The 56,827-nt window shown below is 74.7% G+C and carries 50 protein-coding genes (1 of these 50 running past the window's edge); 15 read left to right on the forward strand and 35 right to left on the reverse strand.

The window, feature by feature from the left end; all coding sequences use genetic code 11:
• Positions 1-136: 136 nt before the first annotated feature.
• The 7 genes from ahcY to ACGBYP_RS06875 all read right to left on the reverse strand — a co-directional run bounded on the left by ahcY (position 137) and on the right by ACGBYP_RS06875 (position 7,371).
• Positions 137-1,621: an adenosylhomocysteinase gene (gene ahcY, locus ACGBYP_RS06845; RefSeq protein WP_411582519.1), complete on the reverse strand. Its 1,485-nt coding sequence runs from the start codon at positions 1,619-1,621 to the stop codon at positions 137-139.
• 174 nt (positions 1,622-1,795) lie between these two features.
• Entirely contained in the window at positions 1,796-2,971 is a 1,176-nt protein-coding gene (manA, locus tag ACGBYP_RS06850; protein ID WP_411582520.1) for a mannose-6-phosphate isomerase, class I, read from the reverse strand.
• A 72-nt stretch (positions 2,972-3,043) separates the two neighbouring features.
• The gene (locus ACGBYP_RS06855; protein WP_411582521.1) at positions 3,044-4,072 is read right to left on the reverse strand and encodes a cation diffusion facilitator family transporter; all 1,029 of its coding nucleotides are present in this window, start codon (positions 4,070-4,072) and stop codon (positions 3,044-3,046) included.
• Positions 4,069-5,208: an SIS domain-containing protein gene (locus ACGBYP_RS06860; RefSeq protein WP_411582522.1), complete on the reverse strand. Its 1,140-nt coding sequence runs from the start codon at positions 5,206-5,208 to the stop codon at positions 4,069-4,071. Before ACGBYP_RS06860 ends, ACGBYP_RS06855 begins: the two co-directional genes overlap by 4 nt.
• Positions 5,209-5,280: 72 nt before the next feature.
• Positions 5,281-5,481, reverse strand: coding sequence for a Trm112 family protein (locus ACGBYP_RS06865; protein WP_411582523.1), 201 nt, complete (start codon positions 5,479-5,481; stop codon positions 5,281-5,283).
• Positions 5,478-6,857 (reverse strand): phosphomannomutase/phosphoglucomutase, encoded by a 1,380-nt coding sequence (locus ACGBYP_RS06870; RefSeq protein WP_411582524.1) that lies wholly within the window; start codon positions 6,855-6,857, stop codon positions 5,478-5,480. Before ACGBYP_RS06870 ends, ACGBYP_RS06865 begins: the two co-directional genes overlap by 4 nt.
• Positions 6,858-6,960: 103 nt before the next feature.
• Positions 6,961-7,371: a DUF3499 domain-containing protein gene (locus ACGBYP_RS06875; RefSeq protein ID WP_411583679.1), complete on the reverse strand. Its 411-nt coding sequence runs from the start codon at positions 7,369-7,371 to the stop codon at positions 6,961-6,963.
• Positions 7,372-7,495: 124 nt separating this feature from the next.
• Here ACGBYP_RS06875 and ACGBYP_RS06880 point away from each other — a divergent pair, with 124 nt between their 5' ends.
• Together ACGBYP_RS06880 and ACGBYP_RS06885 are read left to right on the forward strand one after the other, a co-directional pair.
• Positions 7,496-7,954, forward strand: coding sequence for a metallopeptidase family protein (locus ACGBYP_RS06880; RefSeq protein WP_411582525.1), 459 nt, complete (start codon positions 7,496-7,498; stop codon positions 7,952-7,954).
• Positions 7,955-8,018: 64 nt separating this feature from the next.
• Positions 8,019-9,086, forward strand: a complete 1,068-nt coding sequence (locus tag ACGBYP_RS06885; RefSeq protein WP_411582526.1) for a hypothetical protein — start codon at positions 8,019-8,021, stop codon at positions 9,084-9,086.
• On the opposite strand, the gene ACGBYP_RS06890 is transcribed toward ACGBYP_RS06885, so the two are convergent.
• Both ACGBYP_RS06890 and ACGBYP_RS06895 read right to left on the reverse strand, forming a co-directional pair.
• Positions 9,077-9,934, reverse strand: coding sequence for a hypothetical protein (locus tag ACGBYP_RS06890; RefSeq protein ID WP_411582527.1), 858 nt, complete (start codon positions 9,932-9,934; stop codon positions 9,077-9,079). The genes ACGBYP_RS06885 and ACGBYP_RS06890 overlap by 10 nt on opposite strands.
• A 129-nt stretch (positions 9,935-10,063) precedes the next feature.
• On the reverse strand, positions 10,064-10,294 hold the full coding sequence (locus ACGBYP_RS06895) for a WhiB family transcriptional regulator (protein ID WP_411583681.1): 231 nt from the start codon (positions 10,292-10,294) through the stop codon (positions 10,064-10,066).
• A 403-nt stretch (positions 10,295-10,697) separates the two neighbouring features.
• Here ACGBYP_RS06895 and cofD point away from each other — a divergent pair, with 403 nt between their 5' ends.
• The 3 genes from cofD to ACGBYP_RS06910 are packed head-to-tail and all read left to right on the forward strand — an operon-like array spanning position 10,698 to position 13,362.
• The gene (cofD, locus tag ACGBYP_RS06900) at positions 10,698-11,648 is read left to right on the forward strand and encodes a 2-phospho-L-lactate transferase (protein WP_411582528.1); all 951 of its coding nucleotides are present in this window, start codon (positions 10,698-10,700) and stop codon (positions 11,646-11,648) included.
• A 34-nt stretch (positions 11,649-11,682) separates the two neighbouring features.
• A complete protein-coding gene (locus ACGBYP_RS06905) occupies positions 11,683-12,714 on the forward strand; it encodes a coenzyme F420-0:L-glutamate ligase (protein ID WP_411582529.1) in 1,032 nt (343 codons plus the stop codon).
• Positions 12,715-12,762: 48 nt separating this feature from the next.
• Positions 12,763-13,362, forward strand: a complete 600-nt coding sequence (locus tag ACGBYP_RS06910) for a dTDP-4-dehydrorhamnose 3,5-epimerase family protein (protein ID WP_411582530.1) — start codon at positions 12,763-12,765, stop codon at positions 13,360-13,362.
• A 46-nt stretch (positions 13,363-13,408) separates the two neighbouring features.
• On the opposite strand, the gene rfbD is transcribed toward ACGBYP_RS06910, so the two are convergent.
• Complete coding sequence (rfbD, locus tag ACGBYP_RS06915) at positions 13,409-14,293, reverse strand: dTDP-4-dehydrorhamnose reductase (RefSeq protein ID WP_411582531.1); 885 nt, start codon at positions 14,291-14,293, stop codon at positions 13,409-13,411.
• Positions 14,290-15,288 carry a dTDP-glucose 4,6-dehydratase gene (gene rfbB / locus ACGBYP_RS06920; RefSeq protein ID WP_411582532.1) on the reverse strand — a complete coding sequence of 333 codons (999 nt, stop codon included), beginning with the start codon at positions 15,286-15,288 and terminating at the stop codon, positions 14,290-14,292. The genes rfbD and rfbB overlap by 4 nt, the downstream gene beginning before the upstream one ends.
• Positions 15,289-15,398: 110 nt before the next feature.
• On the opposite strand from rfbB, the gene rfbA reads away from it, so the two are divergent.
• The gene (gene rfbA, locus ACGBYP_RS06925; RefSeq protein WP_411582533.1) at positions 15,399-16,259 is read left to right on the forward strand and encodes a glucose-1-phosphate thymidylyltransferase RfbA; all 861 of its coding nucleotides are present in this window, start codon (positions 15,399-15,401) and stop codon (positions 16,257-16,259) included.
• Between the two features lie 101 nt (positions 16,260-16,360).
• Here rfbA and ACGBYP_RS06930 read toward each other — a convergent pair whose 3' ends face one another.
• The 6 genes from ACGBYP_RS06930 to gmd all read right to left on the reverse strand — a co-directional run bounded on the left by ACGBYP_RS06930 (position 16,361) and on the right by gmd (position 22,121).
• Positions 16,361-17,236: a DNA-3-methyladenine glycosylase family protein gene (locus ACGBYP_RS06930; RefSeq protein ID WP_411582534.1), complete on the reverse strand. Its 876-nt coding sequence runs from the start codon at positions 17,234-17,236 to the stop codon at positions 16,361-16,363.
• A gap of 113 nt (positions 17,237-17,349) precedes the next feature.
• The gene (locus ACGBYP_RS06935; protein ID WP_411582535.1) at positions 17,350-18,120 is read right to left on the reverse strand and encodes an SDR family NAD(P)-dependent oxidoreductase; all 771 of its coding nucleotides are present in this window, start codon (positions 18,118-18,120) and stop codon (positions 17,350-17,352) included.
• A gap of 40 nt (positions 18,121-18,160) precedes the next feature.
• Positions 18,161-19,258, reverse strand: a complete 1,098-nt coding sequence (locus tag ACGBYP_RS06940) for a mannose-1-phosphate guanylyltransferase (RefSeq protein ID WP_411582536.1) — start codon at positions 19,256-19,258, stop codon at positions 18,161-18,163.
• A 13-nt stretch (positions 19,259-19,271) separates the two neighbouring features.
• The gene (locus ACGBYP_RS06945; protein WP_411583683.1) at positions 19,272-20,171 is read right to left on the reverse strand and encodes a glycosyltransferase family 2 protein; all 900 of its coding nucleotides are present in this window, start codon (positions 20,169-20,171) and stop codon (positions 19,272-19,274) included.
• Positions 20,168-21,139, reverse strand: a complete 972-nt coding sequence (locus ACGBYP_RS06950; protein ID WP_411582537.1) for a GDP-mannose 4,6-dehydratase — start codon at positions 21,137-21,139, stop codon at positions 20,168-20,170. Before ACGBYP_RS06950 ends, ACGBYP_RS06945 begins: the two co-directional genes overlap by 4 nt.
• A 1-nt stretch (position 21,140) precedes the next feature.
• Positions 21,141-22,121 carry a GDP-mannose 4,6-dehydratase gene (gmd, locus tag ACGBYP_RS06955; protein ID WP_411582538.1) on the reverse strand — a complete coding sequence of 327 codons (981 nt, stop codon included), beginning with the start codon at positions 22,119-22,121 and terminating at the stop codon, positions 21,141-21,143.
• A gap of 223 nt (positions 22,122-22,344) precedes the next feature.
• Here gmd and ACGBYP_RS06960 point away from each other — a divergent pair, with 223 nt between their 5' ends.
• A complete protein-coding gene (locus tag ACGBYP_RS06960) occupies positions 22,345-23,061 on the forward strand; it encodes a DUF4214 domain-containing protein (protein WP_411582539.1) in 717 nt (238 codons plus the stop codon).
• A 90-nt stretch (positions 23,062-23,151) separates the two neighbouring features.
• Here the strand turns inward: ACGBYP_RS06960 and ACGBYP_RS06965 are convergent, their stop codons facing one another.
• The 3 genes from ACGBYP_RS06965 to ACGBYP_RS06975 all read right to left on the reverse strand — a co-directional run bounded on the left by ACGBYP_RS06965 (position 23,152) and on the right by ACGBYP_RS06975 (position 28,298).
• Complete coding sequence (locus ACGBYP_RS06965) at positions 23,152-25,068, reverse strand: N-acetylmuramoyl-L-alanine amidase (protein ID WP_411582540.1); 1,917 nt, start codon at positions 25,066-25,068, stop codon at positions 23,152-23,154.
• Between the two features lie 145 nt (positions 25,069-25,213).
• Complete coding sequence (locus ACGBYP_RS06970) at positions 25,214-27,124, reverse strand: SpoIID/LytB domain-containing protein (protein WP_411582541.1); 1,911 nt, start codon at positions 27,122-27,124, stop codon at positions 25,214-25,216.
• A gap of 28 nt (positions 27,125-27,152) precedes the next feature.
• Positions 27,153-28,298, reverse strand: coding sequence for a glycosyltransferase family 4 protein (locus ACGBYP_RS06975; RefSeq protein WP_411582542.1), 1,146 nt, complete (start codon positions 28,296-28,298; stop codon positions 27,153-27,155).
• Positions 28,299-28,621: 323 nt separating this feature from the next.
• On the opposite strand from ACGBYP_RS06975, the gene glf reads away from it, so the two are divergent.
• Both glf and ACGBYP_RS06985 read left to right on the forward strand, forming a co-directional pair.
• Positions 28,622-29,809: a UDP-galactopyranose mutase gene (gene glf, locus ACGBYP_RS06980; protein ID WP_411582543.1), complete on the forward strand. Its 1,188-nt coding sequence runs from the start codon at positions 28,622-28,624 to the stop codon at positions 29,807-29,809.
• Between the two features lie 7 nt (positions 29,810-29,816).
• Positions 29,817-31,775, forward strand: coding sequence for a glycosyltransferase (locus tag ACGBYP_RS06985; RefSeq protein ID WP_411582544.1), 1,959 nt, complete (start codon positions 29,817-29,819; stop codon positions 31,773-31,775).
• Between the two features lie 103 nt (positions 31,776-31,878).
• Here ACGBYP_RS06985 and ACGBYP_RS06990 read toward each other — a convergent pair whose 3' ends face one another.
• The 3 genes from ACGBYP_RS06990 to ACGBYP_RS07000 are packed head-to-tail and all read right to left on the reverse strand — an operon-like array spanning position 31,879 to position 34,375.
• The gene (locus tag ACGBYP_RS06990) at positions 31,879-32,775 is read right to left on the reverse strand and encodes a glycosyltransferase (RefSeq protein WP_411582545.1); all 897 of its coding nucleotides are present in this window, start codon (positions 32,773-32,775) and stop codon (positions 31,879-31,881) included.
• A complete protein-coding gene (locus tag ACGBYP_RS06995; RefSeq protein WP_411582546.1) occupies positions 32,772-33,533 on the reverse strand; it encodes an ABC transporter ATP-binding protein in 762 nt (253 codons plus the stop codon). Before ACGBYP_RS06995 ends, ACGBYP_RS06990 begins: the two co-directional genes overlap by 4 nt.
• Before the next feature lie 2 nt (positions 33,534-33,535).
• Positions 33,536-34,375, reverse strand: a complete 840-nt coding sequence (locus ACGBYP_RS07000) for an ABC transporter permease (protein WP_411582547.1) — start codon at positions 34,373-34,375, stop codon at positions 33,536-33,538.
• A 312-nt stretch (positions 34,376-34,687) separates the two neighbouring features.
• Between ACGBYP_RS07000 and ACGBYP_RS07005 the strand changes: the two genes are divergently transcribed.
• Entirely contained in the window at positions 34,688-36,220 is a 1,533-nt protein-coding gene (locus tag ACGBYP_RS07005; protein ID WP_411582548.1) for an LCP family protein, read from the forward strand.
• Positions 36,221-36,299: 79 nt separating this feature from the next.
• Here ACGBYP_RS07005 and ACGBYP_RS07010 read toward each other — a convergent pair whose 3' ends face one another.
• The 3 genes from ACGBYP_RS07010 to ACGBYP_RS07020 form a co-directional block, all read right to left on the reverse strand.
• Positions 36,300-36,767 (reverse strand): hypothetical protein, encoded by a 468-nt coding sequence (locus tag ACGBYP_RS07010; protein WP_411582549.1) that lies wholly within the window; start codon positions 36,765-36,767, stop codon positions 36,300-36,302.
• Positions 36,768-36,963: 196 nt separating this feature from the next.
• A complete protein-coding gene (locus ACGBYP_RS07015) occupies positions 36,964-37,956 on the reverse strand; it encodes a decaprenyl-phosphate phosphoribosyltransferase (RefSeq protein ID WP_411582550.1) in 993 nt (330 codons plus the stop codon).
• Positions 37,953-38,498, reverse strand: coding sequence for a phosphatase PAP2 family protein (locus ACGBYP_RS07020; protein ID WP_411582551.1), 546 nt, complete (start codon positions 38,496-38,498; stop codon positions 37,953-37,955). Before ACGBYP_RS07020 ends, ACGBYP_RS07015 begins: the two co-directional genes overlap by 4 nt.
• Before the next feature lie 82 nt (positions 38,499-38,580).
• On the opposite strand from ACGBYP_RS07020, the gene ACGBYP_RS07025 reads away from it, so the two are divergent.
• Both ACGBYP_RS07025 and ACGBYP_RS07030 read left to right on the forward strand, forming a co-directional pair.
• Positions 38,581-39,384, forward strand: coding sequence for a TIGR03089 family protein (locus ACGBYP_RS07025; protein WP_411582552.1), 804 nt, complete (start codon positions 38,581-38,583; stop codon positions 39,382-39,384).
• 132 nt (positions 39,385-39,516) lie between these two features.
• Positions 39,517-40,338 (forward strand): DUF1028 domain-containing protein, encoded by an 822-nt coding sequence (locus ACGBYP_RS07030; protein ID WP_411582553.1) that lies wholly within the window; start codon positions 39,517-39,519, stop codon positions 40,336-40,338.
• A gap of 18 nt (positions 40,339-40,356) precedes the next feature.
• Here ACGBYP_RS07030 and ACGBYP_RS07035 read toward each other — a convergent pair whose 3' ends face one another.
• The gene (locus ACGBYP_RS07035) at positions 40,357-43,530 is read right to left on the reverse strand and encodes an arabinosyltransferase domain-containing protein (RefSeq protein WP_411582554.1); all 3,174 of its coding nucleotides are present in this window, start codon (positions 43,528-43,530) and stop codon (positions 40,357-40,359) included.
• Positions 43,531-43,655: 125 nt separating this feature from the next.
• Between ACGBYP_RS07035 and ACGBYP_RS07040 the strand changes: the two genes are divergently transcribed.
• Complete coding sequence (locus ACGBYP_RS07040; protein ID WP_411582555.1) at positions 43,656-44,969, forward strand: lipopolysaccharide biosynthesis protein; 1,314 nt, start codon at positions 43,656-43,658, stop codon at positions 44,967-44,969.
• A 26-nt stretch (positions 44,970-44,995) separates the two neighbouring features.
• Here the strand turns inward: ACGBYP_RS07040 and ACGBYP_RS07045 are convergent, their stop codons facing one another.
• From ACGBYP_RS07045 to ACGBYP_RS07060, 4 genes are all read right to left on the reverse strand, one after another.
• Positions 44,996-45,436: a DUF6752 domain-containing protein gene (locus tag ACGBYP_RS07045; RefSeq protein WP_411582556.1), complete on the reverse strand. Its 441-nt coding sequence runs from the start codon at positions 45,434-45,436 to the stop codon at positions 44,996-44,998.
• Positions 45,433-47,046, reverse strand: a complete 1,614-nt coding sequence (locus ACGBYP_RS07050) for a class I SAM-dependent methyltransferase (protein ID WP_411582557.1) — start codon at positions 47,044-47,046, stop codon at positions 45,433-45,435. The genes ACGBYP_RS07045 and ACGBYP_RS07050 overlap by 4 nt, the downstream gene beginning before the upstream one ends.
• 111 nt (positions 47,047-47,157) lie before the next feature.
• The gene (gene purE, locus ACGBYP_RS07055; RefSeq protein ID WP_411582558.1) at positions 47,158-47,670 is read right to left on the reverse strand and encodes a 5-(carboxyamino)imidazole ribonucleotide mutase; all 513 of its coding nucleotides are present in this window, start codon (positions 47,668-47,670) and stop codon (positions 47,158-47,160) included.
• 4 nt (positions 47,671-47,674) lie between these two features.
• Positions 47,675-48,880 (reverse strand): 5-(carboxyamino)imidazole ribonucleotide synthase, encoded by a 1,206-nt coding sequence (locus ACGBYP_RS07060; RefSeq protein ID WP_411582559.1) that lies wholly within the window; start codon positions 48,878-48,880, stop codon positions 47,675-47,677.
• 171 nt (positions 48,881-49,051) lie between these two features.
• Here ACGBYP_RS07060 and ACGBYP_RS07065 point away from each other — a divergent pair, with 171 nt between their 5' ends.
• Entirely contained in the window at positions 49,052-50,464 is a 1,413-nt protein-coding gene (locus ACGBYP_RS07065; RefSeq protein WP_411582560.1) for a hypothetical protein, read from the forward strand.
• Between the two features lie 72 nt (positions 50,465-50,536).
• On the opposite strand, the gene ACGBYP_RS07070 is transcribed toward ACGBYP_RS07065, so the two are convergent.
• On the reverse strand, positions 50,537-51,262 hold the full coding sequence (locus ACGBYP_RS07070; protein ID WP_411582561.1) for a DUF4214 domain-containing protein: 726 nt from the start codon (positions 51,260-51,262) through the stop codon (positions 50,537-50,539).
• 234 nt (positions 51,263-51,496) lie between these two features.
• Positions 51,497-52,228 carry a DUF4214 domain-containing protein gene (locus ACGBYP_RS07075; protein WP_411582562.1) on the reverse strand — a complete coding sequence of 244 codons (732 nt, stop codon included), beginning with the start codon at positions 52,226-52,228 and terminating at the stop codon, positions 51,497-51,499.
• Positions 52,229-52,432: 204 nt separating this feature from the next.
• Between ACGBYP_RS07075 and ACGBYP_RS07080 the strand changes: the two genes are divergently transcribed.
• Positions 52,433-52,927 carry a GtrA family protein gene (locus ACGBYP_RS07080; RefSeq protein ID WP_411582563.1) on the forward strand — a complete coding sequence of 165 codons (495 nt, stop codon included), beginning with the start codon at positions 52,433-52,435 and terminating at the stop codon, positions 52,925-52,927.
• Positions 52,928-52,969: 42 nt separating this feature from the next.
• Here the strand turns inward: ACGBYP_RS07080 and ACGBYP_RS07085 are convergent, their stop codons facing one another.
• Positions 52,970-55,930 (reverse strand): AAA family ATPase, encoded by a 2,961-nt coding sequence (locus ACGBYP_RS07085; protein WP_411582564.1) that lies wholly within the window; start codon positions 55,928-55,930, stop codon positions 52,970-52,972.
• Positions 55,927-56,827 carry the 3' portion of an exonuclease SbcCD subunit D gene (locus ACGBYP_RS07090; RefSeq protein WP_411582565.1) on the reverse strand. Its footprint extends 251 nt past the window's final position, so the window shows 901 of its 1,152 coding nt (coding positions 252-1,152); its start codon lies off the right edge, out of view; it ends in the stop codon at positions 55,927-55,929. The genes ACGBYP_RS07085 and ACGBYP_RS07090 overlap by 4 nt, the downstream gene beginning before the upstream one ends.

Below are 56,827 nucleotides of genomic sequence, written 5' to 3' on the forward strand. Positions count from 1 at the left end.
CGACGCCGGTGGAGTGCATCTCCGACGAGCAGAAGGACCAGCTCTTCGCCGTCGACCCGCACCGCCGCCGGCGTCCGGCGTCCGGCGTCCGGCGTCCGGCGTCCGGCGTCCGGCGTCCGGCGTCCGGCGTCCGGCGTCAGTAGCGGTAGTGCTCGGACTTGTACGGGCCCTCGACCGGGACGCCGATGTAGTCCGCCTGCACCTTGGTGAGCGTGGTCAGCTTGACCCCGAGGGCGTCGAGGTGGAGCCGGGCCACGTGCTCGTCGAGCTTCTTGGGCAGCACGGTGACGCCGGGCGTCTGGCCCTCGTAGGCGGCCCGGTTGGTCCACAGCTCGATCTGGGCCAGCGTCTGGTTGGAGAACGACGCGCTCATCACGAAGCTGGGGTGGCCGGTGGCGTTGCCGAGGTTCAGCAGCCGGCCCTCGGACAGCACGATGATCGTGTGGCCGTCGGCGAACCGCCACTCGTCGACCTGCGGCTTGATGTTCGTCTTGACGATGCCCGGGGTGCGGGCGAGGCCGGCCATGTCGATCTCGTTGTCGAAGTGGCCGATGTTGCCGATGATCGCCTGGTGCTTGGTCTGCCCGAGCTGCTCGGCGGTGATGATGTCCTTGTTGCCGGTCGTGGTGATGATGATGTCGGCCTTGCCGATCACCTCGTCCAGCGTGGTCACCTCGTAGCCGTGCATCGCCGCCTGCAGGGCGTTGATCGGGTCGATCTCGGTGACGATGACCCGGGCACCCTGGCCGCGCAGCGACTCCGCGGAGCCCTTGCCGACGTCGCCGTAACCGCAGACGACGGCGACCTTGCCGCCGATCATCACGTCGGTGCCGCGGTTGATCCCGTCGATGAGCGAGTGCCGGACGCCGTAGAGGTTGTCGAACTTGCTCTTGGTGACCGAGTCGTTGACGTTGATCGCCGGGAACAGCAGCCGGCCGTCGCGGGCGAGCTCGTACAGGCGCATGACGCCGGTGGTGGTCTCCTCGGTGACGCCCTTGATGCCCTGGCCGATGCGGGTCCAGTAGGTGTCGTCCTCGGCGAGGGTGCCGCGCAGCACGTCCAGGATGACGCCGTACTCCTCGGAGTCGGCGTCGGTGGTGTCGGGGACGGCGGCCTCGGACTCGAAGCGGGTGCCCAGGTGCACCAGCAGCGTGGCGTCACCGCCGTCGTCCAGCAGCATGTTGGGGCCCACGACGTCGCCGTTCGAGTCGCGGAACTCGAACATCCGCTGGGTGCACCACCAGTACTCCGGCAGCGTCTCGCCCTTCCAGGCGAAGACCGGGACGCCGGTGGGCTCCTCGGGGGTGCCGTCGCCGACGACGATCGCCGCGGCGGCGTGGTCCTGGGTGGAGAAGATGTTGCAGCTGACCCACCGGACGTCGGCGCCGAGGGCGGTCAGCGTCTCGATGAGCACGGCGGTCTGGATGGTCATGTGCAGCGAGCCGGCGATGCGGGCGCCGGCGAGCGGCTGGGCGTCGCCGTACTCCTCGCGCAGCGCCATCAGGCCCGGCATCTCGTGCTCGGCGAGGGCGATCTCCTTGCGGCCGAAGCCGGCGAGGGAGAGGTCGGCGACCTTGAAGTCGTCGGCGGTGAGCACACGGGTGCCAGTGCTGGTGGTCATGTCGCTCCAGTGTCCGGCCCGGCCGCGGTGGGCGGGCGCAGGCGGTTGCTGATCTCTGAGCGAGCATGCCGAGGCTTCGGCGGGGCTCGAGCCGTCCCCAGGCTACCGCTGCGCCGGATCGGTCCGCCTCCTCCGGCCGGGCGAGGCGCGTGCCGGCGCGCCCGGACCGGCCGGCTACGCGGCGGCGGTGGTCGCGCGGTACAGGACGGCCGGACCGCAGGCCGTCACCGGCTGCCCGGCGGGCACGAAGGCCGACTCGCCCTTGCGCAGCCAGACCGTGCCATCGGGCCCCTCGAGCTCGGCGGCGCCCTCGGTGCACAGCACGACCTGGGGACCGGCGGTGGTCAGCACCCCCGGGTCCACGTCGACCTGCACGCGGGTCAGGTCGAAGTCGCGCACCGGCGTGGGGTACCGCAACCCGCCCGGGCCGAGGACCGGGTGGATGACCGGGACTCGGCCGTCGGTGAAGTCCAGCACCTCGATCAGTGCCGCCAGGTCGACGTGCTTGCTGGTGAGCCCGCCGCGCAGCACGTTGTCCGAGCTGGCCATGACCTCGACCCCGGCTCCGCTCAGGTAGGCGTGCAGGTTGCCGGCGGGCAGGAAGACCGCCTCCCCCGGGTTCAAGGTCAGGTGGTTGCACATCAGCGAGATGACCACGCCGGGGTCACCGGGGTAGGTCTCGGCGAGGGAGGACGCCCAGCGGTAGGTGTTGATGAACTCCGGGTCGTGGGCGGCCACGAAGCTGGCGGCCTTGGCGGCGACCGCGGTCACCAGGGAGGCGCGCCGGCGCTCGGACAGCGCGAGCAGCTGCGGGATCGCGGCCCGCAGACCGCCGTTGGCCAGCGCGGCGATGGTGGGCATCAGCTCGGCCAGCTGCAGCTTGGCCAGGCAGTGCAGCGACTCCGCGAGCGGCCGGAAGCCGCACAGCGCCTCGACCGGCGTGATCGCGAGCAGGATCTCCGGCTTGTGGTACGGGTCCTTGAAGGTGCGGGTGGGGTCGTCGAGCGGGACGCCGGCGGCCTCCTCGGCGGCGAAGCCGACCTGGGCCTGCGCCGTGGTGGGGTGCGCCTGCAGCGACAGCGGCAGGTCGGCGGCGAGCACCTTCATGAGGAAGGGCAGCCGGTCGCCGAAGCGGTGCCGCACCGGGTCGCCGAGCATCCGCTCGGGCTCGGCGGCGATCGCGGCGTCCAGCGGACGTCCGTCGGAGAGCACGCTGGGCTGGCCGGGGTGGGCGCCCATCCACAGCTCCGCGTACGGCTGGTCAGCCGGCGACGGCTCGCCGAGCAGCTCGGGGATGACCGTGCGGGAGCCCCACGGGTAGTGCCGGACGGCGTTCGTCATCTGCCACATCGGCTGCGACCTTACCGGCGCGCACTCCCCGTGACCCCGACGTCGGCCGGGGTACGCCCGACCGGGTGACCGTCACCGGCCGGCGGGGACCTCCGACCACCGGATGTCGGGCTCCAGGTAGATCACCCGGGCGATGGGCACCGCCGCCCGCACCCGCTCCTCGGCGGCGTCGATGGCGTGCGCCACCGCCTCGGCGGTGTCGTCGTGCCGGACGGCGATCTTGGCGGCCACCAGCAGCTCCTCGGGGCCCAGGTGCTGGGTGCGCATGTGGATCACCGAGCGGACCGACTGCCCGTCGACCAGCGCGGCCACGATCTGCCGCTGCGCGTCCGGGGTGGCGGACTCGCCGATCAGCAGGCTCTTGGTCTCGATCGCCAGGACGGCGGCCACGGCCACGAGCAGCAGGCCGATGGCGATGGTGCCCAGCCCGTCGTAGAGGGTCTCGCCGGTGGCCGCCGACAGGCTGACGCCGACCAGCGCCAGCGCCAGCCCGGTGAGCGCCGCGCTGTCCTCGAGCAGGACGACCGGCAGCTCGGGGGCCCGGGCGTGCCGGATGAAGGCCCAGTAGCTCTCCCCGGGCTTGCGGACGGCGTTGGTCTCCTTGAGGGCCGTGCGCAGCGAGAAGCTCTCCAGCGCGATGGCCACGAGCAGCACGACGATCGCCACCGTCTGCGACTCGACCTCGCCCTCCTCGCGGACCTTGTGCACGCCCTCGTAGATGGCGAAGCAGCCACCGACGCTGAACAGCACGATCGCGACGATGAAGCTGTAGATGTAGCGGTCGCGGCCGAACCCGAAGGGGTGCTCGGGGGTGGCCGCCCGCTTCGAGCGTTTGCCGCCGACCAGCAGCAGGACCTGGTTGCCCGAGTCGGCCACCGAGTGGATCGCCTCGGCCAGCATCGACGAGGCCCCGGTGATGAGGAAGGCGATGAACTTGGCGGCCGCGATGCCCAGGTTGGCGCCGAGCGCGGCGATGATCGCCGTCGTCCCGCCGCCGTGGCCTCCCCCGCCGTGCTCGCCCCCGCCGTGCCCGGCGCCACCGGCGGCGGGGGCGGGGGCGGGGTGGGCGCCGGAGGCGCCGGCCGTGGTGCTGTCGGTCATGGCTGGAGGGCCCTCTCGTGGTCGAGCGCGAGTGCGAGGTAGACCGCGCCGAAGTCGGCGACGGCGAGCTGCCGGGCGATGCGGGCCAGGCGCGGGTGCTGCCCGGACTCGGTGTGGGCCAGGGCGCTGACCGGGACGTTGTGCGACTCGGCGATGCGCAGGGCCTCGCCCATCGCGTCGCCGGCCGAGTGCGGCTCCCGCTCGTCGCCGGCGTGCGCGGCGGCGTGCTCGTCGCGGACGGTGACCAGCCGCAGCCGGCGGCCGGCGTCGTCGGTGCGGTCGCGGAAGAAGTCGTCCTCCCCGCCGGCGGAGGTCAGCGGGCCGGCGAGCACGGTGCGCAGCGCCGCCCGCTGGTCGGGCAGCCGGAACCCGGTGACCGGCAGCCCGGCCAGGGTGGCCAGCTGGTCGGCGACCCGGCCGGCCGCGGCCGCGGCGAGCGGGCCCTCGGCGGCGATCACCGGCAGGGCGTCCAGCAGCTCCAGGGCCAGCGTCTTCGCCGGGTTCACGAACGACTCCCGGGCCGGTCCGCAGTCGGTGGCGACCTCGTCGAGGGCAGCGGCGACCTGCTCGGTGTCGGCCACGTCGGCGCCGACCAGGCCGAGGTCGGCGGCCAGCAGCAGCATGGGGGTCAGCAGCGACCACAGCGTGGCGTGCCGGACCCGGGTCGCCGGCAGTGCGACGTAGGGGGCCCGGGAGCTGGCGCAGGCGGCGTGCAGCGGCGCGTCCTCGGCGCCGATGCCCACCACCGCCACCCCGCGGCGGGCCGCCTCGTACGCCGGGGCGACGGCGTAGCGACCGGCCCCGGTGCGCGTGGCGACCACCGCGATGTCCGAGGGGCCCATCCAGACCGGCAGGTCGGGGCCGGGCACGACGTCGACGGAGACCGGGCTGGCCGGGCCGAGCAGCGCGCGCAGCAGCGCACCGGCGACGGCGCCCTCGCGGCGGCCGACCACGACCAGTCCGCGCGGGCGACCGGCCGCGGTCACCCGCGACAGGTCGGCCTCCTCGGTCAGCCGGGTGGTCTCCCGCACCTGCGCGCCGGCGCCGGCGACCGCCGGGAGCAGGCCCCGGGGGTCGCGGGCGCGCAGCAGGCCCAGGTCGTCGAGGACCTCCTCGGCCAGCTCGGGCGAGGTCATGCTGCTCCCCCGCCGGCGTTCGTCAGATCCATGCCCCAGGGTGTGTGCCCTGGCGCGACCCCCCAAACCCGCTCAGTCGGGCAGTTGCCGCGCCTCGTCGAGCAGCAGCACCGGGATCCCGTCGCGCACCGGGAAGGCGCGCCGGCACGTGGGGCACACCAGCTCGGAGGCCTCGACGTCGACGGTCAGCGGGCTGTGGTGGGTGTCGGGGCAGGCGAGGATCTCCAGCAGCGCCGGGTCGATGCCCAGCGTCGGCCCGCCGGCGGCGGTCATGCCCGCACCAGCGCGAGGACCTCGTCGCGCAGCTCGGCCATCCGCGCCGCGTCGGCGGCCTCGACGTTGAGCCGCAGCAGCGGCTCGGTGTTGCTGGCCCGCAGGTTGAACCAGGAGCCGTCGCCCAGCGACACGGTGAGGCCGTCGAGCTCGTCGAAGGTGACGCCGTCCCGCGCACCGAAGGTCTCCCGCACCGCGGCGACCCGACCGGCGGCGTCGGCCACGGTGGAGTTGATCTCGCCGGAGGCGGCGTAGCGCTCGTACTGGGCGCTGATCTCCGACAGGGTGCGCGGCTGCTCGCCGAGCGCGGCGAGGACGTGCATCGCGGCGAGCATGCCGGTGTCGGCACGCCAGAAGTCGCGGAAGTAGTAGTGCGCCGAGTGCTCGCCGCCGAAGACGGCGTCGGTGCGGGCCATCTCGGCCTTGATGAACGAGTGGCCGACCCGGGTGCGCACCGGCTCGCCGCCGTGCTCGCGGACGATCTCCGGGACGGCGCGGGAGGTGATCAGGTTGTGGATGATCGTCGTCCCGGTGCCCTTGGCGAGCTCGCGGACGGCGACCAGGGCGGTGATCGCCGAGGGGCTCACCGGCTCGCCGCGCTCGTCGATGATGAAGCAGCGGTCGGCGTCGCCGTCGAAGGCCAGCCCGATGTCGGCGCCGTGCTCGACGACCCCGGCCTGCAGGTCGACGAGGTTGGCCGGGTCGAGCGGGTTGGCCTCGTGGTTGGGGAACGAGCCGTCGAGCTCGAAGTACATCGGGACGACGTCCAGCGGCAGCCCGTCGAGCACCACGGGCACGGTGAAGCCGCCCATGCCGTTGCCGGCGTCGACGACGACCTTGAGCGGGCGGATGCCGGAGAGGTCGACCAGGCCACGCAGGTAGGTGGCGTACTCGGCGACCAGGTCGCGGCTGCTGACGCTGCCCGGCTGGGTCACCTCGCGGTCGAAGACCGCCGCGCCGTCGACCAGCTGCTCGGCCCACTCGCGGATCTGCACGAGCCCGGAGTCCTGGCCGATCGGCGCCGCGCCGGCCCGGCAGAGCTTGATCCCGTTGTACTGCGCCGGGTTGTGGCTGGCGGTGAACATCGCGCCGGGCACGTCCAGCGAGCCGGCCGCGAAGTAGAGCATGTCGGTGGAGCCCAGGCCGGCCTCGACGACGTCGACGCCGCGGGACAGGACGCCCTCGGCAAAGGCCCGCGACAGCGGCACCGAGGAGTCGCGCATGTCGTGCGCGGTGACGACGCTGGTCGCGCCGGTCTCGGCGTGCACGAACTCGGCGAACGCCGCCCCGATGGCCCGGGCCACGTCCTCGTCCCACTGCTGCGGGACCAGGCCCCGGACGTCATAGGCCTTGATGATCGACGACAGGTCGGACAACAGCTCACCCTCGCACTCGACAGCCCCCGGTCCGACGACCGGCGGCGCCCGACCTTATCGGCGCGGGCGGCGGGTCAGCGCGCCGAGCGGGGGGACCTCCCCCTCAGGGGAGGTCGGGCAGGATCCGCAGGTGCCCGCGGCGGGTGCCGCTGCCGTCGTCGGCGGGGTCGCGCGGCGGCTCGGGCCGGGCCGCCTCACGGACGGCGTCGGCGAGGGCGAGCAGGTCGTCACCGGTGGGGCCGGCGTCCTCGGCGTCGATCTCGTGCCGGACGACCTCCCAGCCGCGGGGCACGGTCAGTCGCTCGGCGTGGAACTCGCACAGGTCGTAGCTGTGCGGCTCCGAGTACGTCGCCAGCGGGCCGACCACGGCCGTGGACTCCGCGTACACGTACGTCAGGGTCGCCGCTGCCGGTTGCGCGCAGCCGCTACGCGAGCAGCGCCGTGACTGCCTCACCACCGGTTCCTCACGCCCAGCACAGTAATCCCGCTCGCCCGGTCCGGTCAGCACCGACACCGGCGTGGGCACCAGCGACCCCTCGCGTCCCGCCAGGCACACCCCGTCCCGCCGGCCCCGCGGACGCCGTCCGGGGCGCGCTCGGCGCCGGTCGGGCCGGCGGCGACGTAGGCTGCGCACCGCGATGGACCGTCCCCCTGCACGCGCCCGGCGCGACCGCCACGGCCGCGGCCTGCGCGGCCGCCTCGTCCCCCCGACCGTGCCGCTGTCCCGCAGCCGCGCGGAGCAGTTCGACGACCTCGTCCTCGACGCGGTGGAGGACCTCGAGCGCCGCTGGGAGCGGGAGCTGGCCGGCGTCGAGTTCGCCGTCGAGGACGTCCCCTGGGTCGACCACAGCAGCCCGGACGAGGTGGTCCTGGACTCCGACGTGCTCGACGACAGCAGTGTCCCGCTGGCCCGCGTGCTGCCCGCGCACCGCGAGGGCGGGCAGGAGCACCCGGCGCGCATCGTGGTCTACCGGCGCCCGCTGGAGATCCGGGCCGCCGACCGCGACGACCTCGCCGACCTGGTGCGCGACGTGGTCGTCGACCAGGTCGCGGTGCTGCTGGGCCGCGACCCGGAGGAGATCGACCCGACCGGCTGACGACCACCTCCCCGGGGTGAGGTGGTGGAGCGGGGCCGGCCGCGCTGACATGCTGGACGGCGACATGGGCACTGCAGCGGACGCACAACCGGGCACCTGGATCACCGTCGGCGTGCTGGTCGGCCTGGCGCTGGCCCTGCTCGTCGGCGTCCTGCTCAGCGGGGTGCTGCACGCCCGCCGGGCGGCCCGGGCGCGCCGGGCGGCCACCCCCGCCCCGGCACCGGCGGTCGAGCCGCCGCCCCCCGCGCCGGTGCGCGGCTTCGCCGACGACGACCTGCCGGGCTTCCTCGACCAGCCGCCGGGCTGGGACGCCGGGGCGGCCTCGCCGCCGCCTCCCGCACCGGCCCCGCCGGACGACGCCCCCCGCACCGGCTCGACGGCGGCCTCCTCCGCACACCCGCACCCCGACGGGCCGCCCGGGCGGGCGGGCACGCTCGGGCTCACCGCCTCGGCCGTGCTGCTGGTCGCCGCGGTGGTGGTCGCCGCCACCGGCGGCTCCTCGGGTGCCACGCCGCCGGCGGACCCCGGCGCGAGCGGCACGCTCGTCGCCCCGACCGGGGCCGCGACCCCCGGCCTGGACCCCGCGGCGCCCACCACCGGGGCGCCGGCGGAGAGCACGCAGACGCCCGCCGGGGCGCTCGCGCTCACGTCGGTGCCGCTGGCCGCCTCGGGGATCGCCGCGACGGCGACCTTCCAGGGGCTGGTGCTCGAGCAGCGGGCGGTGGGGCTGACCGTCACCCGCCCGAGCGTGAGCGTCTCCACCGACGGCCGCCGCTCGCTGGCGCACGTGCGGCTGCCCACCTGGAACTGCCTCACCCCCGGGCCCCCGGCCGACCCGATGCGGGCCAACTGCGTGCCCACGCCGACCGAGTACGCCGACCTGGCCGACCCGGCGCTGCAGGTCTCCCGGGACGGCGCGCGGGTCGAGCTGGTCGGCCTGTTCCCGACCTACACCCGGCCCAAGGGCGGCCCACCGGTGTACACCGGCCGTGCCTACCAGCTGACCGCCGCGTTCACGCCCGACGGCCCGGCGCGCGAGGGGGCGGCACCGGCGGCGGGCGTCGTCCGGATCGGGGTCGACAGCGCCCCGGCCGTCGCCGATCCCGGGGTCAGCCGGCTGCTCTACCCCTGACGCACCGGGGTGCGGCGGCCCAGCCGCACCAGCCCCGCGGACGCGGTCAGGGTCACCGACGGCGAGCCCAGCTCGCGGCGCAGGCCACCGACGTCGCTGTCGCCCCACCACGGCCACCGGTCGGTGCCGGCGGGACCGCGGTCGAGCAGCGTCAGCAGGACCGCGGCCGGCCGGCCGGCGGACGGGCCCGGGACGACGGCCACCTCGAGCTGGCCGATCGCCGCGTGCAGGCGCGCGGCGGCCCGGACGAACACGCGCTGGTGCTCGGGGACGCGGGCCAGCACCGCGGGGAGCTCCCGCTCGACCTCGGCCGGGTCGACCGTGCGGCGGACGTCGCCGACGGCGTCGAGCTCGTCGACGAGCCGGCGGCTGCGGCTGTTGGACAGCTGGGCGTCGGGCATCGCCGCCGCCAGGGAGGCCAGCGTCGGGTCGCCCAGCGGCAGGCCGGCCAGCCGCAGCGTCCAGGGGCCGCGCAGGTCCTCGAGCAGGCCGACCAGGCCCGCGGCCAGGTGCGCGGCGGCCTCGGGGTCGCGGGCGAGCAGCCGGGCGGGCGGCCGCCCCTCGGGCAGCGGGCCGGGCTCGGCGCCCAGCAGGGTGACGGCGGCGCTGGTACCGCGGCGGCGCACCAGCAGCAGGGCGGCGGCGTCCGGGCGGGCGTCCGGGTCGCGGGCGACGACGAGCGCGCGGGGGCGGACCCGGGCCAGCGGCCCGGCCGGCTGCACGTTCAGGGCCGCGGTCAGCCACGGCCCACGCGCGGGCACGGGAGCGGCGAGGGCGGCCATCAGCGGCGCCGCGGCGCGGATCTCCTCGACCACCCGGGCGCGCCCGTGGGCCAGGTGGGTCAGCACACCGTCCAGTCGACCACACCCGAGGGGGACCGGGCCGATCGACCGTCAACGGCCGCGCGTGCGGTACGGCCCCTTTGCAGGGTCCCGCCGCCGGGCTCGCGAGGCGGCGGGGGGCAGAGGGGTCCTGCTTCAGGCGCGACGGCGCAGGCGGCGACGCTCACGCTCGGAGAGGCCACCCCAGATGCCGAAGCGCTCGTCGTTGCCCAGTGCGTACTCCAGGCACTCGGCCCGGACCTCGCAGCCGGTGCAGATCCGCTTGGCCTCGCGGGTGGAGCCGCCCTTCTCCGGGAAGAACGCCTCCGGGTCGGTCTCGGCGCACAGGGCGCGCTCCTGCCAGCCCTGCTCGTCGCCGTCCAGCAGGCCGAAGCCGGCGTCGAGGACACCGGCGGCCCCTCGGGCGTCGGCAGCCGGCGCGGGCGTCGTCGTGGACTGGTAGTCGCTCAACCAAGAGACCTCGGCCATCACGTTGCGTCCCCTCTCGCTCCGTCACGGCGTGCGTCCCCGGGCGGATCCCGAGCTGCCAGCGCCTGATGACAACATCGGAATTACACGCGTGTCGTTGAGTCGAGGTCAAGTCGGACCGGTGTATCGCCGAGACTCACAGGTCACACCCGCCCCGCGTCGTCCCGGAGTGGTCACCCGCCACCCCGACACGCCGCACCCCTGGACACCATCTGCCATGCGCGACGGCCTGTTTCGTGCAGTGCTCCAGCCCGGCTGCCGGGTCCTCCGTGCACTTCTGACGATCAGGCACGATGGTGGTGTGCACATCGTCGTACTGGCCGGTGGCGTCGGTGGCGCCCGCTTCCTCCGTGGCCTGCAGGCCGCCGCGCCCGGCGCCGAGATCACCGCGGTGGTCAACACCGGCGACGACGTGACCATGCACGGGCTGCGCATCTGCCCCGACCTGGACACCGTGATGTACACGCTCGGTGACGGGATCGACGAGGAGCGCGGCTGGGGCCAGCGCGGGGAGACCTGGACGGTCAAGGAGCAGCTGGCCGCCTACGGCGCCGAGCCCACCTGGTTCGGCCTGGGCGACCGCGACCTCGCCACGCACCTGGTGCGCACCCGGATGCTGGGTGCGGGCCACCCGCTGTCGGAGGTCACCGCGACCCTCGCCCGGCGGTGGCGTCCCGGCGTCCGGCTGCTGCCGATGAGCGACCAGCGGGTCGAGACCCACGTCGTCGTCCTCGACCCCGACACCGGCGCCGAGCGCACCGTCCACTTCCAGGAGTGGTGGGTGCGCCACCGCGCCGCGCTCGACGCGCGCCGCTTCGTCCAGGTCGGGGTGGACGACGCCCGCCCCGGGCCCGGGGTGGTCGAGGCGCTGACCACCGCCGACGCCGTGCTGTTCGCCCCGTCGAACCCGGTGGTCTCGATCGGGACGGTGCTGGGCGTGCCCGGTGTCCGGGACGCCGTGCGGGCCGCCGCGGGCCGGGTGGTCGGGGTCTCCCCCATCGTCTCCGGTGCAGCGCTGCGCGGCATGGCCGACCGCTGCCTGCCGGTGCTCGGGGTCGAGGTCAGCGCCGAGGGCGTGGGCCGGCACTACGGCGCCCGGTCCGAGGGCGGGGTGCTCGACGCCTGGCTGGTGCACACCGGCGACACCGCGGTCGTCCCCGGCGCCGACGTCCGCGCGGTGCCGCTGCTGATGAGCGACCCCGACGCGACCCGGGCGCTGGCCCGGGCGGCCCTGGACGCAGCCGGTGTCTGAGCGCGGGCCTGCCCCGGGGATCTCGGTCCACCCGGTGCCGGGCCTGCCGGAGTTCACCCCCGGCGACGACCTCGCCGGTGCGATCGCGGCGGCCGCGCCGTGGCTGGCCGACGACGACGTCCTGGTGGTGACGTCGAAGGTCGTGGCCAAGGTCGAGGGCAACCTGGTGCGCGTCGAGCCCGGCGCCGACCGCGAGGCCGTCCGGCAGCGGGCGATCACCGCCGAGTCGGTGCGGGTGGTGGCCCGCCGCGGCCCGCTGCGGATCGTCGAGACCCGGCACGGCTGGGTCGTGGCCGCGGCCGGCATCGACGCCTCCAACGTCGCGAGCGACACGCTGGTCCTGCTGCCGGCCGACGCCGACGCCTCCGCCCGCCGGCTGCGCGCGCGGCTGGCGGAGCTGCTGGGCGTGACCGTCGCCGTGGTGGTCAGCGACACCTTCGGCCGCCCCTGGCGCGACGGCGTCAGCGACGTGGCCATCGGCGCGGCCGGGCTGTCCGCCCTGGTCGACCACCGCGGCAGCGTCGACTCCCACGGCAACCGCCTGGAGACCACCCAGGTCGCGGTGGTCGACGAGCTCGCCGCCGCCGCCGACCTGGTGAAGGGCAAGCTCGCCGGCGTCCCGGTCGCCGTCGTCCGTGGGCTGCACCTCACCGCGCCGGCACCCGACACCGGCACCCGGCCGCTGGTGCGGCTGGGCCCCGGCGACCTGTTCGCCACCGGCACCCGCGACCTCGTCGGCAGCCGCACCCCGGTGCCGCTGCTCACCCGCCGCCCCGGCGCCGAGCAGGCGGTCACCGAGGCGTTCCGGGTCGCCGTCGCGGCACTGCCGGAGTTCCCGGTGGTGTTCCGCTACGGCCTGGAGGACGACGGCGCCGACGGCGACGTGGTCGACGTCCACGTGGCCGAGCCGGTCACGCCGGCTGCGGCGCTGTCGGTCGGCGCGGTCGTGGGCGCGGCGCTGGTCCAGCTGCAGGCCGAGGGCTGGGCCACCCGCTGGCAGCCGGTCGCCACCCTGGGCGGCAGCTCGCTGGTCGGCCGGCTGCGGCTCGGGGCGCCTCCTCCCTGAGAGGTGGGCCCGGCTGTGGCGGGTCGCCGCGCTCGATACCGTCGGGGCGTGGAGATCCGCGAGCTCGCCGTTCCCGACAGCTACGTCCTGGACCTGGTGCCGCACGGCGACGCCCGCGGCCGCTTCACCGAGTGGTACCGCGCCGACGTGCTCGGCGAGGCCGTCGGGCACGCGCTCCCGCTGGCCCAGGCCAACCACAGCGTCTCCGCCCGCGGCGTGCTGCGCGGGGTGCACTTCGCGCTCGTCCCGCCGGGGCAGGCCAAGTACGTCTACTGCCCGGCGGGCAGGGTCCTCGACGTCGTCGTCGACGTCCGGGTCGGCTCGCCCACCTTCGGGGTGCACGACGCGGTGCTGCTCGACAGCGAGCAGCCCCGCGCGGTCTACCTGGCCGAGGGGCTGGGGCACGCCTTCGTCTCGCTGGCCGACGCCAGCTCGGTCACCTACCTGGTCTCCACCGGCTACTCCCCCGGCCGCGAGTTCGGCGTCCACCCGCTGGACCCGGCGCTGGACCTGCCCTGGCCGGCCGACGTGGAGTTCGAGCTGTCGGCCAAGGACCTCGCCGCCCCGACCCTGGAGCAGGCGCGCGAGCAGGGGCTGCTGCCCACGATGGAGCAGTGCGCCGCGCGCTACGCCGAGCAGCGCGCCTGACCGTCGAGGGGCCGTGTCGGCGAACACGGCTCCTCGGGAGGCGGGCTCAGGTGGCGAGGACGCCGAGCTGGGACAGGCACGCCGCCAGAGCGGGTTCCCAGTACCCGAGGTGCGTGAGCCCGGCTGCGGTCCAGGCCTCGCCGTCCAGGACGGAGTACGCCGGCCGGGGGGCAGGGGTCGGGTAGGCCGACGTCGGGACCGGCAGCACCCGGTCGAGGTCCGCGCCGACCCCGGCGAAGACCGCCACCGCCAGCCCGTACCAGGTGGTCGAGCCGGCGTTGGTGGCGTGCAGGACGCCGCGGACCGGCGACTGCGCCACCTCGACCAGCCCGCCGGCGAGGTCCGCGGACCAGGTCGGGCTGCCGGTCTGGTCCTCGACCACCGAGACGGTGTCCCGCTCGGCCTCGAGCCGGAGCATGGTGCGCACGAAGTTCTTCCCGTGCGCGGCGTAGACCCAGGCGGTGCGGACGACCACGGCGTCGTCGTCCACGGCGGCGACCGCGCGCTCGCCGGCGAGCTTGGTGCGCCCGTAGGCCGTGCGCGGGGCCGGCTCGTCGTCGGGCCGGTAGGGACGGGTCGCGTCGCCGGCGAAGACGTAGTCGGTGGAGACGTGCACGAGCCTCCCCCGCCCGGCCAGCTCCTCGGCCAGCCAGCCCGGGGCCAGGCCGTTGACCCGGTGCGCGGTCTCCTCGTCGGCCTCCGCGGCGTCGACCGCGGTGTAGGCGGCGGCGTTGAGCACCACCGGCCGGGCGCCGCGGGCCAGGGCGTCGTCCCGCCACCGGCCGACCACGCCGCGGACCTGCGCCTCGTCGGTCAGGTCGAGCTCGCGCCGGCCCAGGGCGGTGACGTCGGCGCCGGCCAGCAGCGCCTGCAGGTCGGTCCCGAGCTGACCCGTGGCACCGGTGACCAGCCAGGCGGGAGGGGCGCTCACGCGCGGGCTGTCGCGGCGGCGGCCTTGAGCGGCTCCCACCAGGCGCGGTTGTCGCGGTACCACTGGACGGTCAGCGCCAGGCCCTCCTCGAAGCCCACCCGCGGGGCGTAGCCGAGCGCGGCGGTCTTGGAGTAGTCGACGGAGTAGCGCAGGTCGTGGCCGCCACCGCGCGGGTCGACGATGTGGTCGACGTAGGACCAGTCCCGGCCGGTGGCCTCCAGCAGCTTCTCGGTGAGCTCGCGGTTGGACAGCTCGCGGCCGCCGCCGATGTTGTAGAACTCCCCGCTCGCGCCCTGCTCGAGCACCAGCTGGATGCCGCGGCAGTGGTCGTCGACGAACAGCCAGTCGCGGACGTTGGCGCCCTCGCCGTACAGCGGCACCTCGTGCCCGTCGAGCAGGTTGGTGACGAACAGCGGGATGACCTTCTCCGGGAAGTGGTACGGCCCGTAGTTGTTGCTGCACCGGGTGATGGAGATGTCCAGCCCGTAGGTCTTCGCGTAGGCGCGGGCGAGGAGGTCGCTGCCGGCCTTGGCCGCCGAGTACGGCGAGTTGGGCTCCAGCAGGTGGTCCTCGGTCCATGAGCCGGTGTCGATCGAGCCGTAGACCTCGTCGGTGGAGACGTGCACGACCCGGCGCACGCGGGCGCGCAGCGCGGCCGCGAACACCTGCTGGGCGCCGAGCACGTTGGTCAGCACGAAACCGGACGCCGCACCCCCGATCGACCGGTCGACGTGGGACTCGGCGGCGAAGTTGACCACCACGTCGTGCCCGGGCAGCGCGGCGTCGAGGTCGGCGGGCGAGCAGATGTCGCCCTGGACGAACCGGTAGCGCGGGTCGTCGGCGACCGGGGCGAGGTTGGCCAGGTTGCCGGCGTAGGTGAGCTTGTCGAAGACGGTCACCTCGGCGTCCTCGAAGCCCGGGTAGCCGCCGGACAGCATGGTCCGGACGTAGTGGGATCCGATGAAGCCGGCACCGCCGGTGACCAGGACGCGCATGGCCGGAACCGTAGCCAACCGAGCACGCCGCCGGGAGACGGTGCGGAGCCGGTCATCCGCCGGGGTGAGAGTTCCTCCCGTGTCCGGACCGATGGCCCTAGGTTCGGGACATGCGCGGGATCATCCTGGCCGGGGGGACCGGCAGTCGTCTGTGGCCCATCACCCTCGGCGTCAGCAAGCAGCTCATGCCGGTCTACGACAAGCCGATGATCTACTACCCGCTGTCCACGCTGATGATGGCGGGGATCCGCGAGGTGCTGGTCATCACCACCCCCGAGGACCGCGACTCCTTCGCCCGCCTGCTCGGCGACGGCAGCCGGCTCGGCATGCGGATCGAGTACGCCGTCCAGCCCGAGCCCGAGGGCCTGGCGCAGGCGTTCCTGATCGGCGCGGACTTCCTCGACGGGCAGGCTGCCGCCCTGGTGCTCGGCGACAACATCTTCTACGGCGCAGGCCTCGGCACCGCGCTCTCCCGGTTGCCCGAGCCCGACGGCGGGCACGTCTTCGCCTACCACGTGGCCAACCCCGAGGCCTACGGCGTCGTGGAGTTCGACCCCGACGGCCGGGTGCTCTCGATCGAGGAGAAGCCGGCGGCGCCGAAGAGCTCCTACGCCGTGCCGGGCCTGTACTTCTTCGGCCCCGACGTGGTCGACGTGGCCCGCGGCATCACCCCCAGCGCCCGGGGCGAGCTGGAGATCACCGCCGTCAACGACCACTACCTGCGCGCCGGCCGGCTCACCGTGACCGTGCTGGACCGGGGCACCGCGTGGCTGGACACCGGCACGTTCGCCTCGCTGCGGCAGGCCACCGAGTTCGTCTCGGTCGTCGAGGAGCGGCAGGGCCTGAAGATCGGCTGCATCGAGGAGGTCGCCTGGCGCAACGGCTGGCTGGACGACGACGGCCTGCGCCGCATCGCCGAGCCGCTGGGCAAGAGCGGCTACGGCGCCTACCTGCTGGGCCTGCTCGACTGAACCGCCGGGGACGGCGGCCGCGCGGCCGCCGTCCCCGATCGGTCGGGCCGGACGGCACCGGTCCCGTGCGTCCGGCTCGCGGCCGACCGCACGGGGGCCGGTCAGAAGGCCCGGTAGTCCGTGGGCGCCATCCGCGGGCCGCGCTTGGGCGGCATGCTGCCGCCGATGCCCAGCAGCCGCACCACCCGCTGCCGGTGCCCGCGCCACGGCTCGAGCAGCTCCAGCATCCCGGCGTCGTCGGTCTTGCGGCCGGCCAGCGACCAGCCGACCAGGTTCTTCAGGTGGTAGTCGCCGACGCTGACCTCGTCCGGGCAGCCCAGCGCGCGCTGGACGACCTCGGCGGCGGTCCACACCCCGATCCCGGGCACCGACTGCAGCCGGCGGCGCAGCAGCGCGCAGTCGTCCTCGTGGTCGCCGAACTCGGTGACCTCCAGCCGGGAAGCCACCGAGGCCACCGCCCGCAACGCGCGGCGGCGGGCGCCGTCGAGCCCGCAGGCGTGCCACTGCCAGTCGGTGACCGCCAGCACCCGCTCGGGCGAGGGCAGCACCCGCATCCCCTCCGGCGCGGGGCCCGGCGCCGGCTCGCCGGCCAGCCGCAGCAGCTCCCGCCAGGTGCGGTGCGCCTCGATGCCGGTCACCTTCTGCTCCAGGACGGCGGGCAGCAGCGCGTCCCACACCCGCCCGGTGCTGCCCAGCCGCAGCCACGGGGTGCTGCGGTGCAGCCGCTCGACCAGCGGGTGGGCGGAGGCGTCGAAGCCGTCGGTGCGGTCGTCGGCGCCGAGCCAGCGGGCCGCGGTCGCCCCGGCCCAGGCCGCGCCCGGCCCCCAGGCCTGCACCCGCACCGCGGAGGCGCCGCCGGACAGCCGCACCGTGGCCGGCCCGTCGGGCGTGCTCGTCGTCCGCCAGACGCCGTCCTCGGCCATGCGCAGCGTCGGGTCGCCGGTGCCGCGCCGGTCCCGGGACAGGATGCGCCGCACGTCGATCGGCCAGTCCGGCGTGAAGACGGCGTCGTCCCCGTCCTTGAGCAGTGGGCCGCCCTTCAGGGGCCCGCGCTGAGCGTGCGAAGCGTGGGGAGAAGGGTGGTCCTCCATCACTTCGGTGCCATCCGCAGGGCACCGTCCATCCGGATGACCTCGCCGTTGAGGTAGTCGTGCCGGATGACGTCCAGCGCCAGCTCGGCGTAGTCCTCCGGGCGGGCCAGCCGCTTCGGGAACGGGATGCCCGCGGCCAGGCTCTGCTGCGCCGCCTCGGGCAGCCCGGCGACCATCGGGGTGTCGACCAGGCCGGGGGCGATGGTGCAGACCCGGACGCCGACCGAGGAGAGGTCACGGGCAGCGGGCAGCGTGAGGCCCACGACGCCGCCCTTGCTCGCCGCGTAGGCGACCTGGCCGATCTGGCCCTCGTAGGCGGCCACCGAGGCGGTGTTGAGGACGATGCCGCGGGAGCCGTCGGCCGCGGGCTCGGTGCGGGCCATCGCCGCCGCGGCCAGCCGCAGCACGTTGAAGGTGCCGACGAGGTTGACCATCACCGTGCGGGTGAAGTCGGGCAGCTCGTGCGGCGCCCCGTCGCGGGTGAGCGTGCGCCCGACCCAGGCGATGCCGGCGCAGTTGACCGCGATCCGCAGCGGCCGGCCCTTGCCGGTGGCCTCGTCGACGGCCGCCTGCACCGACCCCTCGTCGGTGACGTCGGTGCGGACGAACGTCGTGTCCCCGCCGAGCTCGGCCGCCAGGGCGGTGCCCAGCTCCTCCTGCAGGTCCAGGACGGTGACCGCCACCCCGGCCGCGGTGAGCGCGCGGGTGGTGGCGGCGCCGAGCCCGGAGGCCCCACCGGTGACGACAGCGGCGACAGCGAGGTCCTTCATGCAGCGAGGTTAACCAGGTCGGTGCCCCTCGCGGCAGCCGCTAGGAGAAGCGGGGCCCGAACCGCGCCTCGACCTGGGCCAGCAGCGCCTTGACCCGCTCCGCGTCGCCGACCGGGCAGACCATCGTGACGTCGGCGGTGTGCACCACGACGCTGTCGCGCACCCCCACCAGGGCGATGACGTGCTCGGGGTCGTCGGAGAGCACCACGTTGCCCGAGCTGTCGAGCAGCACGGTCAGGCCGCGGGTCGCGTTGCCGGCCTCGTCGGTGACCAGCGTGTGCGCCAGCGCCGGCCACGAGCCGACGTCCAGCCAGTCGACGTCGAGGTCGACGACCACGACCCGGCCGGGCTCGGCGGCGGCCGGCTCGAGCACCGCGTAGTCGACGCTGATCTTCGGCAGCGCCGGGAAGACCTCGGCCAGGACGGCGTCCCGCTCACGCCCGGCCGGGGCGGCGACGATCCGGTCGAGGCCGGCGGCGGACTCGGGCAGGTGCTCGGCGAGCGCGTCGAGCACCGTCTGCGCCCGCCACACGAACATGCCGGAGTTCCACACGTACTCGCCGCTGGCCAGGTAGCCCTCGGCGGTGGCCCGGTCGGGCTTCTCCCGGAACGACGCCGCCTCGGCCGCGCCCGGCACCTCGGTCGGGGCGCCCTTCTGCACGTAGCCGAAGCCGGTGGCCGGCGACGTCGGGGTCACCCCGAGCGTGACCAGCGCCCGCGGCCGGACGGCGAGGACGTCGTAGGCGGTGCCCAGCGCGGCGGCGAACGCGGCCACCGGGCGGATGACGTGGTCGGCGCTGACCACCGCGAGCTCGGCGTCGGGATCGACGTCGGCCACGAGCGCCGCGACCAGGCCGACGGCGTTGGCGGTGTCGCGCGCGACGGGCTCGAGCACCAGCCGGTCCGCGCGCAGCCGGGGCAGCGCGGCCCGGACGGCGTCGGCGTAGCGCGCCGCGGTGCAGACCCAGATCTGCTCGGTCGGCAGCACCGCCTCCAGCCGGGTGAACGCCTCGGCCAGCAGGCTGTGCGCGCCCGTCTCGTCGGACACCACGTCCAGGAGCTGCTTGGGTCGCGCCTGCCGGGACAGCGGCCACAGCCGCGTCCCCGAACCGCCCGCCATCACCACCGCATGCCGCACAGCCGTTCCTCCCTCAGTCCAGCTCGTCGGCGCCGCGCTGGAAGCGGGCCCCGGCGGCCACGCGGCCGCTGACGTACGAGATCAGCATGCGCAGGCCCAGACCGACACGGAGCACCCCCCGAAGGGGTGCGTTCGCGGCCCCCGGGTGCTCGGCGGACAGGTAGCGCAGCGCGCTGGTGTGGTGCACCCGCTGCATCCGGTGCGGCTCGCGCCGGGTGGCGTGCCCGCCCTCGTGCACCACGACCGCCGAGGGCACGTAGACGTTGAGGTACCCCTTCCGGCCGAGCCGGGCGGCGAGGTCGACGTCCTCGAAGTACATGAAGTAGCCGGGGTCGAACCCGCCGACGGAGTGGAAGGCGGCCAGGTCGACCAGGAAGCACGAGCCCGACAGCCACCCGGCCGGGCGCTCGCGCGGGGCCTCCCGCTCGCGCCGGTACCGCGCCGTCCACGGGTTGCCCGGCCAGGCCCAGCCGACCAGGGCGTGCCCGATGCCGGTGGACAGCCGCGGCAGGTCGCGGGCGGAGGGGTAGAGCTCGCCCTCGGGGGTGAGGATCGCCGGGCCCAGGGTCGCCGCCCGCGGCCAGCGGGCGGCGGCGGCCAGCAGCTCGTCGACCGACCCCGGCTCGAAGCGGACGTCGGGGTTGGCCACCAGCGCCCAGCCCTCGGTCACGTCGGCGAGCCCGGCGTTGACCGCCGCGCCGTAGCCGATGTTGCCGCCGGTGCGCAGCAGCCGGACGTTGCCGTACGCCGCGGACACCCGCTCCGGGGCGCCGTCGGTGGAGCCGTTGTCGGCCAGCACCACGTCGGTCGGCCCGGTGGTGGCCTCGGCCAGCGACTCGACGAACCCGTCGAGGCTCGCACCCGGGGAGTACGTGACCGCGACGACGCGCAGGGGGGCTCCGGGCGTGGTCAGGACAGCTCGTCCCGGTCGTGCCGGACCATGGCGGCGACCATCGACGCGAAGTCGACGGTCGGCGCCCAGCCCAGCCGGTCCCGCAGCCGGGACGCGTCGCCCACGAGCACCGCCGCGTCCGCCGGCCGGACGAACGCCGCGTCGGTGCGCACCAGCGACTGCCAGTCGGTGATGCCCGCCTCGGCGAAGGCCGCCGCGACCAGGTCCCGCAGGCTGTGCGCCTGACCGGTGGCCACGACGTAGTCGGCGGGCTCGTCGGCCTCCGCGGCCAGCACCATCGCGGCCACGTAGTCCGGGGCCCAGCCCCAGTCGCGGGAGACGTCCAGGTTGCCCAGGGTCAGGTGGTCGGCCCGCCCGGCGGCGATCGCCGCCACGCCCTTGGTGATCTTGCGGGTGACGAACCGGTCGGGCCGGCGCGGCGACTCGTGGTTGAACAGCACCATCGAGCTGGCGTGCAGGCCGCGGGACCGGTACATGCCCACCCCCAGGTGCGCGACCGCCTTGGCCGCGCCGTAGGGGTTCAGCGGGCTGATCGGCGCGGTCTCCCCGACCGGATCCGGACCCGCCCCGGCGAACACCTCACCGCTGGAGGCCTGCACCAGGCGGACCGGTGACCCGCCGGCCTCCTGCCGCCGGAACAGGTGCTCCAGCAGCGCCAGGACGGCGCGGCCGTTGACGTCGAGGGTGCCCACCGGGTCGGCCCAGGACGCCCCGACGCTCGAGGCGCCGGCGAGGTTGAACAGCCAGTCCGGGGACACCTCGTCGACCAGCCCGGTCAGCGTCTCGGGCCGGGTGAGGTCGGCGACGTGCACCTGCAGGGCGGGGCCCAGCGCCGCGAGGTGCGGCGGCAGCGCTCCCCCGTCGGGACGGGAAACCGTGCCGTGCACCTCGTGCCCGGCGGCCACCAACGCCTCGGCGAGGTAGCCGCCGTCCTGCCCGGTCAGCCCGGTGACGAGCGCGCGGGCCACGTCAGCCGGCCAGCGCGCGCTGCTCCGCCAGGTCGGAGTCCACCATCATCCCGATGAGCTCCTCGAACCCGACCTTCGGCGTCCACCCCAGCTTGGCGGCGGCCTTCGCCGGGTCACCGATGAGCAGGTCGACCTCGGCCGGGCGCATGAACGCCGGGTTCTGGGTGACGTGCTGCTCCCAGTCGTCGATGCCGACCCGCTTGAAGGCGACCTCGAGCAGCTCGCGGATCGAGTGCGTCTCACCCGTGGCGATGACGTAGTCGTCGGCCTCGTCCTGCTGCAGCATCAGCCACATCGCCTCGACGTAGTCACCGGCGAAGCCCCAGTCGCGGCGCGCGTCGAGGTTGCCCAGCTCCAGGCCCTGCTGCAGGCCGAGCGAGATGCGGGCGACGGCGCGGGTCACCTTGCGGGTGACGAACTCGGGGCCGCGGCGGGGCGACTCGTGGTTGAACAGGATCCCGGACGAGGCGTGCATCCCGTAGGACTCGCGGTAGTTGATCGTCATGTAGTGCCCGTAGACCTTGGCCACGCCGTAGGGCGAGCGCGGCCACAGCAGGGTCTCCTCGGTCTGCGGGACCTGCTGCACCTTGCCGAACATCTCCGAGCTCGACGCCTGGTAGAAGCGCACCTTGCCCGGCTCGTCGCCCGAGTACAGCCGCACGGCCTCGAGCATGTTGAGCACGCCCTTGGCGGTCACGTCGGAGGTGAGGTGCGCGTTCTCCCACGAGTAGGCGACGAACGAGATCGCCCCGAGGTTGTAGACCTCGTCCGGCTGCGCGGTGTGGACCGCACGCAGCAGGCTGGAGAGGTCGGTCAGGTCGCCGAAGAGCAGCTTGAGACCGGGGATCCTGCTCGCGACCTCGACCTTCGGGTTGTTCTGCCCGCGCACCAGGCCGTAGACCTCGTAGCCCTTGCCGAGCAGCAGCTCGGCCAGGTAGAGACCGTCCTGACCGGTCACTCCGGTGATCAACGCGCGCTTCATCATCTGCTCCCTGAGGGCCGGTGGTTGCCGGTAGATGCTGCCATGCCCGCACAGGTCGGGTGTCTCCCGGTGCTCGACACACCCGCGGGCCGGACGTCCGGACCGACGTTGCCGGTTGTGACGCAACCACTGCGGCCTGTCGCCTGGTCTGGGCCCGTGGCACGCGCGATGCTCGGGGACGAGAACGGTCCGGGACGTCTGGACCGACCGACTGGAGGTCTCGGTGAAGCGGAAGATCTGCACCGCCCTCGCCGCCGCGGCCCTCGTCACGTTCGGCGCCGTGGGCGCCGCACCGGCGAGCGCGGCGACGACGAACGACGAGCTCGTGCAGGCCTGGTACCGCGTCTACCTGGGGCGGTCCGCTGCCGACGCCGCGGCCGACGCCGGGCGCTCGTACTGGGTCGGCCGCCTGGACGCCGGCAACACCCGCGAGGCGGTGCTCGACCAGCTGACGGGCAGCCGCGAGTACGTCAGCCGGGAGATCGCCGACTACTACTCGGTCTACCTGGGCCGCGGCCTGGACCCCGACTCCGCCTACTGGGTCGACGGCGTCGTCGGCAAGCGGTTCGTCGCCGAGTGGGCCGCACAGCTCATCGTGTCCAGCGACGAGTACTACCGCACGTGGACGGCCGGGGCGTCCGACGCCGACCGCGCGTTCATCCGCTCGCTCTACTACGACCTGCTCCACCGCAGCGCGACCGACGCCGACGTCAGCTACTGGCGCGGGGTGCTCGCGTCCAGCGGGCGGCTGGCCGTCGTCCGGGGGATCTGGTACGCCACCGAGGGCGTCCAGGTCCGGGTCGACGGCAACTACCGCACCATCCTCGGCCGCGGCGCCGACGCGGCCGCGTACGGCTACTGGAACCCCATCGAGGTCTCCAGCGACCACACGGTCCGAGTGCGCCTGGGGGCGACCGACGAGTTCTACCAGCGTCGCTGACCGCGGCCGGCCGCACCCGGTCTGCCGACGGACACGAGGAGGGCCGGGGGACGTCGTCCCCCGGCCCTCCTCGTGTGCGTGATCTCCCGGTCAGCGCCGGGCGGGCCGGCTGACCCCCACGCCGGCGCCGCGGTCGGCCACCCAGTGGCCGACGACCGGCTGGTCGGTGGTCAGCCCGTAGGAGAAGAGCCGGTCGGGGGCGCCGCCGCCGAAGGCGTGGCGCAGGTACCAGGTCCCGGCCGCCATGACGCCGACGTCGGTCCGGCCGTCGCCGTCGTAGTCGGCGGGCACCGGGACGGCACCGGCGAACCCGTACTGGAACTGCTTGTCCGGGGCCCCGGGGGTGTTGGTGCCCCGGACCATCCACACGCCGGCGGCGCGGTCGTAGACGCCGATGGTGTCGGTGCCGTCGCCGTTCCAGTCGCCGACCACCGGGGTGGCGCCGGACCAGCCGAACTGGACCGTGCCGGCGTCGGGCTTCCCCGGGGTGGCGGAGTCGCGGAGGTACCAGGTGCCGCTGCGCGGGTCGTAGACCCCGATGCCGTCCCGCCCGTCGCCGTTCCAGTCGCCGCACACGGGCACCCAGCCCGCCGCGCCGTAGGAGAAGGCCTTGTCGGCGCTGCCGCTGCCGAGGGAGGCACGCAGGTACCAGGTGCCGTTGTCGTAGGCGGCGAGCTGGTCGCGGCCGGTGCCGAACGGGTCGCAGGCCAGCGCGACCGCACCCGGGCCACCGAACCAGACCTGGTGGGGCGCGGGGCCGGAGGTGGCGCTGTCGCGCAGCTCCCACCAGCGGTCGGTCGGGGTGGCGGTCGTGACGGTGGTCATCAGCGCGGTGACGCGGCTGCGGATCGCGTCCATCTTGGCGTAGCCGTACTTGCCGGGGCAGGCGGTCGCGCCGACGTCCCGGTGGGCGAACACCGTGGGCTCGCTCACCGCCACGCCGGCGGCGTACTTCGCCGTCCCGCCGCCCCCGCTCACCAGCCGGGTCGTGCCGCGGGGGTCGACGCCGAAGAGCGACAGCTTCCAGGCGATGATCTGCGCCACGCCCTCGAGCATGGCGGCCGAGGGCTCGACCAGGTCGTAGTTGCCCAGCATGGACACGCCGAAGGTGCCGGTGTTGAAGCCACCCGCGTGCGCGCCGATGACGGTGCTGGCCAGCCCGCCGTACCGGCCCTCCCAGATGCGGCCGAACTTGTCGACCAGGACGTTGTAGCCGATGTCGCCCCAGCCGCGGCTGACCGTGTGGTACTGGTACATCGCCCGCATGATCTGCGGGACCTGCTCGGCGGTGTAGTCGTTCGAGTCCGCCGTGTGGTGGATCGTGGCGGCCTTGATCGTGGCGGCGTACTCCGGCGCCCAGGTGCGGATGCGCTCGTCGGCGCCCCACTGCGCGCGGGTGAACACCGGCGGCATCGCGCTGGCCGCGTGCGCCTGGTCCCGCACCGCCGCGCCGCCCGGCGCCGCGTCCGCGGCGCTCTCACCGGGGTCGATCAGCTGGGCCTGCACGTCGGTGGGCGCCGCGCCGGAGCGGGTCAGCAGCTCCACCTCGACGCCGTGGCCCTCGCCGGTCCACAGCGGGCTCGTCCCGCCGCGGAGGCCGGCCTCCTCCCCCGCCGGGGCGTCGATGTCGCTGGCCTCGGGCTCGATCTCGGTCCAGTCGCCCCAGGCGCCCGACGCGTCGGCCACCCGGACCTGCACCACGGTGTCGGTGACCGCCGGGTCGAAGGCCCAGGTGACGCCGACGGCCTTGAACGGCTCGGTCACCGGCTGGGACACGGCCAGCACTGGGGCGGCCGCGTCCTGCGGGGTCTGGCCCTCGACCGGGTCGGTGGTGCCCTGCTGCAGGTCGGCCTCGGGAGCCGGCGCGGTGACCGAGCCCAGGTCCACCGACTCCACCGATGCCTGCACCGGCGTCGGCTGGGGCGCGGGTGCGGCGTAGACCGGCAGCACCAGCATCAGGGGGGTCATCAGGAGCGCGGAGATCACGATCGCGAGCACGCGACGCATGGGGAGTTCCTTCTCGACGAGGGGACGAGCCGGCGGGCCGCTGTGCGCACCCGCCCTCTCTCATTCGTCACTTTCCGCGAGGAGCTGTAGCCCTGCGTGAGAAAGAACTGCGGCGGGGCCACCGTGGGAACGGTGGCCCCGCCGGTCACCTGCTGCCCGGGCGACTCACCCCGATGCCGTCGGCGCCCCGGCCGGCCCAGTCGCCGACCAGCGGGGCGTCGGTCCCGAGGCCGTAACCGAACTGCCGGTCGGCCGGCCCCGCGCTCGCGGAGGTGCGGAGGTACCAGGTCCCGCCGGAGACCACGCCGACGTCGGTGCGGCCGTCACCGCTCCAGTCGCCGGCCACCGGGACGGCGCCCCCGAACCCGTACTGGAACTGCACGTCCGGGCTGCCGGGCGTGTTGCTCTGGCGCAGCAGCCAGGTGCCCCGCGCCCGGTCCCAGACCCCGAGGGTGTCCGACCCGTTGCCGTCCCAGTCACCGACCACCGGCGTGGCGCCGGACCAGCCGTACCGGACGACCGCGTCCGCGGGCCCGGCCGAGGCGCTGTTGCGGAGGTACCAGGTGCCGTTGCCGTCGTAGACGCCGATGCCGTCCCGGCCGTCGCCGTCCCAGTCGCCGCAGACCGGCGTCCACCCGGCCGCGCCGTAGGTGAACGTCTTGTCGGCCGGTCCGCCGTCCAGGCTGGCCCGCAGGTACCAGGTGCCCCGGTCGTAGGCGACGAGCCGGTCGCGGCCGGAGGCGAGGAGGTCGCACCCCAGGGAGACGGCATCGGGCCCGCCGAACCAGACCGAGTGGTCGGCCGGTCCGGCGTTCGCGGTGTCGCGCAACTGCGACCACAGCTCCGAGGCGTTGACCGGGGTGAACCAGTCCGACCGCAGGCCCAGGGCCAGGCGCACGGCGTTGCCGGTCGTCGCCACCGTGCCGGCGGTCCCGACGACGTCGACCGTCGTGACCCGGCCGCCGTCGGCGCCCAGCCCGTTGCGGCCGGTGACCTGCATGCGGGTGAAGTCGCCGATGGCCGGCCAGGCGGCCTCGACCCGCTCGTCGGGGACCACGACCGACCAGTCGTGGAACGGCGAGCGGGCGTCGCCCTCGTCGACCACGGCCGGCCACAGCCCGCCGGCGGTGTACCCGCCGGTGGAGGAGGAGAACTCGGTACGCACGATCGCGCCGTTCTTCAGCCGGACCTTGCCCGCGGTGCCCGCCACGGCCCGGTCGGTACGCGGGTCCTCGAGCCACCGGCCGCCCTGGGCCGCCCCGCCGTAGACCTGGCAGGACTCCGTGTCGCAGGTCCTGGCGTACGGGTACCGGTTCTCGCTGAGCGCGTACGAGCGGGCCGCCACCGCCTGCGCCGCCAGTGCGTTGATGCCCGCGCCGCCGCCCAGGTCCGCCCAGGCGGCGGGTGACTCCCGCGGGACGACGCCGCGCAGGTAGTCCTCCGTGGGGAGGTCGTTGACCAGGTACACCTGTGCCGCGCCGTTGGCCGTGAACCGCAGCTTGCCGCGGTACCCGCGGTCGGAGGCGCAGAGGGTGAGGACCGACCGGGCGTCGGCGGGGTCGACCGCGCCGGCCGGGGACACCTCAGGCGTCGCTGCGGTGAGCGGCCCGGACGAGGTCACCGCCGCGTTGCAGCCACCGGCCCGGACGGCCATCGTGTACGCCCCGTTGGCCCGGCTGACCGTCACCGCCTGGCCGGCACCCACGAGCAGGGCGTTGCCGCTCTCGCCGACGTAGTAGGGCGCGGCCGAGGTGACGGTCACCGAGCTGGCGCCGTCCTGCGCCGTCAGCCGGACGGTCATGCCCGTCGCACCGAGGTCGCCCTCGACGGTGCCGCCGTAGAAGTGGTCGAGGATCCGGCCGCCGCTCCAGCCCTTGTCCACCGCGTACCCCAGGGAGCCGTACTGGCCCAGCCCGCGACCGTGCCCGTAGCCGTGCCCGGTGAGGGTCAGCTGCTCGGCGGCCGAGGCCGAGGCCCCGGGCGCGACGACGCCGGCCACCACGGCCGTCGCCAGGCAGGTCGCGAGGACACCCGCCCGCTGCAGGCCCCGGGTCACCCGCGCGGTCCCGCCGCGGGCGGGGCGGTCACCGGGCACGCTCGGCCGCCACCCGGTCGAACAGCTCCGAGTACGCGTCAAGCGCCACCTCGAGGGAGTACAGCTCCCGCGCCTTGCGGGCACCCTCGGCGCGGTCCAGCGGCGCGTCACGCAGCCGCTCCAGCCCGGCGCGCACCGACTCGGCGTCCCGCGGCTCGACGACGACCCCGAAGCCGGTGTTCTGCACCGGGACCCGGACGCCGGGCAGGTTGCTCGCCAGCGCGGGGACGCCGGCCATCATCGCCTCGACCTGGACGATGCCGAAGGCCTCGAAGGCGTTGATCGACGGGAGGGCGAACACGTCGAGCGAGGCGTAGAGGTCGGGCAGCGCCTCGTCACTGACGAAGCCGAGCAGCTTGACCCGCGGGTCGCCGCCGATCTTCGCCCGCACGCGGTCGACGACGCTGCCGCCGGCGATGCGCTTGAAGTCGCCGCCGATGAGCAGCCGGGCGTCGGGGTCCCCGAGGGCGAGGAACCCGTCGACCAGGTACTCGATGCCCTTCTCCTCCACGATCCGGCCGAGGAAGCCGATGTGCAGGCCGTCGCCGTCCCGGAAGGTCGGCTGACCGCCGGTGCGCAGGTGGCAGGGCGCGGGGATCGCGGCGGTCTTGCCGCGCATGGCCGGCCAGAGCCGGCTGTGCTGGGCGTAGTCGTCGCTGGTGACGCCGACCGCGGCCGAGCGGCGCATGGCCAGCCGGCTGGACCCGTCGATCGCGACGCGCTGCACGTCGTTGACCCGGCCCGGCGGGAGGCTGACGTCGCACTGGTAGGTGAGGACGACGGGGGCGGCGGAGAACCGCGCGATCGGCCCGGCCTCCAGCATGGGCAGGTGCAGGTTGACGACCGTGGCCGAGCGGGTCGCGGCGATGGCCGCGCGCACGTACCCGGGGCTGATCACGCCCTTGCCGAAGCTGGCCAGCACCGGCTCGCGCTGGACGTGCACGCCGTTGACCACCTCGGAGCGGGGCAGGTCCGGCTCGTGCTGCGTCGTCACCACGCGCACCCGGGCGCCCCGTGCGGCCAGCCCCTCGGCCACGTCGCGGGCGGCGTTGGTCAGCCCCGAGACGTAGGGCGCGTAGTAGTTCAGGGCGATCAGCAGATCGTCGGTGGGCTCGGTCGTGCGGGCAGGCGCCACGCCACTCCTCCAGGGTTCTGGATGTGCCGGGTCGGCGGAGCCGTCGTCCGTGCCCGCAGCACACCATGGGCGCCCGCTGGCACGGGGGCCCGGCCGGCGCATCGTCGCAGCGCGTCGCCGCGACTCGGGTCCGAAAGTAGCGCAGCCGCTCCGCCCGGCCACGGGTCCGCGCGCACCCCCGACCACTCCAGGGACGGGCGGGACGGACGTGACGACACCGCCCCCGGAGGGCCCGGCGGGACCGAGGGGCTCGTGGGACGAGGGAGGCGGATGGGTCCGTCACTCCCGGTCCCCGCGCGCTGACGCCGGTATCGTCGCCGGACGTGACCTCAGCCAGTCCTGATCTCGTCGTCGTCGGCTCCGGTTTCTTCGGCCTCACGGTCGCGGAGCGGGTGGCCAGCCAGCTGGGCAAGCGGGTGCTGGTGATCGACCGGCGCGACCACATCGGCGGCAACGCCTACTCCGAACCCGAGCCCGAGACCGGCATCGAGGTCCACCGCTACGGCGCGCACCTCTTCCACACGTCCAACAAGCGGGTCTGGGACTACGTCAACCAGTTCACCGAGTTCACCAAGTACCAGCACAAGGTGTGGTCGATCTACGACGGCCAGACCTACTCGCTGCCGATCAACCTGGCCACCATCTGCCAGTACTTCGGCAAGAGCTTCTCCCCCGCCGAGGCCCGCGCCCTGGTGGCCGAGCAGGCCGGTGAGATCGACACGGCGTCGGCGGCCAACCTCGAGGAGAAGGCGATCTCGCTGATCGGCCGCCCGCTCTACGAGGCGTTCATCCGCGCCTACACCAAGAAGCAGTGGCAGACCGACCCCACCGACCTGCCCGCAGCGGTCATCGCCCGGCTTCCGGTCCGCTACACGTTCGACAACCGGTACTTCAACGACACCTACGAGGGCCTGCCGGTCGACGGGTACACCGCGTGGCTGACGAAGATGGCCGACCACCCCAACATCGAGGTGCGGCTGTCCACCGACTGGTTCGACGTCCGCGACACGCTGCCCACCGACGTGCCGACCGTCTTCACCGGCCCGATCGACAAGTACTTCGGCTACGCCGCCGGCGAGCTGGGCTGGCGCACGCTGGACTTCGAGACCGAGGTCCTGCCGATCGGTGACTTCCAGGGCACCTCGGTCATGAACTACGCCGACGAGGACGTGCCCTACACCCGGGTGCACGAGTTCCGGCACTTCCACCCCGAGCGCGACTACCCCACCGACAAGACCGTCGTGGTGCGGGAGTACTCCCGCTTCGCCGAGCCCGGCGACGAGCCGTACTACCCGATCAACACCCCCGAGGACCGCGCGAAGCTCGAGACCTACCGCGGGCTCGCCGCCCAGGAGGCGGCCGACAAGCGCGTGCTCTTCGGCGGCCGGCTGGGCACCTACAAGTACCTGGACATGCACATGGCGATCGGTTCGGCCCTGACGATGTTCGACAACCGGATCCGCCCCTTCTTCGACGAGGGCGGCCCGCTCGACGGCCGCCTGGAGGACTGACCCACCCATGACGACGACCGACACCACCACGCCCGTCTCCCTCGAGGTCGTCAGCGAGCCCGCCGCTGAGGAGCTCGTGCCCGGCAAGGCCGTGGAGCTGGTGCAGCGCATCCTGATGCCCCGCCCGGCCGACCAGCTCAAGGTCCGCAGCCTGTACCTGGACGAGGTCAACTCCGCGGCGCGGGTCAAGGCCCGCGACCGCTTCAGCGCCGAGGTCCCGGCGGGCTCCGAGCTGTCCTTCGCCACGTACTTCAACGCCTTCCCGGCGAGCTACTGGCGCCGCTGGACGGTGCTGAAGACGATCGTGCTGCAGGTGACCGTCTCGGGCACGTGCCGCATCGACGTGTACCGGTCCAAGGCCGACGGCGAGTCGATGCACGTCACCGGGGCCACCCACGACGACACCGACGAGCGGACCCTGGAGTTCGAGCTCGACCTCGGGCCCTTCATCGACGGCGGCTGGTACTGGTTCGACGTCACGACCGAGGACGCCACCACGGTGCACCGCGCGGGCTGGTACGCCCCGCAGGCGCCGGAGCAGGAGCCCAAGCTCGGCATCGGCATCTGCACGTACAACCGGCCGGTCGACGCCGTCGCCGCGCTGACCGCGCTCGTCGAGGACGAGACGGTCCGCGACCTCCTGCACCTGGTCACCGTCGCCGACCAGGGCAGCAACCACGTCACCGACGCCGCGCAGTACCCGGCGGTCGCCGCGGCGCTGGGCGACCGGCTGCGGATCATCGAGCAGCCCAACCTGGGCGGCAGCGGCGGGTTCGCCCGCACGATGTTCGAGTCCTTCACCAACGCCGACGTGACCCACCACGTCCTGCTCGACGACGACATCCAGCTGGAGCCCGACAGCATCCTGCGGGCCCGCGCCTTCGCCGCCTACGCGTCCAAGCCGATGCTGGTGGGCGGGCAGATGCTGGCCCTGCAGGACCGCTCGGTGCTGCACACGATGGGCGAGATCGTCGACCGGTCGAACTTCTTCTGGCGCAACGCGCCGCACACCGAGTACTTCCACGACTTCGGCCACCGCTCGCTGCGGCAGTCGCCCGAGCTGCACCGCCGGATCGACGTCGACTACAACGGCTGGTGGATGTGCCTCATCCCCCGCACGGTGTTCGAGGAGATCGGCATGCCGCTGCCGGTCTTCATCAAGTGGGACGACGCGGAGTACGGGCTGCGGGCCTTCGCGGCCGGGTTCCCGACCGTCTCGCTGCCGGCGACCGCGATCTGGCACCTCTCCTGGGGCGACAAGGACGACGCCAGCGACTGGCAGGCGTACTTCCACATCCGCAACCGGTTGATCGCCGCGGCGCTGCACTCGCCGTACAAGCACGGCGGGAAGCTGTTCCCGGAGATGATCAAGGTCGACCTCCGGTTCCTCATCAACCTGCAGTACTCGACCGTCGAGCTGCACCAGATGGCCTACCGCGACTTCCTCGCCGGCCCCGAGACCCTCTTCGAGGGCATGGCCGGGTCGGTGGGCAGGGCGCGTGAGACGCGCGCCACCCACCCCGACGGCCGCGTGCTGCCCAGCTCGGCCGACCTGCCGCTGCCCTCGATGAGCACGGCCGAGGCGCTGCGGTTCCGCCGCATCCCGGTGACCCCGACCCAGATCGGCTCCACGCTGGTGAAGGCGATCGCCAACAACGTCACCTCGGTGGCGCCGGCGCACAAGGAGGTGCCGCAGCTCAACCTGGCCTTCCAGGACGCCCGCTGGTTCCTCCTCGCCCGGCTCGACAGCGCCACCGTCGGTACCGCGGACGGCCGCGGCGTCACCTTCCGCCAGCGGGACCCCCAAGCGTTCCGGGAGCTGTCCGCCACCTCGGCGCAGCTGCTGCGCCGCATCTACCGCGAGTGGCCCGAGCTGCAGCAGCGCTACCAGGCGGCGGCCCGCGAGCTGACCTCGGTGGACCGCTGGGGCAAGGCGTTCCAGGACTGGGGCTCGCACCAGGTGTGACGTCCGGCCCCGGCGCCGCCTGGCGCCGGGGCCGGCACCACGGAGGCCCCCGTCCGCAGCAGCGGACGGGGGCCTCCGTGGTCTCGGGACGGGACGCGCGGCCTCAGCTGCGGGTGAAGCGCTCCCGCCGTCCGGCGCGGGTCAGCCGCAGCCACTCCCGCCACCCGGCGCGGTCGCGGCGGGTGACCAGGAAGAACCAGCTGAACCGGACCAGCTCCAGCGGCAGCAGCCAGCGCATGCCGGGCTGGGCCATCAGGTAGCCGCGGTTGCGGTAGGTGAAGAAGCGCTTCACCTCGTTGGCCGGGTACTGCGCCGACAGCCGCCCCCCGAGGATGGGCTCGAACTCCGTCGTCCCCTCGGGGTGGACGTAGGCGGCGGCGGTGCAGGTGCCGAAGGGCAGCCCGGCGCGCAGCAGCCGGCGGTGGACCTCCGTCTCGTCGCCGCGGAAGAACAGGCGGTAGTCGGGCACCCCGACGACGTCCAGCGCCTCGGCCCGGAACAGCGCGCCGTTGAACAGCGAGGCGTAGTCCGGCAGCAGCTCGACACCGGCGAAGTCGCTGCGCCGCCGCCGCCAGCGCAGCCCCCGCCGCAGCGGGAAGGCCAGCCGGTCCGGGTCGGCCTGGTCGATCACCAGCGGGGAGACCTCGGCGAGCCCGTGCCGCTCCGCGCAGTCCAGCAGCGTCTGCAGCACCCGGTCGTCGGCCGGCCGCCCGTCGTCGTCGGCGCACCAGACCCAGTCGGCCCCCCGGGCCAGCGCGGCCAGCATGCCCAGCGCGAAGCCACCGGCCCCGCCCAGGTTCCGCCGGCTCGGCAGGTAGGTGGCGTCCAGCCCGGACGCGCCGACGACGTCCTCGGCCGAGTCGTCGGGCCCGTTGTCGACGACGATCACGTGGTCGACCGGGCGGGACTGGCCGGCGATCGCGGCCAGGCTCTGGGCCAGCAGCTCGCGACGGTGCCGGGTCACGATGACCGCGACGACCTGGGGCCCGGCGGTGCTCACGCGGTAGCGCCCTTGTAGGCGGCCAGGACGTCCTCCAGGTCGCCCTGCATCCGCACCTGGCCGTGCTCCATCCAGATGGCGGTGTCGCACAGGTCGCGGAGGAACTCGTCGGAGTGGGAGGCGAAGACCAGCAGGCCCGAGCGCGCCACCAGCTCCTTGAGCCGGTTCTTGGACTTCTCCAGGAAGGCGGCGTCCACGGCCCCGATGCCCTCGTCCAGGAGCAGGATCTCGGGGTCGATGCTGGTGACCACGCCCAGCGCCAGCCGCACCCGCATGCCCGTGGAGTAGGTGCGCAGCGGCATCCGCAGGAAGTCGCCCAGCTCGGTGAAGTCGGCGATGTCGTCGACCCGGGCCTCCATCTGCTTGCGGGTCATGCCCAGGAAGAGGCCCCGCACGATGATGTTCTCCAGCCCCGAGACCTCGGGGTCCATCCCGACGCCGAGGTCGAAGACCGGGGCCACCCGGCCGCGGATGTCGGCCGCGCCCCGGGTGGGCTCGTAGATGCCGGAGAGCAGCCGCAGCAGCGTCGACTTGCCGGCGCCGTTGTGCCCGACCAGGCCCACGCGCGCGCCGTGCTCGAGGTGCACGTTGACGTCGCGCAGCGCCTCGATGATGGGCACCTTGCTGTTGCTGGCGATGTTGCCGCCGACCAGGCCCATCACCGTCTTCTTCAGCGAGCGGCTGCGGGCGTCGAAGATCGGGAAGTCGACGCAGGCGTTCGTGGTGGTGATGCTGATCTGCTGTGTTGCCTGGGACATGTTCACACCCAATACGGGACTCGGGCACGGTAGCGGCGCAGCACGGTGAACGTCAGCGCCCAGCCCACCACGGTGATGACCAGGACGACGATCCAGTGGTGCAGCTGCTGGTCCTGGCCGAGCAGCGGCGCCCGGACGATCTCCAGGAAGTGCAGGAAGGGGTTGAGCTCGGCGAGGCTCGCCCGCTCGCGGACCGTCGGGTTCGGGCTGTCCAGCAGGTCCTGGTAGATCCACACGATCGGCGTCATGAAGAACGCCAGCTGCATGATCGACTGGACGATCGGGACGAGGTCGCGGAACCGGGTGCTGACGATCCCGAACAGCATCGCCGCCCAGGCGCCGTTCAGCGCGAGCAGCACGAAGGCCGGGACGACGGCGATCGCCGTCCAGTGCAGCTGCTGCGGGAAGACCAGCAGCATCACCAGGTAGACGACGGCGTTGTGCAGGAAGAACAGGCTCTGCCGCCACACCAGCCGGTACAGGTGCACGCTCAGCGGTGCGGGCAGGTGGGTGATCAGGCCCTCGTTGGAGGTGAACACCTCCGCGCCCTCGGTGATGCAGCCGGAGATGAAGTTCCAGATGATGAAGCCCAGCAGCAGGTGGGGCAGCAGCACGTCGATGTCGGTGTCGAAGAGCCCGGCGTAGAGGATGCCCAGCGCGATGGCGGTGATCGCCATCGTGATCGAGATCCAGATCGGGCCCAGGAACGACCGGCGGTACCGCTGGCGGATGTCCTGCCAGCCCAGGTGCCCCCACAGCGGTCGTTGCGCCCACCCGGCCCGGAGGTCACCGAGAGCCCGGTACGAGCTCCGCGGCCCGGCGTCGGCGGAGGTCGAGGTCATGCGGTCACGCTACCTGGCTGTTCGGCGCCCCTTCCGCCAGGAACCGGGTCCCGCCGGCCCCTGCGCCCCTCCCCCACACCCGCGTCCCACCCGCCCCAGGGAGGTCGGCGGCGCCGCCGCGGACGCCGGCCCCGGGGTCCACGGGCCTGGTGTGACGGACGGGGACGGTGAGCAGCCGGACCCCCGTCCCGACCGGCGGGTTCCCGTGTCCGGGCTGTCACCGCCCGTAACGTCACGGGTCGATCACGCCGCTGGACCACTGACCATCCGGTCAGCAGACCGACGTCGGCACGTCGACGTGAGGAACAGGACATGGACCACGACGAGCACGCCCGCCCCCAGGAGCCCGGACGGCGCACGCTGCCTCCGCACCTGGACCCGCGCGCCGGTCAGCCGGCCGACGGGGCCACCGGCGGCGGGCGCCGTCTGGTGTGGACCGGGCGGGTCACCGCCGGTCTGCTCTCCCTCGCCCTCCTGGTCACCAGCGGCTGGGGCTGGTACCTGGGCCAGGTCGCCGAGGCGACCGTCACCCGCACCGACGCCATCCCCACGGCGGGCAACGACCAGACGGTGACGACCGGCGCGGCGATGAACCTGCTGCTGGTCGGCAACGACAGCAGGGCCGCGCTGACCGACGACCAGCTCGCCGAGCTCAAGGCCGGCGAGGACGCCGGGACCAACACCGACACGATGATCCTGGTGCACGTCCCCGCCGACGGGTCCAAGGCCTCCTTCGTCTCCTTCCCCCGCGATTCCTACGTGCAGATCCCCGGTCACGGCTGGGACAAGCTGAACGCCGCCTACGCCTACGGCCGCCAGGACGTCCCCGAGGACGCCGCCGAGGAGGAGAAGTCCGCCGCCGGGTCCCAGCTGCTGGTGCAGACCCTCAGCCAGCTCACCGGCCTGCGCATCGACCACTACGCCGAGGTCGACCTGCTCGGGTTCTTCGAGCTGAGCAGCGTCGTCGGCGGGGTCGACGTCAACCTCTGCGAGCCCGTCGACGACCGCGAGTGGTCGGGGGCCTTCTTCCCGGCCGGCCCGCAGACCATCAGCGGGGCCGACGCGCTGAAGTTCGTGCGGCAGCGGCACCACCTCGCGGGCGGCGACTTCGACCGCATCGTCCGGCAGCAGGTCTTCCTCGCCGGCGTGCTCCGCAAGATCTTGTCCGACGAGGTCCTCCGCGACCTGGGGAAGCAGCAGGACCTGGTCCAGGCCGCGTCGCAGGCCCTGACCATCGACGCCGACCTGGACCTGATGGAGCTGGCGCAGCAGATGCAGTCGGTGACCGCCGGCAACATCGACTTCCAGACCGTGCCGAACGTGGGCACGGACCGCGACGAGCGCGACCTGTCGATCATCCGGCTGGCCGACACCGCCACGCTGCGCTCCTTCTTCGCCGACCTGTCCGCCGACCCGCCGCCGCCGGCAGCGGCGGCGGCCCCGGTGAGCGAGGCGCCGGCTTCCACCGCCGCCCCGGCGGACGTCTCGGTCGAGGTCTTCAACGGCTCGGGCACCGCAGGGCTGGCCGCGAAGGCCGCCACCGGGCTGACGCAGGCCGGCTTCCCGGTCGCCGGCACCGGCAACGCCGACGCCATGACCTACGACGCCACCGAGATCCGCTTCGCCGCCGGGGACGACGCGCTGGCCGCCGCCCTGGCCGCGGCGGTCCCGGGGGCGGTGACCGTGCCGGCGGACGACGCCACCGCCGGCACGGTCCAGCTCGTGCTGGGCGCGGACTTCAACGGGGTCGGGCAGGCCGTCACCGCCCGGCCCACGACCGCCGCCCCCAGCACCGCCGAGGTCGCCCCGCCGCGCACCGCCGCGGACCAGAGCTGCATCAACTGACCGGGTCCCGCCCCGGACGCCCCCCGGGTCAGGCGCCGCGGCGCCCGACCCGGGGGGCGTCCGTCGTCCTGCCGATCGCTCAGGCCCGGGCGAGGTCGTAGGTGTAGGCGAGGCCGCTCGTCCCCGCCAGGCACTCCCCGGGCACGTCGGACCACCCGCCGCCGCTGACGCCGTCGCGCCAGTCGTCGTCCTCGTCGTACCCGCCCCCGCCGGTGACCTGGTCCCCCACGGCCAGCACCTGCCCCGTTCCGGACGTCACGCCCACCGCGCCGGGGGCAGCTCGTGTGCCGTACGGCAGCGCGAGGAAGTACCGGGTGCCCGCGCCGTCGTCCAGGACGAGGCAGCCACCACCGGACACCGCCAGCGTGCCGGCGACGATCGCGGCGGTGCGGGCGCCGTCGGGCTCCGAGCTGACGTAACCGGTGACCCCGTCGCCCAGGTCGAGCACGGTGCCGTCCCCGGCACAGCCGGTCAGCAGGGCCGCGGCGGCGAGCGCGGCCACCCCCAGCGGACGGCGGCGGGCGGGTGCGAGCGGTCTGCGGGGCACGGCACGTCCGTCCGGTCGGCGGGTCCACCGGGGGTCCTCGGCAGGGTCCGGACCGTAGTCCGCCGGTCCGTCCCCGCGGGAGGCCCGCGGAGCACACGTGCCCCGATCGTGACCCGCGGTCGCCCGCAGACGCGTCGAGCCCCCACCGGCCGCGGGACGGCTGGTGGGGGCTCGAGGCGCAGGTCGACCCCGGGGGTCAGCGGGTGAAGACGCCCACCGCGACGATGGCGGCCCACAGGGCGCCCAGGAGCAGCAGCACGCGGTCGCCGAGCACGATCTCCTCCGGCGCACCGGCAGCGCCCTTGTCGACGTCGACGGCGTACCGCAGGATGCCGATCACGAACGGGGCGATGGAGATGGTGGCCCAGACGCCGCCGTCCTCGGCGCTGGCCATGTCGAAGGCCCACAGGCTGTAGGCGGTGCACGCGACACCGGCCGACAGGCTCCAGACGAACCGCAGGTAGCTGGCGGAGTACTCCCGCAGCGTCTTGCGGGTGGCGGCGGCGTCGCCGACGACCACCAGCTCGGAGTACCGCTTGCCCGCGACCATGAACAGCGACCCGAAGGCGGCCACGAGCAGGAACCACTGGGAGAGCACCAGCCCGGCGGCGACACCGCCGGCGATGCCCCGCAGGAGGAAGCCGGAGGCCACCACGGCCAGGTCGATGACCGGCTCGTTCTTCAGGAACGTGCAGTAGCAGAGCTGGATGACCACGTAGCTGGCGAGCACCCAGGCGAGCTCGGGGCGGGTCAGCAGCGCCGCCGCCACCAGCGTGACGGCGAAGAGGACGACGGCCATGGCCACCGCGAGCGACCGCGGGACGAGCCCGGCGGCGATCGGCCGGAACCGCTTGCGCGGGTGGCGCCGGTCCTCCTCCACGTCGATGGAGTCGTTGACCAGGTAGACGCCCGAGGACGCCAGGCAGAAGAGGACGAACGCGACGGCGGTCGGGCCGGCCACGTCGGGGTCGAAGATGGCCCCGGCGGCCAGCGGCGCGGCGAGCACCAGGGCGTTCTTGACCCACTGGCGCGGACGCAGGGCCCGGACGACCGCCCACGGCCGGGAACCCCGCAGGCCCGGGATGCGGGGCGGGAGCTCGACGGCCGGGGGCCGGGGGCCGTCCTGGACGGGCGTGAGCCCGCGCGCGGGCCTCACACCGGGGCTGGCCGGCTCGGGGTGCGCCGTCACTGTCGTGCCTTCCTGCCGGTCGGGGTGGTGGTCCGGCGTCGCCGGACCACCGTGGCCACGGTCGCGCCGAGCGCGGCGCCGGTGACGACGTCGGTCGGGTAGTGCACGCCCAGCAGCACGCGGGAGACCAGCATCGCGCCGGTCACCGTCGCCATCACCGGCGCGCCCAGCATCGGGGCGAAGCCCACGGCCGCGGCCGCGGTGGACGTGCTGTGCGCACTGGGGAAGGACAGCCGGCTGGGCGTGGAGACCAGGGCCGGGACGTCGTGCAGGGCGGGGCGCACGCGGCGCACCACCCGCTTGACCAGCACCCCGGCGGCGTGGGCGGCGACCACGCCGACGACCCCGGAGGCCCACTCGTCGCGCCGGCGGCCGGACAGCCAGCCCACCCCGCCGATGGCGATCCAGCCCAGGGCGTGCTCACCGAAGTGGGACATGCCCCGGGCGACCGGGACGGCGGGCGTGCCACCCAGCGCGCGACGGGTCGAGCGGAGCACCGCGTGGTCCAGTCGGAGCAGGGCGGTACCGCGTGCAGCAGTCATCGGGGAGGAACTCTAGCCGCGCGGAGGGGCCCCGGGCCGGTGGGCGTCGGACCAGTTCGTCCGCTGGTGCCACTCTGGTCACGTGCCCCTCACCGGAACCCCCACGCCCCAGGACCTGCTGTCCGCAGCGCTCCGGCGCGACGCCGCCGCCCCGCTGCTCACCTTCTACGACGACGTCTCCGGCGAGCGCACCGAGCTGTCCGCGACGACGCTGGCCAACTGGGTGGCCAAGACGGCGAACCTCCTGCAGGAGGAGTTCGACGTCGGGCCCGGACGGACGGTCGGGGTCGCGCTGCCGGTGCACTGGCAGACCGCCGCCGTCCTGCTCGGCACGTGGAGCTGCGGCGCCGCCGTGCTCGAGACGGCCGCCGAGGACGACGACCGGCTCACCGCCGCCGACGTCGTGCTGGCCGGCGCCGACCGGCTGCCGCCCCTGGAGGAGCTCGGGCTGGAGGAGCTGCTCGGCCTGTCGCTGCACCCGCTGGGCATGGGCATGACCGGCTACACCGGCCCGGCGCGGGACTTCGCGCTGGAGGTCCGCGGCCAGGGCGACGTGTTCTCCCCGTGGCAGCCGGTCGACCCCGCCGGTGTCGGCCTGGTGCTCGGCGGCGGGTCGCTGACCCTGGCGGGCCTGGTCGAGACCGCGACCGAGCTCGCAGGCCGGCTGGGCATCGTCGCCGGCGACCGGGTGATGGTCGACGAGCGCGCGGCCACCGAGGCGGGCCCGGTGGCCTGGCTGCTCGCCCCGCTGGCCGCCGGCGCCTCGCTGGTCCTGTGCCGGGCCGCCGCCCCCGCCGGGCTGGCCCACCGCGCCGCGACCGAGCGGGTCACCGCCACCCTCGGGCTGGCCCTGGACGGCGTCCGTGAGCTGGGCCGCCCGGCCTGACCCGGTGGACGGCGCGCTGACCGCTCCCCGCCCGCGCGGGGCGGGCAGGATGGTGGCGGGCGGCGGCGGGCCGGCCCGATGCGCCGGTGGGGGGGTCGTGGTGAGGGGACGCACCACCGGGCCGGTGCGGGCATGACCTTCTCCGTCATCGGCCGGGACCCCGCCACCGGCGACCTCGGCATCGCCGTCTCCTCCTGCATCCTGGCCGTCGGGCGGGTCGTGCCCGCCGTGCGCCCGGGGGTGGGGGTCGTCGCCGTCCAGGCGCGCAGCCGGCGCGGCCTGGGCGGGACGCTGCTGGCCGGGCTGTCCGAGGGCAGCTCGCCGGCGGACCTGGTCCGCCGGGCCGCCCACGCCGCCGAGGACGTCGACCGGCAGATCGCCGTCCTCGACGTCACCGGGCGGGTCGCCGCCGACACCGGGCGCGGCTCGCTGCCGGTGAGCGGGCACCTGGTCGGTGACGGGTTCAGCGTGCAGGGCAACATGCTCGCCTCCGCCGACGTGCTGCCGGCGATGTCCCAGGCGTTCACGGCCACCGGCGGCGGGCTCGCCGACCGGCTGCTCGCCGCGCTGACCGCCGGGCAGGACGCCGGTGGCGACCTCCGCGGCCGCCAGTCCGCCGCCCTGCAGGTGGTCGGCGGCGCCCCGGCCAGCAGCGACGACGACGGGGTCCTGCTCGACCTGCGGGTCGACGACTCCGGCGACCCGGTGGCCCAGCTGCGGATGCTGCGCAACCTCCAGCGGGCCTACGACGAGCGGGACTACGAGACGCTGGCGGTCTTCGCCCCCGAGGGCGCGCGCGACCTCTACGCCGCGCTCGCCGCCTCCCGCCGGGGCGACCGGGCCGGGGCGCGCAGCGCCCTGGAGGCGATGCGCGCCCGGCCCGGCTGGTCGGCGTGGCTGGCGTCGATGGCCGGCGACTCCCGGGTGTCGGGCATGTCGCGGCTGCTCGACTGACCGCCGGTCACGACCGGGTCAGTCGAGACCGTAGGGCCACGCAGCCTCGGCCGGGCCCTGCCACCCCCACCGCGTCCCGGTGCCGCTCTGCAGGTCGTAGGCGGCCGTGGGGTAGGGCGCCACGACCCGGTACACCTGCACGTCGGGGATCTGCGGGAAGTCCCGGAACGCCCCGCCGACGAGCGTCAGCGACGAGTCCCGCTGGGTGGGGGCGAACAGACCGCCCCGGCCCAGCTGCCAGATCGAGTCGGGCAGGCCGTTGCTGCCGGGCACGTGGTAGTTGAGCGCGTAGCTCATCGGCTCGGTGATGCCCTCGTCGATGCGCACCTGGCGCTGGCAGTTGAACAGGAAGGTGAACTGCCAGGCCGCCCCGACCGCCGCGTCGCGCGGGATGTAGTCGCTCATCGACTCGGTGGTCATCAGCGAGGGGCCGGTGAAGGCGATCCAGCCGGGGGCGTCGGTGGTGTCGTCCCGGGCCACGATGCGCATCGAGTCCGCGCCCGCGTCCCGCGCCGCCCCGAGGTCCAGGGGCTGCACCCGCCAGGTGGCGGTCTGGGTCTGGTCGTTGACCACCGTCTCGCTGACCCGGGGGCGGTCGGTGCCCTCGCCGCGGCCGTACTCGACCGTAATGCCGTTGCCGGCGCTGTCCAGCTTGCCGCTGACCAGGAAGGCGACCCGGTCACCGGCGGGCACGTCGGCGGGCAGCGGGTACCAGGGCGAGGCGAAGACGCCGGTGCCCTCGCCGTTGTCGCGGTCGTCGGTGTTGCCGGGGACGCCCTCGTTCAGGCTGCCCCACACCTGCGCGGCCGCACCCGTGCCCGGGGCCGACGGCGGCGGGCTGGGCGGGTACCAGCCGCCGTCGGCGGTGAACACGTCCGCGCCGGTGCCGGTGCCGGACTCCGGCGTCAGCGGCCGGGCCCCGTCGACGTCGAGGACGTCGATGTCCTTGGCCGGGCCGCAGGTGGAGCCCAGCGGGTCCTGCACCGCGTCGGCCCACGGCGAGTAGGTGTCCGCGGTGCGGACCGCGGCGTAGCCGAAGCTGCCCAGCAGGTAGGTGACGGTCAGCCCGAGGAAGACCACGGTCGCGATCGGCAGGGCGGTCAGCCACGGACGGCGCGTCGGCAGCCGCAGCCGGCGGCCGAACACCCGCACCAGCAGGACCAGCAGCAGGATGCCCGCCAGCCAGACGAGCGGGCGGTCGAAGGCGATGACGGAGACGAAGGGCGGCACCCCGGTGTGCGGCACGCCCTGCATCCACGAGTAGGCCCAGAGGTTGGGCCCGTGCATCGCCAGCGAGAACGCCACCACCGCCGTGCCGATCGCCGGGACCGCGCTCCCCCACCCGGTGCGCAGGCCGCCGGGCAGGGCGCGCACGAGCACCGGCAGGGAGGTGAGGAAGAGCCCGAGGAACGCCGGGCCCAGCCCGTCGACGGCGCCGAAGTGGTGGGTCCACTTGCTGGGGGTGATCCACAGCAGCAGGAAGGCCAGCGCGAGGCTCTGCCCCGCCAGCAGCAGCTGCGGGCTCACCAGTCCGCGCCGGCGCGAGGCGGCGGCGAGCAGGCCGAACCAGACCAGGCAGACCAGCCCGAGCACGACGGCGGCGCGCTTGGCGTAGGAGCCCATCGGGATGGAGTTGAAGAGGAAGTTGTACCGCTGGTACTCGTCGTACCAGCTGTTCTGGTCCTGGATCGACAGGAAGATCTGCTGCCCGCGCTGGAAGTCGTTGAACGAGCCGTCCCCGAAGGCCGCGATGCCGGCCACCGCGCCCGGGGCGATGACCGCGACCGCGCGCAGCAGCGCCTCGAGCGGACGCACGCCCTCCCGGACGAGGCCGATCATCTTCGGCAGGCCCACCAGGAGGGGGGCCAGCGCCACGAAGCCGGTCGGGTGGGACACGACGCTCATCGCGGCGGCGACCACGGCCACCGCGAGCAGCGGCAGGCTCCGGCGGCGCAGGCCGGCGGAGACGGCCAGCAGCGTCGCCGCGGCCAGGAAGCCCACCATGGCCTCGGGCCGGACGCCCATGCCGTAGGGCATCCACCAGGCCAGCAGCGCCAGGCCCAGCACCAGGTCGAGGGAGGCGCGACCACGGCGGCTGTCCTGCAGCACGGCCGGCAGCGCCCCCGGCTGGGTCGTGAAGCGCCGCAGCACCCACCAGGTGAGCAGCCCGGTGACCAGCGCCGGGATGCGCAGCACGAACGGGCTGTTGCCGACCTCGGTCCAGAAGCCGAGCAGCCGGTAGAACCAGGTGAAGGGCGTGAAGTTCTGGTTCAGCAGCTGGTAGTACTGCCCGACCGCGCCGCCGTCCACCGAGGCGCGCGCCATGGCCGCGTAGTAGCCGTCGTCGTCCGACATCGGCGACAGGAAGGCCCAGGCGACCATCACCAGGGGGACGACGACGTCGGCGACGCCGAAGCGGCGCCCTGCCCGCGGAGCCGGCGGTCCGGCGGCGGCGCGGGCCCGGGCCCGGTGGTCGGCCAGCAGGAAGAGGAAGCACAGCACCGCGCCGACCAGGACCAGCACGATGAGGACCCACTTGACTGCCGACGGCGAGGTGGAAAACTGGTCGTCCACGGTGATCCGGGCCGACAGCTCCTCTCCCGCGGCGGGGTCCAGCGCGGTCACCGAGGTGGCCAGCACGTCGACGGCCGGCAGCACGTCCGGCCGCCCCCGGCCCACGACCTCACCGTCGCGGGAGACCGTCAGACCGGTCGCGTCCCCGGTGACGGCGTAGCTGCAGTCGCCGGTGATCGGGCCGCCGCGCAGCAGCTCCCGGTCGTTGGCCACGACGGTGAGCGTCCCGGCGTCGACGCGGGCGAGCAGCCCCGAGCGGGTGGTGGCCGGCTGGCCCGGGCGGATGGTGGCGAAGAGCACACCGTCCTCCGTCCCACCCGCCACACGGGCCGCGGCGCAGCTGAACCGGACGTCCATCGCCAGCGGTGTCTGCGCGGTCAGCTGGAGCATCGTCGAGGTGGGCGCGGACGCGGACTGCGGCCAGGACACGACGGGCTCGCTCGTGTTCACCGGCGCGAGCGGGAGCAGGACCGTGGCCAGCACCGCGACCAGCCCCGCGACCAGCGCGGACAGCCCCAGCCACTGGCCGGCGGACGGCTCCTCGCGGCGCCGCGCGGTGGCACCGGCCGGAGCACCGGTCAGGTCGTCCGCGTCTCGGGCGACCACAGATCGGGACACTTCCACTCCTCGGTTGGACGGCACTGCGCTCCGAGCAGTGAACACCTGTCGACGTCCGTGACGGAAAAGTGACTCGCTGCCGGCACCCCCCGTGCACCACGCGCCGCGGCAGTTACGGTGCGGGGGTGCGGGACGAGACGGGCAGCAGCGCGGAGGCCCCGCCGGACCCCGGGCAGGGCGCCGACGCGAAGGCCCTCGGGCTGGTCGCGGTGTCGGTCGTCGGGTCCGGGGTGTTCACCTACGCGTACCTGGCGCTCGTGGCCCGCGGGCTGCCGACCGCCGACTACGGCTGGTTCGGCTCCTACTGGTCCCTCGCGCTCGTCATCGGGTTCGGCGCCTTCCTGCCGGTGGAGCTGGAGCTGGCCCGGCTGGTCTCCGCACGTCCCCCGGGCGCGCGGTTCCCGGCGGGCACGGCCCGGACCCTGCTCACGCTCACCGTCGCCTGCCTGGTGCTGGTGGCGCTCCTCGGCGGCGTGCTCACCTCCTCCCTCGGCGGCCAGGTGGGCTTCCTGTGGGCGCTGCTGGCCGTCTGCGTCGTCTCCGCGGGGCAGTTCCTGCTGCGCGGCTGGATGCTGGGCACCGGCCGGCTCCGGCTGCACGGGATCGTCCTGCTGGTCGACTCCGGGCTGCGGGTGCTGCTCGCCCTCGTCCTGGGCTGGTCCGTCGACGACGCCTCGGGCTCGGACTACGCGTGGACGCTGGTCCTGGCCATCTCGCTGGCCCACCTGCCGCTGCTGCTCTGGACGACCCGCGGGCGGACGGCGGCCCGCCACGAGGACGCCCCGGTCGAGCCGGCGCGCCCCTTCGTCACCGCGGTCGGCCACCTGCTGGTGGGGTCGTTGTGCGCGCAGGCCCTGCTCAACGCCGCACCGGTGCTCATCACCGTGCTGGCGGCCCCGGGCGAGGAGGCGCTGGCCGCCCAGTTCATCGCCTCCTACACGCTGGTGCGGCTGCCGCTGTTCGTCGCCGTGCCGCTGCAGAGCGCCCTGGTCCCCGTCCTGGTCAACCTCGGCACCAGCGGCGACGGCAGCCGGCTGCGCACGTTCCTGCTGCGCGGGCTGGCCGTGATCGGCGTCCTGGCCGTGCTGGCTGCCGCCGTGGGGCTGTGGCTGGGCCCGCCGATCGTCGAGCTCGTCTTCGGCGCCCGGTACGCCCTGCCGGGCGGGGAGATCGCGCTGCTCGCGGTCGGCAGCGTCCTGCACCTGGGCCTGCTCGTGGCCGGTCAGGCCCTCGTCGCCGCCGGCCGGCACCGCCAGGTCGCCGTCGTCTGGGCGCTCGGGCTGGTGACCGCCGCCGTCCTGTTCGCCGTCGTCGACGACCTCGTGCTGCGCGCGAGCCTGGCGTTCACGGTGGGCTCGGGTGTCGCCCTCGCCATCGCCGCGGTCACGCTGCTGGTCCGCCCCCGCGACCCGGCCGGGACGGCGCCGCACGCCGCCTGAGCCGGGTCGCGCTCAGCGGGTGCGGTTCAGCGGACGTCCCCGCGCAGGGTGGCCAGCGCGGTGGGGTCGATGTCCCGGTCGTGCAACGGCAGCACCAGCTCGGTCACCAGGTCGGTGAGCTCGGCGACGCGGAGGTTGAGCCGGCGTGACTCGTGCAGGCCGTCGCGCAGGACCGCCGTCTCGGCGGCCAGCTCCCCGAGCCGGTCCTCGACCCGCGCGTCGGCCCAGGTGCGGGCCCACTCGTGCGCCCGTTCCTCGGCGCGCTGCCCGACCTCGGCCGCCTCCCGCTCGGCCGTGGCGACCCGGTCGCGCAGCTGCGCGACCTCCTCCTGCAGTCCGGCGAGCTGGGCCCGCAGGCCGGGCAGCTCAGCCTGGACCTCCAGCGCGGCCGGGGCGGTCGCCCGGCGGAGCAGGAACAGGGCGCGGCGCAGCAGCGGGCCGCCGCGGGGGGACGGGGGCTGGGTCATCGAGACCTCCGGGTGAACGTCAGGCGGGTCAGCGGGACGGGTTCTTCCACCGGCACGTCCAGCCAGGTGAACGGCTCGACCACCTGCTCGGTGGCGGTCAGCTCGAGGCGGTGCCGCGCGGCCTCGGTGACCAGCTGGGAGACGGTCAGGTGCCGGTGGCCCGGGACCCCGGCGTAGCCGTGGTCGGCCACGACGTCGAAGCGGGCCGCGCCGCCGCCGCGCAGCAGCATCCCGCAGAGCCGGAAGACGTTGTCCCGGCCGCGGTCCTCGATCGCGTTGAGCAGCCGCCGGCCGTGCACCGACCAGGGGCCGGGCGCGGACGCCAGCTCGGCGCCCAGCCGCACGACGGCCCGGGTGTCCAGCAGGTTGAGCACCTCCAGGGCCGGCGCGGCCTCCCCCGGCAGCGCGTCGGCCAGCCGCCGGGCGTCCTGGACGGCGTAGCGCGAGTAGTCGACGGCCCGGACCGTGCGCCCGCGGGCGGCCAGGGCGGCCGCATCGCGACCGCGGCCGCAGCCCAGCTCCAGCAGCGCGTGCCCGGCCGGCGCGTGCCCGTCGACCCAGGCGGCGAAGTCGCTGGGCTCGGGCAGGACGGTCCCCGTGGCCCGCGGGGCCAGCAGGACCTCGTCCTCCCAGCCCTCCCGGTCGACGTTGTAGTCGGCGAACCAGCCGTAGAGCCGGTCGCCGGTCTCGGCCGGCACGTCGAAGGTGAACGCCGGGTCGGGCACCCGCCAGCCGGTGCCGAACAGCTCCTCGAGCATCACCTCCGGCTCACGGGGTGCCGGTTCGTCCCGGCCCTCGACGAGCAGGCGGCTGGGCGGCAGGAGCCGCTCGACGCCGACCCGCGCTCGGATCGGGAAGTGCTGGTACCACCAGCCCTCCAGGTGGAACCCGGAGAAGACGTCGACGTAGTGGTCGGGCACGCCGTCGTGGCTGACCAGCACCTGTACGTGGGCGACGCTGAGCCGGATGACCTCGAAGCCCGCGGCGCACAGCAGCCGGCCGACGTCGAAGGCCTCCAGCGCGACGTCGGCCGGGTGCGACCGGCGGCTGAGGTAGGCGAGGTCGGCGTCGTCGTCGTGCGGCATGACGTGCCCGTCCTCGCGGACCGGGCCCAGCAGCGTGCCGCCGGTGACGTAGACGACCGGACCCAGGTGTTCCTCGAGCAGCTCCCTGACCCGGTCCATCGAGTCGAGCATCCGGTCGATCATCCCGGCCGGGGCGTCGGCCAGCGCGTGGCCCAGCCGGCCCCACTTGTTCACCACGAGCGGCCGGTCGTGCACGTCGACCAGGCGGAGCGGGCCGGGGTCGCCGCCCAGCGAGGTCTCGGTGGTGACGCCGGCGTCCGTGCCCAGCGGGCGCAGCTCGACGGAGAAGGTGCCCGACAGCAGGCGGCGCAGCGACTCCGGCCAGGGCTGGAAGCGCAGCTGCCCGGGGTCGACGTCGTCCGGGAGGCCGGCGGGCAGCCCTGCTGCGTCGGCGGGCTCCGCGGGCTCGCGGAAGGACCACACGCGGCGACCGTCCAGCAGCAGGTCGACCACCCGGTCGGCCGGCTCGGTCACCTCGACGTGCACGCCTGCCGGGGAGGGCCACAGTCGACGGTAGGGCTGCATCGCTCTCCGGGGGTGGGACCGGGCCGCCGCGTGCACGACCGCGCTGAGCACCCGACCGGGAACGGTGGGTGAACAGGAAGCTACCAGCGGACGTCCAGGACGCCCCGGTGCTCACCCCTCGGCGAGGCGCTCCTGCAGCCGGGCGTCGCGCTCCACGACCGAGTCGGCCAGGGCGGCCTGGAACCGCTCGACGGCCGCGAGCAGCTCGGGGTGACCGGCCGCCAGGATGCGCACCGCGAGCAGCCCGGCGTTGCGGGCACCGCCGATGCCGACGGTCGCGACCGGCACCCCGGCGGGCATCTGCACGATGGACAGCAGGCTGTCCATGCCGTCGAGCTGGCCCAGCGGGCGGGGCACGCCGATCACCGGCAACGGCGTGGCCGCGGCGACCATGCCGGGCAGGTGGGCCGCTCCCCCGGCGCCGGCGACGATGACCCGCAGGCCACGCCCGGCCGCGGCCTCGGCGTAGTCGAGCATCCGCCGCGGGGTGCGGTGCGCGGAGAGCACGTGCACCTCGTACGGGACGCCGAACTCGGCCAGCGCCTCGGCGGCCGGGCTCATGGTGGGCCAGTCGGAGTCGCTGCCCATGACGATGCCGACGATCGGGCCCCGGGGGTCGCTCATGCGCTCAGTGCTCCTCGTCGAAGGCGAACGCGGGGTCGACCACGCCGTCGGCGAGGTAGCGCGCTGCTGCCACGGCCCTGCTGCGGACCTCGGTCAGCTCGGCGCCCAGCGCGGTGACGTGGCCCAGCTTGCGGCCGCGGCGCTGCCCCTTGCCGTACCAGTGCAGCTTGACGTCGGGCCAGTGCGCCATCAGGTGGTGCACGCGCTCGTCGATGCCGGGGCCGTCCCACGTCTGGTCGGCGGCGGCACCACCGAGGACGTTGGCCATGACCACGACCGGCGCGGTCATCTCGGTGGAGCCCAGCGGGTAGTCCAGGACGGCCCGCAGGTGCTGCTCGAACTGGCTGGTGCGGGCGCCCTCGATCGACCAGTGCCCGGAGTTGTGCGGCCGCATCGCCAGCTCGTTGACCAGGACGCCGTCCGCGGTCTGGAACAGCTCGACGGTGAGCATGCCGACCACCCCGAGGGAGTCGGCGATGCGCACGGCGAGCTCCTGGGCGGCGGTGGCCAGCTCGTCGGCCAGGTCCGGCGCCGGTGCGTACACCTCGTTGCAGACCCCGTCGCGCTGCACCGTCTCCACGACCGGCCAGACGGCGACCTGCCCGAACGGCGAGCGGGCCACCTGGGCGGCGAGCTCGCGGACCATGGCCACCCGCTCCTCGGCCAGCAGCGTGCCGTGCTGCTCGAGGAGCCCGGCCACCTCGTCGGGGCCGTCGACGACGAAGACGCCCTTGCCGTCGTAGCCGCCGCGCGGGGTCTTGAGCACGATCGGCCAGCCGACCTCGTCGGCGAACGTGGTGGCCTGGTGCACGGTGGCGACCTCGGTCCAGGCGGGCTGCGGCTCACCGGCCGCGGCGAGCGCCCGGCGGAGCACCAGCTTGTCCTGGGCGTGCACCAGCGCGGCCGACCCGGGGGCGACCCGGTGGCCGGCGTCCTCGAGGGCGCGCAGGTGCTCGGTGGGCACGTGCTCGTGGTCGAAGGTGACCACGGTGGCGCCCTCGGCCAGCCGTCGGAGGTCGGCCAGCTCGCGGTGGTCGCCGAGCTGAACGTCGGCCGCCACCAGGGCGGCGGACTCGTCGGGCGCGGCGGCCAGCACGCGCAGCGACTGCCCCAGCGCGACGGCGGCCTGATGGGTCATCCGCGACAGCTGGCCACCGCCCACCATGGCGACGACGGGCATCCCGGTGCGCGGGTCGAGAGGCGTGTTCATGGTGAGCGGGAGCTTATCCACCGGCTCCGGCCGGCCCTCGCCGCGCGGCCGCCGGCCGCACCGACGCACGGGTCGAGGCGGTGTGCCCACCGCGCGCGGAGGTCTCCCGGCCGGCGCTCCGCCGCGCTAGCGTCCGCCCCGTTTCGCACAGGTGCCGATCAGGGGGAGAGCATGGGCCGCACACCGTCGGGACTGCTCATCACACTTACCGCGGCCACCGTCGTCGGCGGTGGTCTCGTGGCCGGCGCGGGCGCCGCGTCGGCCGCGTTCCCCGGCCAGGTGCTCGACCAGCTCGTCGTCGCGCCCGAGTACACGGGACAGCCCTACGACCCGGACGCCTTCCAGCACTGGGTCGACGCGGACGGCGACGGCTGCGACACCCGCGCCGAGGTGCTCATCGCCGAGTCGTTCACCCCGGCGACGGTGGGCCCGGCCTGCCAGGTCGGTGGCAGGTGGGTCTCCTTCCTCGACGGCCAGGAGCGCACCGACCCCGCCCGGGTCGAGATCGACCACCTGGTGGCCCTGGAGGAGGCCTGGCAGTCCGGCGCCGCGGCCTGGACCGCCGCCGAGCGGCGTGCCTTCGCCAACGACCTGGACCACGTGTGGTCGCTCAACGCCGTCACCGACACGGTCCACGCGGCGAAGGGCCCGCGTGACCCCGCCGAGTGGCTGCCGCCGGCCACCGCCATCCGGTGCACCTACGCGCAGGCGTGGATCGGGGTGAAGTACCGCTGGCACCTGTCGGTCGACCCGGCCGAGAAGTCCGCCCTCGGGGACATCGCGACGTCGTGCGGCAGCGCCCCGATGGAGGTCCCGCCGCGCGCGGACGTGCCCGACCCCACGACCAGCCCTGCCGAGACCGACCGGATGACCGGCGGGCAGACCCTGACCGCCGGCCAGTGGCTCATGTCGGCCGACCGCACCCACGGCCTGACCCTCCAGGCCGACGGCAACCTCGTCGCCTACGGCCCGAACTCGCGGGTGCTGTGGAACTCGCGGACCTACGGCAACCCCGGCGCGGTCCTAAGGATGCAGACCGACGGCAACCTGGTGGTCTACGCCGCCAGCGGCGCGGTGCTGTGGCACGCCGGCACCTACGGCAACCCGGGCGCGACGCTGGAGGTGCAGGACGACGGGAACGTGGTGCTGTACCGGGCCGACCGCTCCGCGGCCTGGTACACCGGCTGGGACCGCACCAGCCTGTTCTCCGGCCAGTACCTGGGCACCGGGCAGCAGGTCACCAGCGCCAACGGCCGCTACCACCTGGTCCTGCAGCCCGACGGCAATGTCGTCGTCTACACCGCCGGCGGCCGGCCGCTGTTCTTCACCGGGTCCTACGGCGCCTTCCAGCTCCTCCTGCAGGCCGATGGCAACCTGGTCGCCTACAACGGCGTGGGCTACGCGCGGTGGGACTCGGGCACGTGGCGTGAGGGCTTCTCCCGGCTCGACGTGCAGGACGACGGCAACGTCGTCCTCTACCGCGCCGACGGGACGCCGTCCTGGTACTCCGGCTGGGACGCCGGCCAGACGGCGAGCTCCCCGAGCCGCGGGACGCACCTGCCTCGGCCCCTCCCTGGCCGATAGCCGTCACACGACGGCCGGTCGCCCCGAGCGAGGGGCGACCGGCCGTGGTGCCGATCTGTGGTTGCGGCTGGGTCAGGCGAAGATCTCGGCCGCGAGCGCGGCGTACTCGTCGGTGGAGGCGAGCGCCACCTGCACGGTGATGTCGCTCTGCCGCTCCCGGGGCGCCCAGTAGGCCAGCCCGTTCCCGTCCACCCCACGCCCGAGCAGCGCCTCGTAGTTGTCGGCGAGCCGGGTGCGGACGCCCTCGTCGGTGTACCAGATCTCGCGCACGACGTTGAGCGAGCCGATCTGCCAGTAGCGCCGGAGCCAGTAGCTGATCTCGCTGCCGCTGGGCTCCCGGCCGTCGAGGATGAAGTAGTAGAGGGCTCGGACGTACTCGACGTCGGCCGTCGTGTCCCCGCCGGGGTAGAACTCCGGGCTGGCGAGGATGTTCTGCTCCACCCACTCCCACGCCATGTCGTGGTTCGCGGTCTGGTCGATCCAGTAGTTCGCGCCCGGGTCGGGCTCGCGGCCCAGCAGGACGTCGTAGTCGATGCCGATCTGGAGGCTGGCGTACTCGGTGCTGCGGACGATCGAGCCGAGCACGTACTCACGGGAGACCCCGCGGTCGAGCTGGTCGACCCAGTACAGGCGGCCCGGGTCGCTCGCCGGGTCCTCCCGGTAGAGGAAGTCGTAGTACCAGGACTGGACGAGCTGGTCGTTGCTGGCGGTGGCCGCCTGCGCCGGAGTGGCGTGCAGCACCGGCACGACGCCGACGGCCGCGGACGCGAGCGCGACCGCGAGGAGACGACGGAACATGGACTGGGACCCCCGTGGTCGATGTGTACCACCTGACCGGCAGCGATGCGGACCCTAGGGGCACCGGGTCGGGCTGTCACCCATGCCCCGCACACGGTCATCCCGGCGGAGGCGCGCCGCCCACCGAGCGCTCGAGGCATCGCCGGACCGTTCACCTGTGCGCCAGGCAGGAGACAGCCGAACGGCCGGCCACCCGACGCGGGTGACCGGCCGTTCGGCTGTCAGGGAGGACCGTCAGTAGTACAGGTAGTAGGCCAGGTCCGCGTACTCCGCGGTCGAGGCCAGCTCCACCTGGACCGTGATGTCGCTCTGCCGTTCCCGCGGAGCCCAGTAGTTGACGCCGTTGTAGTCGACATCGCGCAGCAGCAGGTGGTTGTAGTGGTCGCTCAGCCGGTTGCGGACGGCCTCATCGGTGTACCAGAGCTCACGGACCACGTTGAGCGCGCCGACCTGGTTGTAGCGGTTGACCCAGTAGCTGATGCCCCCGGCGTCCGCGTCAGTGGGGAAGCGACCGAGGATCGGGTAGTAGAGGTTGCGGATGTACCCCGTCGCGCCGCTGTAGTTGTAGCGGTTGACGAACTCCCGACTCGCCAGGACGTTCTGAGCAACCCACTCCCACGCCATGTCGTGGTTCGCCGTCTGGTCGATCCAGTAGCCGGCCCCGGAGTCAGGTGCCCGCCCCAGCAGGTCGCTGTAGTAGCTGCTCACCTCGAGGTTGGCGTACTCGTAGCTCCGCAGGATGCTGCCCAGCACGAACTGCCGGGGGACCCCACGGTCCAGCATGCCGACCCAGTACGACCGCCCCGGGTCGCTGGCCGGGTCGTCACGGTCGAGGAAGTCGCCGTACCAGGACTGCACGATCTGGTCGTTGCTGGCGGGGGCGGCTTGCGCCGGAGCGGCGTGCAGCACCGGCACAACGCCGACGGCGGCGGACGCGAGCGCGACCGCGAGAAGACGACGGAACATGAACTGAGACCCCCGTGATTCGTGTGCGCCGCCTGTCAGACGGTCGAGCGGACGATAGGTGCACTCGGCCGACTTGTCACCCATCGGATCGAGGGCGGTCAGCCCCGGCCGACAGGACCGCCCGAGAGCTGGTGGCAGCGCCACACGGACGAGACCCCGCCCGGAGCGCAGCGTGTCCGGCACCACGGCCGTACAGTCGCCAGCGTGCGTCTCGTCCCGGAGTCAGTCCTGCGCGGGGTGCACACCTCCACCCGGCTGCTCGTCAAGGAGCTCGGCGCCTTCGGCGTCGTCGGTGCCGTCTGCTTCGTCCTGCAGATCGCCTGCTTCCAGCTCCTGTACGCCCACCTGGGCGTGGGGGCCGTGCGGTCGAACCTGATCGCCACCGTGGTCTCCATGACGGTGGCCTACGTCGGCCACCGGTACTGGTCGTTCTCCCACCGGACCCGCTCCAGCGTCCGCCGGGAGTACGTGCTCTTCGCCGCGATCAACGGCGTCACGCTGCTGCTGGGCCTGGGCGTCGTCGCGCTGGTCCGGTACCCCCTGGGCCAGGACAGCGCGCTGGTGCTGCAGATCGCCAACATCGGGTCGATCGTGCTGGGCACGGTGATCCGCTACCTCGGCTACCGCCGGTGGGTGTTCACCGCCCCGGACGTGGCGCCTCCCGGGGCTCCCGGCCGGGACACGGCCGTCACGCACTGACCACGCCCCGGTACGCCCGGGTCGCGGCGCCCGGCGCGGGGCTCAGCTCGCCAACCGGGAGCCCTCCCGGCCGCTGACGACCTCCAGCCGGCTGGTGATCCGGGTGCGCAGCTCCTCGACGTGGCTGATCACCCCGACGGTGCGCCCGCCGCGGCGGAGCTCGTCGAGGACGGTCATCACCGCGTCCAGCGACTGCGGGTCGAGCGTGCCGAAGCCCTCGTCGACGAAGAGGGTGTCGATCTGCACGCCGCCGCTCTCGGCGGTGACCACGTCGGCCAGCCCCAGGGCGAGCGCCAGCGAGGCCATGAAGCTCTCGCCGCCGGACAGCGTCTTGGTGGGCCGGCGCACCCCCGTGTACTCGTCGAGCACGTCCAGGCCCAGGCCGCCGCGGGCGCCGTGCCGGCCCTGGGCGTCGCTGTGCAGGAACGTGTAGCGGCCGCCGGACATGTCGCGCAGCCGGCGGCTGGCCACCTCGGCCACCTGCTCGAGCCGGGCGGCGAGCACGAACGACTGCAGCCGCATCTTCAGCACGTTCGCCCCGCGGCCGTTGACCAGGTCGGCCAGCGCGGTGACCTGCTCGGCAGCGGCCCGCCGCTCGTCGAGCTCGACCTCGACGGAGGTGAGGTCGGCGGCCAGCCCGTCGAGCGCGGCGGTGCGCGTGCGCGCCTGGGCGAGCGCGGCGACGGCGTCTTCCCGGGCGGCGGTCGCGGTGCGGCAGGTGGCGGTGGCCGCGTCGAGGTCCGGGCGCGGGGCGAGGTCGGCCAGCTCGGGCTCGGCCAGGGTCGCGGTGACGACCGACCACCGCTGGTCGTGCTCGGCCACCCGGGCACCGATCGAGGCGGCGCGGCCCCGGTCGAGCAGCGCGTCGGCGGCGGCGAGCAGGTCGGGGAAGCCCGCCTCGAGCACCCGCTCCTGGGCCAGCCGCTGCGCGGCCCCGGCAGCAGCGCGGAACCGCAGGTCGGCGCCCTCGGCGTCGACGAGCGCCTCGCAGCGCTCGGCCTCCCCGGTCAGCCGGCCGATCCGCTCGGCGATGCCGGCGTCCTCGCCGCGGGCTGCGGTGAGGCGCTGCCGGACGTCGGCGAGCTGCTCGCGGACGGCGGCCAGCTCGGCACGGGCCAGGGCCAGCTCCTCCCGGGTGGCGGCGCGGGCGGTGACCGCGGCGTCCCGTTCGGCGACGAGGGCGGCGAGCTCCCGGCGGGCGCTCTCCAGCACCCCGGCCCGGTCGCGGACCGCCCGCTCCTCCTCGGTGGCCGCGGCGAGGGCGGCCTCCTGCTCGGCGAGCGGCGTGCTGCCGGCCTGGGCGCGCAGCGCGGCGAGCTCACGCTCGGTCTGCTCCGCCTGCTGCTGCGCGGCGCGCGCGGCGGTCTCGCGCCGGTCGGTGACCGCGCGGGCGGCGTCCTCGTCGGCCTGGGTGACGACCGGCCCGGTGTGCACGGCCAGCCGCGGGTGCTCGGCCGCGCCGCAGACCGGGCAGTCGGCGCCGTCGGCGAGGCCGGCGGCCAGCTCGGCGGCCATGCCCTCGAGCCGCTGGGCCCGCAGGTCGGTCCAGTGCTCACGGGCGTCGAGCCAGGACTCGCGGGCCGACCGGGCCCGCTCGTGCTCCAGCTCCGACCGCGCGCTGAGCGTCAGCACCGCGGCGGCGGCCTGCACCGCGGCCCGGCCGCGCTCGAGCGCCTCGGCGAGCCCGGGCAGCCGCGCGGCGGCCTCGGCGGCCGCCTCGACCGCCTGCTCGTGGGCGGCCACCCGCGCGGGCCACTCCTCGGCCGCGGCGTCGTCGGCGGCGCTGCGGCGCTCGAGGGCGGCGACCCGGTGGACCCCGCGGTCGACCGCGGTGGCCAGCTCGGCGGCCCGGTCGACCTCCGGCAGCAGGGCGCGCAGGGAGGCCGCCTCGTCGCGCAGCGCTCGCGCCAGGACCGTGTCGGCGGGCCGGCCGGCGGCGACGGCGGCCCAGGAGGACCGGGCGCCGGCCCGTTGCTCGGCGGCGCGCTCGGCATCGAGCGCCGCGCGGCCGGCCGCCTCCAGCACGTCACGCACCGGCTCGGCGCGCACGCCGGCCTCCAGCAGGTCGCGCAGCGGCTTCAGCTCGTCGGCCTCGGCGCCCAGCCGGGCCAGCTCGGCCCGCGCACGGTCGCGGCGGACGTGCCGGTCGACCTCGGCCCGGGCGGCGGCCAGCGCCGCGTCGACCCGGACCACCTCGGCCGCCGCCTCGGCGGCGGCCTGCTCGCGCTCCCGCACGTGCTCGGCGGCCTCGGCCCGCACCTGGTGCACCCAGGCGCCCGCCCGCGCCGACGAGGGGGCGCCCACCAGGTCGGGCGCCAGTTCCTCGGGGACCTCGACGTCGGCGACCTGGGCGACCCGGGCCAGCAGCGTGCTCGCCCGCACGCGGGCCTGGTCGAGCACCTCGCGGGCGGTGCGGCGCTGGTCGTCCAGCCACCCCTCGACGGAGGCGAAGCGGCTCACGTCGAACAGCGTCTGGAGCAACCGGCCGCGCTCCTCGGGCTCGGCCCGCAGGAACCGGGCGAAGTCGCCCTGCGGCAGCAGGACGACCTGGCAGAACTGCTCGGCCGACAGCCCGAGCCGGGTGCGCAGGTGCTCGGAGCCCTCGTCGATGCGGGTGCTCACCGGCTCCCAGCCCTCGCCGGTCCAGCGCTGGACGGTGAGCTTGGCCTGCTCCTTGGTCACGCCGGTGCCCTTGAGCTTGGGGCGCTGCTGCTCGGGACGGCGGACCACCAGCAGCCGCTCGCCGCCCAGGGTGATCTCGCACTGCACCTCGGTGCGCACCGAGGGGCCGGCGTGGTCGCTGCGCAGCCGGCGCTCCTGCCCGCGCGCACCGGGCACGGTGCCGTACAGGGCGTAGACGACCGCGTCGAGCAGCGTCGTCTTGCCCGCGCCGGTGGGACCCCAGAGCAGGAAGAGCCCGTCGCGGCCGACCTCGTCGAGGTCGACGGCGACCGTGTCGGCGAACGGGCCGAACGCGGTCAGCTCCAGCCGGTGCACCCTCACCGGGCGGCCTCGGCGGCGGCAGCGGCGGCGAGCGCGCGGCCCAGCAGCTCGCGCTCGGCGGCGCTGGCCTCGACGCCCCCGCGGACGTGGCTGACGAACTCCCCGGCCACCTCGAGGTCGCTGCGGCCCGAGAGCCGCTCGGTGTAGCTGCGGGCGTCGGTGCCGGGGCCCGAGCCGGTCCACTCCAGGTGCACGCAGTGCGGGAACCGCCGCTGCAGCTGGCGCATCGGGTCGACCGGGCGGACCGGGTCGGTGAGCTGGACGGAGACGAAGTGCTCCTCGACCGACGCGAGGCCGGGGTCGACGAGCAGCTCCGGCAGCTCGCCCCGCAGCACGCTGAGCCGGCGCGGGGTGGGCAGCGGCACGGCCCGCACCCCGGCCAGGCCGCCGGCGTCCAGGTCGACCAGCCAGGCCTGCTTCTGCTGCCCGGCCTCGCCGAAGGAGTAGGCCAGCGGCGAGCCGCTGTAGCGCACCCGGTCGCTGAGCGACTGCGGGCGGTGCAGGTGCCCCAGGGCGACGTAGTCGACGCCGTCGAAGACGCCGGCCGGGACCAGGTCGACCCCGCCGACGGCGATGTCGCGCTCGCTCTCGCTGGGCTGCCCGCCCCCGACGAAGGCGTGCGCCAGCACGACCGACCGGGCGCCGGGCCGCAGGAGGAGGTCGGCGCGCACCCGCTCCATGGCCGCGGCGAGGACCGCCTCGTGGCTGCGGGCCTCGGGCAGGCCCAGCTCGTGACGGGCGATCTCCGGCTCCAGGTAGGGGATGCCGTACACGGCCACCTCGCCGTGCTCGTCGGTGAAGAGCACCGGCTCGTCGAGCCGCGCGGTGTCGGCGCGGACGTGCAGGCCGCCGGCGGCGAGCACCTCCGACAGCGTGCCCAGCCGCCGGGCCGAGTCG

This window comes from Modestobacter sp. SSW1-42 (assembly GCF_046635825.1).
In the GTDB taxonomy this organism is placed as follows: Bacteria; Actinomycetota; Actinomycetes; order Mycobacteriales; family Geodermatophilaceae; genus Modestobacter.

What these genes read in the sequence shown, in the direction of transcription:
- ACGBYP_RS06885 (WP_411582526.1), top strand. Translation starts at nt 8,019, where the DNA reads ATGGGCACTGCAGCGGACGCACAACCGGGCACCTGGATCACCGTCGGC.
- ACGBYP_RS06995 (WP_411582546.1), bottom strand. Translation starts at nt 33,533, where the DNA reads ATGTCCCAGGCAACACAGCAGATCAGCATCACCACCACGAACGCCTGC.
- ACGBYP_RS06985 (WP_411582544.1), top strand. Translation starts at nt 29,817, where the DNA reads ATGACGACGACCGACACCACCACGCCCGTCTCCCTCGAGGTCGTCAGC.
- purE (WP_411582558.1), bottom strand. Translation starts at nt 47,670, where the DNA reads ATGAGCGACCCCCGGGGCCCGATCGTCGGCATCGTCATGGGCAGCGAC.
- ACGBYP_RS07060 (WP_411582559.1), bottom strand. Translation starts at nt 48,880, where the DNA reads ATGAACACGCCTCTCGACCCGCGCACCGGGATGCCCGTCGTCGCCATG.
- ACGBYP_RS07070 (WP_411582561.1), bottom strand. Translation starts at nt 51,262, where the DNA reads ATGTTCCGTCGTCTCCTCGCGGTCGCGCTCGCGTCCGCGGCCGTCGGC.
- ACGBYP_RS07000 (WP_411582547.1), bottom strand. Translation starts at nt 34,375, where the DNA reads ATGACCTCGACCTCCGCCGACGCCGGGCCGCGGAGCTCGTACCGGGCT.
- ACGBYP_RS07005 (WP_411582548.1), top strand. Translation starts at nt 34,688, where the DNA reads ATGGACCACGACGAGCACGCCCGCCCCCAGGAGCCCGGACGGCGCACG.
- ACGBYP_RS07065 (WP_411582560.1), top strand. Translation starts at nt 49,052, where the DNA reads ATGGGCCGCACACCGTCGGGACTGCTCATCACACTTACCGCGGCCACC.
- ACGBYP_RS07020 (WP_411582551.1), bottom strand. Translation starts at nt 38,498, where the DNA reads ATGACTGCTGCACGCGGTACCGCCCTGCTCCGACTGGACCACGCGGTG.
- ACGBYP_RS07030 (WP_411582553.1), top strand. Translation starts at nt 39,517, where the DNA reads ATGACCTTCTCCGTCATCGGCCGGGACCCCGCCACCGGCGACCTCGGC.
- ACGBYP_RS06880 (WP_411582525.1), top strand. Translation starts at nt 7,496, where the DNA reads ATGGACCGTCCCCCTGCACGCGCCCGGCGCGACCGCCACGGCCGCGGC.
- ACGBYP_RS06965 (WP_411582540.1), bottom strand. Translation starts at nt 25,068, where the DNA reads ATGCGTCGCGTGCTCGCGATCGTGATCTCCGCGCTCCTGATGACCCCC.
- rfbB (WP_411582532.1), bottom strand. Translation starts at nt 15,288, where the DNA reads ATGCGCGTCCTGGTCACCGGCGGTGCCGGCTTCATCGGATCCCACTAC.
- ACGBYP_RS07045 (WP_411582556.1), bottom strand. Translation starts at nt 45,436, where the DNA reads ATGACCCAGCCCCCGTCCCCCCGCGGCGGCCCGCTGCTGCGCCGCGCC.
- rfbA (WP_411582533.1), top strand. Translation starts at nt 15,399, where the DNA reads ATGCGCGGGATCATCCTGGCCGGGGGGACCGGCAGTCGTCTGTGGCCC.
- ACGBYP_RS06855 (WP_411582521.1), bottom strand. Translation starts at nt 4,072, where the DNA reads ATGACCGACAGCACCACGGCCGGCGCCTCCGGCGCCCACCCCGCCCCC.
- ACGBYP_RS07075 (WP_411582562.1), bottom strand. Translation starts at nt 52,228, where the DNA reads ATGTTCCGTCGTCTTCTCGCGGTCGCGCTCGCGTCCGCCGCCGTCGGC.
- ACGBYP_RS06860 (WP_411582522.1), bottom strand. Translation starts at nt 5,208, where the DNA reads ATGACCTCGCCCGAGCTGGCCGAGGAGGTCCTCGACGACCTGGGCCTG.
- ACGBYP_RS06935 (WP_411582535.1), bottom strand. Translation starts at nt 18,120, where the DNA reads ATGAAGGACCTCGCTGTCGCCGCTGTCGTCACCGGTGGGGCCTCCGGG.
- ahcY (WP_411582519.1), bottom strand. Translation starts at nt 1,621, where the DNA reads ATGACCACCAGCACTGGCACCCGTGTGCTCACCGCCGACGACTTCAAG.
- gmd (WP_411582538.1), bottom strand. Translation starts at nt 22,121, where the DNA reads ATGAAGCGCGCGTTGATCACCGGAGTGACCGGTCAGGACGGTCTCTAC.
- ACGBYP_RS07050 (WP_411582557.1), bottom strand. Translation starts at nt 47,046, where the DNA reads ATGCAGCCCTACCGTCGACTGTGGCCCTCCCCGGCAGGCGTGCACGTC.
- ACGBYP_RS06865 (WP_411582523.1), bottom strand. Translation starts at nt 5,481, where the DNA reads ATGACCGCCGCCGGCGGGCCGACGCTGGGCATCGACCCGGCGCTGCTG.
- manA (WP_411582520.1), bottom strand. Translation starts at nt 2,971, where the DNA reads ATGTGGCAGATGACGAACGCCGTCCGGCACTACCCGTGGGGCTCCCGC.